At 55.6% G+C, this 57,671-nt stretch carries 48 protein-coding genes, 1 tRNA gene, 1 pseudogene and 1 riboswitch (1 of these 51 only partly in view); of the genes and pseudogenes, 22 read left to right on the plus strand and 28 right to left on the minus strand.

Annotated elements, in window-relative coordinates; translation table 11 throughout:
- Positions 1–9: 9 nt before the first annotated feature.
- A complete protein-coding gene (locus ACFE7X_RS03365) occupies positions 10–858 on the plus strand; it encodes an efflux RND transporter permease subunit (RefSeq protein ID WP_375434248.1) in 849 nt (282 codons plus the stop codon).
- 135 nt (positions 859–993) lie between these two features.
- Positions 994–1,254 carry an acyl carrier protein gene (locus ACFE7X_RS03370; RefSeq protein WP_277234648.1) on the plus strand — a complete coding sequence of 87 codons (261 nt, stop codon included), beginning with the start codon at positions 994–996 and terminating at the stop codon, positions 1,252–1,254.
- A 464-nt stretch (positions 1,255–1,718) separates the two neighbouring features.
- Here ACFE7X_RS03370 and ACFE7X_RS03375 read toward each other — a convergent pair.
- Both ACFE7X_RS03375 and ACFE7X_RS03380 read right to left on the minus strand, forming a co-directional pair.
- Positions 1,719–1,832, minus strand: a pseudogene (locus ACFE7X_RS03375) (YkvA family protein); the annotation flags it as partial.
- A 416-nt stretch (positions 1,833–2,248) separates the two neighbouring features.
- Positions 2,249–2,857 (minus strand): C40 family peptidase, encoded by a 609-nt coding sequence (locus tag ACFE7X_RS03380; RefSeq protein ID WP_375434249.1) that lies wholly within the window; start codon positions 2,855–2,857, stop codon positions 2,249–2,251.
- 306 nt (positions 2,858–3,163) lie between these two features.
- Between ACFE7X_RS03380 and ACFE7X_RS03385 the strand changes: the two genes are divergently transcribed.
- The gene (locus ACFE7X_RS03385; protein ID WP_375434250.1) at positions 3,164–3,535 is read left to right on the plus strand and encodes a hypothetical protein; all 372 of its coding nucleotides are present in this window, start codon (positions 3,164–3,166) and stop codon (positions 3,533–3,535) included.
- A gap of 62 nt (positions 3,536–3,597) precedes the next feature.
- On the opposite strand, the gene ACFE7X_RS03390 is transcribed toward ACFE7X_RS03385, so the two are convergent.
- Positions 3,598–4,329 carry an SDR family NAD(P)-dependent oxidoreductase gene (locus tag ACFE7X_RS03390; RefSeq protein WP_375434251.1) on the minus strand — a complete coding sequence of 244 codons (732 nt, stop codon included), beginning with the start codon at positions 4,327–4,329 and terminating at the stop codon, positions 3,598–3,600.
- Between the two features lie 192 nt (positions 4,330–4,521).
- On the minus strand, positions 4,522–5,349 hold the full coding sequence (locus tag ACFE7X_RS03395) for an SDR family NAD(P)-dependent oxidoreductase (protein ID WP_375434312.1): 828 nt from the start codon (positions 5,347–5,349) through the stop codon (positions 4,522–4,524).
- Between the two features lie 166 nt (positions 5,350–5,515).
- Between ACFE7X_RS03395 and ACFE7X_RS03400 the strand changes: the two genes are divergently transcribed.
- From ACFE7X_RS03400 to ACFE7X_RS03420, 5 genes are all read left to right on the plus strand, one after another.
- Positions 5,516–6,040, plus strand: a complete 525-nt coding sequence (locus tag ACFE7X_RS03400) for a hypothetical protein (protein ID WP_375434252.1) — start codon at positions 5,516–5,518, stop codon at positions 6,038–6,040.
- Positions 6,041–6,254: 214 nt separating this feature from the next.
- On the plus strand, positions 6,255–6,728 hold the full coding sequence (locus ACFE7X_RS03405; protein WP_375434253.1) for a LexA family protein: 474 nt from the start codon (positions 6,255–6,257) through the stop codon (positions 6,726–6,728).
- Complete coding sequence (locus ACFE7X_RS03410; RefSeq protein ID WP_375434254.1) at positions 6,706–8,004, plus strand: Y-family DNA polymerase; 1,299 nt, start codon at positions 6,706–6,708, stop codon at positions 8,002–8,004. The genes ACFE7X_RS03405 and ACFE7X_RS03410 overlap by 23 nt, the downstream gene beginning before the upstream one ends.
- A gap of 198 nt (positions 8,005–8,202) precedes the next feature.
- Positions 8,203–8,314: riboswitch (SAM riboswitch) on the plus strand.
- 483 nt (positions 8,315–8,797) lie between these two features.
- Complete coding sequence (locus ACFE7X_RS03415) at positions 8,798–9,802, plus strand: RimK family alpha-L-glutamate ligase (RefSeq protein ID WP_375434255.1); 1,005 nt, start codon at positions 8,798–8,800, stop codon at positions 9,800–9,802.
- On the plus strand, positions 9,802–10,830 hold the full coding sequence (locus tag ACFE7X_RS03420) for an LLM class flavin-dependent oxidoreductase (protein ID WP_375434256.1): 1,029 nt from the start codon (positions 9,802–9,804) through the stop codon (positions 10,828–10,830). The genes ACFE7X_RS03415 and ACFE7X_RS03420 overlap by 1 nt, the downstream gene beginning before the upstream one ends.
- Before the next feature lie 124 nt (positions 10,831–10,954).
- Here ACFE7X_RS03420 and ACFE7X_RS03425 read toward each other — a convergent pair.
- The 8 genes from ACFE7X_RS03425 to ACFE7X_RS03460 form a co-directional block, all read right to left on the minus strand.
- A tRNA-Thr gene (locus ACFE7X_RS03425) sits at positions 10,955–11,027 on the minus strand.
- Positions 11,028–11,121: 94 nt separating this feature from the next.
- On the minus strand, positions 11,122–11,775 hold the full coding sequence (locus ACFE7X_RS03430; RefSeq protein WP_375434257.1) for a hypothetical protein: 654 nt from the start codon (positions 11,773–11,775) through the stop codon (positions 11,122–11,124).
- Between the two features lie 241 nt (positions 11,776–12,016).
- A complete protein-coding gene (locus tag ACFE7X_RS03435; protein ID WP_375434258.1) occupies positions 12,017–13,294 on the minus strand; it encodes a sugar MFS transporter in 1,278 nt (425 codons plus the stop codon).
- Between the two features lie 112 nt (positions 13,295–13,406).
- Positions 13,407–14,903, minus strand: coding sequence for a RagB/SusD family nutrient uptake outer membrane protein (locus ACFE7X_RS03440; RefSeq protein WP_375434259.1), 1,497 nt, complete (start codon positions 14,901–14,903; stop codon positions 13,407–13,409).
- A 78-nt stretch (positions 14,904–14,981) separates the two neighbouring features.
- Positions 14,982–18,164, minus strand: a complete 3,183-nt coding sequence (locus ACFE7X_RS03445) for a SusC/RagA family TonB-linked outer membrane protein (RefSeq protein ID WP_375434260.1) — start codon at positions 18,162–18,164, stop codon at positions 14,982–14,984.
- A 192-nt stretch (positions 18,165–18,356) separates the two neighbouring features.
- The gene (locus ACFE7X_RS03450) at positions 18,357–20,843 is read right to left on the minus strand and encodes a glycoside hydrolase family 3 N-terminal domain-containing protein (RefSeq protein ID WP_375434261.1); all 2,487 of its coding nucleotides are present in this window, start codon (positions 20,841–20,843) and stop codon (positions 18,357–18,359) included.
- A gap of 32 nt (positions 20,844–20,875) precedes the next feature.
- Positions 20,876–21,250, minus strand: a complete 375-nt coding sequence (locus tag ACFE7X_RS03455) for a glycoside hydrolase family 2 protein (protein ID WP_375434262.1) — start codon at positions 21,248–21,250, stop codon at positions 20,876–20,878.
- A gap of 390 nt (positions 21,251–21,640) precedes the next feature.
- On the minus strand, positions 21,641–23,653 hold the full coding sequence (locus tag ACFE7X_RS03460) for a glycoside hydrolase family 97 protein (protein ID WP_375434263.1): 2,013 nt from the start codon (positions 23,651–23,653) through the stop codon (positions 21,641–21,643).
- A gap of 516 nt (positions 23,654–24,169) precedes the next feature.
- On the opposite strand from ACFE7X_RS03460, the gene ACFE7X_RS03465 reads away from it, so the two are divergent.
- The 4 genes from ACFE7X_RS03465 to ACFE7X_RS03480 all read left to right on the plus strand — a co-directional run bounded on the left by ACFE7X_RS03465 (position 24,170) and on the right by ACFE7X_RS03480 (position 27,486).
- The gene (locus tag ACFE7X_RS03465; RefSeq protein ID WP_375434264.1) at positions 24,170–25,648 is read left to right on the plus strand and encodes a sialate O-acetylesterase; all 1,479 of its coding nucleotides are present in this window, start codon (positions 24,170–24,172) and stop codon (positions 25,646–25,648) included.
- Between the two features lie 188 nt (positions 25,649–25,836).
- Positions 25,837–26,301 carry a hypothetical protein gene (locus tag ACFE7X_RS03470; protein WP_375434265.1) on the plus strand — a complete coding sequence of 155 codons (465 nt, stop codon included), beginning with the start codon at positions 25,837–25,839 and terminating at the stop codon, positions 26,299–26,301.
- A 130-nt stretch (positions 26,302–26,431) separates the two neighbouring features.
- A complete protein-coding gene (locus ACFE7X_RS03475; RefSeq protein WP_375434266.1) occupies positions 26,432–27,205 on the plus strand; it encodes an FkbM family methyltransferase in 774 nt (257 codons plus the stop codon).
- The gene (locus ACFE7X_RS03480) at positions 27,205–27,486 is read left to right on the plus strand and encodes a DUF4834 family protein (protein ID WP_375434267.1); all 282 of its coding nucleotides are present in this window, start codon (positions 27,205–27,207) and stop codon (positions 27,484–27,486) included. Before ACFE7X_RS03475 ends, ACFE7X_RS03480 begins: the two co-directional genes overlap by 1 nt.
- Positions 27,487–27,669: 183 nt before the next feature.
- Here ACFE7X_RS03480 and ACFE7X_RS03485 read toward each other — a convergent pair whose 3' ends face one another.
- Both ACFE7X_RS03485 and ACFE7X_RS03490 read right to left on the minus strand, forming a co-directional pair.
- Complete coding sequence (locus ACFE7X_RS03485) at positions 27,670–30,303, minus strand: DUF5686 family protein (protein WP_375434268.1); 2,634 nt, start codon at positions 30,301–30,303, stop codon at positions 27,670–27,672.
- Between the two features lie 182 nt (positions 30,304–30,485).
- Positions 30,486–31,382, minus strand: a complete 897-nt coding sequence (locus tag ACFE7X_RS03490) for a DMT family transporter (RefSeq protein WP_375434269.1) — start codon at positions 31,380–31,382, stop codon at positions 30,486–30,488.
- A gap of 125 nt (positions 31,383–31,507) precedes the next feature.
- On the opposite strand from ACFE7X_RS03490, the gene ACFE7X_RS03495 reads away from it, so the two are divergent.
- The gene (locus tag ACFE7X_RS03495; protein ID WP_375434270.1) at positions 31,508–32,014 is read left to right on the plus strand and encodes a regulatory protein RecX; all 507 of its coding nucleotides are present in this window, start codon (positions 31,508–31,510) and stop codon (positions 32,012–32,014) included.
- Here ACFE7X_RS03495 and ACFE7X_RS03500 read toward each other — a convergent pair.
- On the minus strand, positions 32,011–32,691 hold the full coding sequence (locus ACFE7X_RS03500) for a cysteine hydrolase (protein WP_375434271.1): 681 nt from the start codon (positions 32,689–32,691) through the stop codon (positions 32,011–32,013). The genes ACFE7X_RS03495 and ACFE7X_RS03500 overlap by 4 nt on opposite strands.
- A gap of 133 nt (positions 32,692–32,824) precedes the next feature.
- Positions 32,825–33,460: a DUF4230 domain-containing protein gene (locus ACFE7X_RS03505; protein ID WP_375434272.1), complete on the minus strand. Its 636-nt coding sequence runs from the start codon at positions 33,458–33,460 to the stop codon at positions 32,825–32,827.
- Between the two features lie 180 nt (positions 33,461–33,640).
- On the opposite strand from ACFE7X_RS03505, the gene ACFE7X_RS03510 reads away from it, so the two are divergent.
- Positions 33,641–34,831 carry a hypothetical protein gene (locus tag ACFE7X_RS03510; protein ID WP_375434273.1) on the plus strand — a complete coding sequence of 397 codons (1,191 nt, stop codon included), beginning with the start codon at positions 33,641–33,643 and terminating at the stop codon, positions 34,829–34,831.
- A 12-nt stretch (positions 34,832–34,843) separates the two neighbouring features.
- Here the strand turns inward: ACFE7X_RS03510 and ACFE7X_RS03515 are convergent, their stop codons facing one another.
- From ACFE7X_RS03515 to ACFE7X_RS03525, 3 genes are all read right to left on the minus strand, one after another.
- Positions 34,844–35,761: a 1-aminocyclopropane-1-carboxylate deaminase/D-cysteine desulfhydrase gene (locus ACFE7X_RS03515; RefSeq protein WP_375434274.1), complete on the minus strand. Its 918-nt coding sequence runs from the start codon at positions 35,759–35,761 to the stop codon at positions 34,844–34,846.
- Between the two features lie 92 nt (positions 35,762–35,853).
- Positions 35,854–38,457 carry a YfhO family protein gene (locus tag ACFE7X_RS03520; RefSeq protein ID WP_375434275.1) on the minus strand — a complete coding sequence of 868 codons (2,604 nt, stop codon included), beginning with the start codon at positions 38,455–38,457 and terminating at the stop codon, positions 35,854–35,856.
- Positions 38,458–38,508: 51 nt separating this feature from the next.
- Complete coding sequence (locus ACFE7X_RS03525; RefSeq protein ID WP_375434276.1) at positions 38,509–39,447, minus strand: EamA family transporter; 939 nt, start codon at positions 39,445–39,447, stop codon at positions 38,509–38,511.
- A 97-nt stretch (positions 39,448–39,544) separates the two neighbouring features.
- Between ACFE7X_RS03525 and ACFE7X_RS03530 the strand changes: the two genes are divergently transcribed.
- The 3 genes from ACFE7X_RS03530 (at position 39,545) to ACFE7X_RS03540 (ending at position 44,395) form a co-directional block, all read left to right on the plus strand.
- The gene (locus ACFE7X_RS03530) at positions 39,545–42,040 is read left to right on the plus strand and encodes a bifunctional UDP-N-acetylmuramoyl-tripeptide:D-alanyl-D-alanine ligase/alanine racemase (RefSeq protein ID WP_375434277.1); all 2,496 of its coding nucleotides are present in this window, start codon (positions 39,545–39,547) and stop codon (positions 42,038–42,040) included.
- Between the two features lie 167 nt (positions 42,041–42,207).
- Positions 42,208–43,602: an alpha/beta hydrolase family protein gene (locus ACFE7X_RS03535; protein ID WP_375434278.1), complete on the plus strand. Its 1,395-nt coding sequence runs from the start codon at positions 42,208–42,210 to the stop codon at positions 43,600–43,602.
- A gap of 169 nt (positions 43,603–43,771) precedes the next feature.
- Positions 43,772–44,395 (plus strand): OmpA family protein, encoded by a 624-nt coding sequence (locus ACFE7X_RS03540; RefSeq protein WP_375434279.1) that lies wholly within the window; start codon positions 43,772–43,774, stop codon positions 44,393–44,395.
- 160 nt (positions 44,396–44,555) lie between these two features.
- On the opposite strand, the gene ACFE7X_RS03545 is transcribed toward ACFE7X_RS03540, so the two are convergent.
- Positions 44,556–45,458: a carboxypeptidase-like regulatory domain-containing protein gene (locus ACFE7X_RS03545; RefSeq protein ID WP_375434280.1), complete on the minus strand. Its 903-nt coding sequence runs from the start codon at positions 45,456–45,458 to the stop codon at positions 44,556–44,558.
- A 205-nt stretch (positions 45,459–45,663) separates the two neighbouring features.
- On the opposite strand from ACFE7X_RS03545, the gene ACFE7X_RS03550 reads away from it, so the two are divergent.
- The gene (locus tag ACFE7X_RS03550) at positions 45,664–45,933 is read left to right on the plus strand and encodes a ferrous iron transport protein A (protein ID WP_375434281.1); all 270 of its coding nucleotides are present in this window, start codon (positions 45,664–45,666) and stop codon (positions 45,931–45,933) included.
- Positions 45,934–45,939: 6 nt separating this feature from the next.
- Complete coding sequence (feoB, locus tag ACFE7X_RS03555; protein WP_375434282.1) at positions 45,940–48,129, plus strand: ferrous iron transport protein B; 2,190 nt, start codon at positions 45,940–45,942, stop codon at positions 48,127–48,129.
- A gap of 20 nt (positions 48,130–48,149) precedes the next feature.
- On the opposite strand, the gene ACFE7X_RS03560 is transcribed toward feoB, so the two are convergent.
- From ACFE7X_RS03560 to ACFE7X_RS03595, 8 genes are all read right to left on the minus strand, one after another.
- Entirely contained in the window at positions 48,150–48,860 is a 711-nt protein-coding gene (locus ACFE7X_RS03560) for an SAM-dependent methyltransferase (RefSeq protein ID WP_375434283.1), read from the minus strand.
- Between the two features lie 68 nt (positions 48,861–48,928).
- The gene (locus ACFE7X_RS03565; RefSeq protein WP_375434284.1) at positions 48,929–49,705 is read right to left on the minus strand and encodes an alpha/beta fold hydrolase; all 777 of its coding nucleotides are present in this window, start codon (positions 49,703–49,705) and stop codon (positions 48,929–48,931) included.
- Positions 49,706–49,767: 62 nt separating this feature from the next.
- The gene (locus ACFE7X_RS03570; RefSeq protein WP_375434285.1) at positions 49,768–51,237 is read right to left on the minus strand and encodes a tetratricopeptide repeat-containing sensor histidine kinase; all 1,470 of its coding nucleotides are present in this window, start codon (positions 51,235–51,237) and stop codon (positions 49,768–49,770) included.
- A 637-nt stretch (positions 51,238–51,874) separates the two neighbouring features.
- Entirely contained in the window at positions 51,875–52,477 is a 603-nt protein-coding gene (locus ACFE7X_RS03575) for a hypothetical protein (RefSeq protein ID WP_375434286.1), read from the minus strand.
- A gap of 3 nt (positions 52,478–52,480) precedes the next feature.
- Positions 52,481–53,533: a selenide, water dikinase SelD gene (gene selD / locus ACFE7X_RS03580; RefSeq protein WP_375434287.1), complete on the minus strand. Its 1,053-nt coding sequence runs from the start codon at positions 53,531–53,533 to the stop codon at positions 52,481–52,483.
- Between the two features lie 37 nt (positions 53,534–53,570).
- Positions 53,571–53,960: a VOC family protein gene (locus tag ACFE7X_RS03585; RefSeq protein ID WP_375434288.1), complete on the minus strand. Its 390-nt coding sequence runs from the start codon at positions 53,958–53,960 to the stop codon at positions 53,571–53,573.
- Positions 53,950–55,008, minus strand: a complete 1,059-nt coding sequence (gene mnmH / locus ACFE7X_RS03590) for a tRNA 2-selenouridine(34) synthase MnmH (protein ID WP_375434289.1) — start codon at positions 55,006–55,008, stop codon at positions 53,950–53,952. The genes ACFE7X_RS03585 and mnmH overlap by 11 nt, the downstream gene beginning before the upstream one ends.
- Before the next feature lie 64 nt (positions 55,009–55,072).
- Entirely contained in the window at positions 55,073–55,786 is a 714-nt protein-coding gene (locus ACFE7X_RS03595; protein ID WP_375434290.1) for a pyridoxine 5'-phosphate synthase, read from the minus strand.
- A 222-nt stretch (positions 55,787–56,008) separates the two neighbouring features.
- Between ACFE7X_RS03595 and ACFE7X_RS03600 the strand changes: the two genes are divergently transcribed.
- The 3 genes from ACFE7X_RS03600 to ACFE7X_RS03610 all read left to right on the plus strand — a co-directional run.
- Positions 56,009–56,473: a GatB/YqeY domain-containing protein gene (locus ACFE7X_RS03600; protein ID WP_375434291.1), complete on the plus strand. Its 465-nt coding sequence runs from the start codon at positions 56,009–56,011 to the stop codon at positions 56,471–56,473.
- Positions 56,474–56,574: 101 nt separating this feature from the next.
- Entirely contained in the window at positions 56,575–57,096 is a 522-nt protein-coding gene (locus tag ACFE7X_RS03605; RefSeq protein WP_375434292.1) for a CvpA family protein, read from the plus strand.
- 102 nt (positions 57,097–57,198) lie between these two features.
- Positions 57,199–57,671 carry the 5' portion of an anthranilate synthase component II gene (locus ACFE7X_RS03610; RefSeq protein WP_375434293.1) on the plus strand. Its footprint extends 148 nt past the window's final position, so 473 of the gene's 621 nt are visible here — the first part of the coding sequence; the start codon lies at positions 57,199–57,201; its stop codon lies off the right edge, out of view.

Here is a 57,671-nt window from a genome sequence, read left to right on the forward strand (position 1 = left end):
ATCTCGTCGGTGGCTGACGTTCGCTACGGCACCACCTACGGCGGCATCAAGCGCAAAGACGTGAAGCGCGTTATCACCATCTCGTCCAACGTACTCAGTGGCTTCACCGGCCCCGACGTAGTGCGGCAGATTGAAACGGCGCTGCAAGCTTACCCTACGCCGCCCGGCTACATCATCAGGATGGGTGGTGCTCAGGAAGACCAAAAGGAAACCAGTGACTTTTTGCCCCTGGCCGGTGCGTTATCACTGGGCCTTATCTTCCTGATTTTGGTCATGCAGTTCAACTCGGTAAGCAAGCCCGTTATCATCCTCACCGAAATTCTTTTCTCGATAATTGGTGTGATGTTGGGCTTGGCTGTTACGGGCATGAACATCAGTATCGTTATGACGGGGGTCGGCATTATTGCCCTAGCCGGTATTGTGGTGAAAAACGGAATTCTGCTGGTTGAATTCACGGACATGCTTCGCTCGCAGGGCATGCCGCTACGGGAAGCCATTGTTATGGCCGGCCGTACACGCCTCAACCCCGTGATTCTGACGGCTACGGCCGCCACGCTCGGTCTGATTCCGCTGGCCATCGGCCTCAATATCGACTTCTACGAGCTGTTTGCTTCCGGCCACCCGCACTTCTTTATTGGGGGTGAATCCGTAACGTTCTGGGGCCCACTGGCCTGGACCATCATTTTTGGTCTGGTGTTTGCGACCGTCATCACACTGGTAGTAGTACCGGTGATGTACCTGATTACGGAACGGCTCAAAGAGAAGGTTAGTGGCCGTTCCACCGATAACCATCCTCTCCCACCTGCTGGTACCAACAAAGTGCGGCCGACTGCGTCGCCGGCTATGGCGGAAGTCTAGATTCTTTTTCGGAGTGGCTTGCAACTATTCTGGGGAGCAGTATCCTCTTTCACCCAAGCGTTGAAAAGGCGCTGCTCCCCAGAATATCTCGCCCTCCTTTTCCTATAATACCCTTGTTCTTCGTCGTTTAACCTCATGATTTCATCAACGACTCCCGCCTCAAAATCCATTCAGCAGCAGGTGCTGCGTATCATCAGCAAGCGCAAATCCATTAAGCCGCAGCGCCTGCGTATCGGTAGCAACCTCAGCCGCGAGCTGGGCTTCGACACGGTTGATGTCGTAGATATTATCATTGAGCTGGAACGCAGTTTTCACATTACTATTCCCGACGAAGTGCCCCTGGCTACCGTTGGCGACTTGGTGAGCTACGTAGTCTCCCACGCTCGCGCCGCGTAGCTGAACGGTACATAATCAAACAGAAAAAAGGCCTCTATCAGAAGATAGAGGCCTTTTTTCTGTTTGATTGATTCGGGATTAGGAACTAACCACAGTTTCAGGAGTAGCCAGCCGCTCAGCGACTACCGAACGTTTCCGCCCGGGTCGCCGCCGCTGAAGCCGGTGTCGCTGCCAAAGCGGCTGCTGTCGGTGGTGTTGGCCGGGATGTCGGCGTGGGGCGTCGCGGCGCCGGTAGCCGGGCCGGTGCTAATAGGCTCGCTGGAGGCGGGGCGGCTGCTGTCGGGGGAGCCCAGGCCAGAATCGGTGTTGGAAGTTTGCGGCCGCGCGGGAGGCGTTACGTCGGTGGCTGCGGTGTAGCTGTCGGCAGAAGCAGTGCCACCAGTAACTTCCACTACGCTGGGCCGAGTCTTTTCCCACTCTGCGAACTTATCTAGTTCTTCCTTGATGGTAGTCCCGAACCAAGCCACCAGCGCCACATCATCGAGCAAACCAAGCACCGGAATAAAGTCCGGAATCAGGTCAATAGGACTCATGAAGTAGATGGTAACGGCTACGGCTGCCACCACAGTAGTGGTGGGCAAACCCGTGTACTCGCCCGCAATAGAAGCTCGGATCAGACGGAAGAGGGTTTGCATCGTTTCCCAAGCTTCTTGGGCGATAGAGCCAATATCCTTCTTCTCGCTGGCTTTTTTATACGCATCGTTTAGCAACTGCTTGACGCGGGTAGGACGTTTGAGGTATTCTTCGGCGGTGCTCAAAAACTTCTTGAAGAGAGGCGACGAGGCTATCTGGTCGCCCTGGGGATTTTGCTTAGCCATAGTGCAAGAAAACTAAGAGTGAAAACGTGAGGCGCTAAAACTAACCCCAACTGTTGTTGCCTGCCTATACTGTTTCAACGCGAAATAGTTATCGGCTGTCCTTGCCGCAGGGTCCAAACAAAAAGCCCCGCTCGTATACGAACAGGGCTTGCCAAGAGGGAGCGTTCGGTGGCCGATTAGTTGGTTTCAACGCGGCCCGCCGCGTAGAAGTTGCGGTGATAGTACTGCTGGTTGAGCGAACTCACCATTACGCCGCCGTTGCAGGCGGAATGAGCAAACTTCCCGTCTTTCAAGTAGATACCTACGTGGTAGATAGGCTGGCCTGGGCCGCGGCGGAAGAACACTAAGTCGCCGGTTTCCATAGCCTCCCTGTCGACGCGCTTCACGCTGCTGAACATGGAATGTGAGCTACGCTGGAGCGTGATGCCGTATACTTCTTTATAAACGCGGGTTACGAAGCCCGAGCAGTCGGTGCCTTGTTTGGAGTTGCTGCCGTAGCGGTAAGGAGTACCAATCCAGTCGAGGACGGTACGGAGCAAGTCTTTGTTTTCGGTACGTGCGAGGTGAACACCGAGCGCCTGATCGTAATAGTCGTAGGCGGCTGAGTCGCTGGCGGCAGAGGCACCAGGCTTTTTATCTTCCTCATCGATAAATGAGGGGAGCAGGGAGGCTTCGGCAACCAAGAGGTCCGAAGCGGAAGAGCCGGAGGAGGTAGGTGTGCTTTCGAAGAAGAAGGAGAGGGCCATAGAGGCCGCGGCGAGGCAATACAGAGGGATGTGCTTCATTGTCCGTCGTGGGGTGGCAAAATAGGTTTTCGGAGCAAACCGAAGGAACCGAGAAGTACTTCTTATTCGATAGAAGCAGAGTAAAAAAGCCAGTAATAAAACCAGTAATAAGAGCCAAAAAACAGTAGGTCACTGCTTCGGTCTATGGTTAAAGCTAAACCAAAAAGGGATGACTATCCAAGTTTGAGACCTAAAATGGCATAATATTCTTGTTTAAAAACAAATTATTATTGGAAACAGCTCGCAACTTGGCGTAACCAACTCACTGGTTTTCAACGTATAATCGGCCTCAATTTTAGCTGCACAATGAAGTCCCCCATAATCATCGAAAATTCTCTTGTTGCTCGGCTTGCACGAATCAAGCTTGGTACTCGGAGCGTAGCCATGGTGCTGGGCAATAAGATCCATCTGAGTGGAGCTACCCGCGAGGAATTTCTGGATGACCCGTACTGGGTGGCCCACGAAATGGAGCACATTCGGCAGTTTCAAGAGCACGGTAAGCTGGGCTTCCTGCGGCGTTACCTACTCGACTGGCTGCGCCACGGCTACTACAACATTCCCTTTGAGGTAGCGGCTCGCGAAGCTGCTATCCTTAATGCGCAACTTTACATCCGCGGCCAACCTCTTCCCGACCCCGCGAAAATGCATCAGGGCGCTGGGAGCAAACAAGTGAAGTAACCGTTGGTATCTATCATACCAAGGCACACAGCAACTGACGTAGGCTGCTTCACTCCTGCATTTTAGAGGGCTGCTAGCCGGCCGCCGTCTACTACTAGCGTGGTGCCGTTGATGAAGCTGGCTTCGGGGGAAGCCATGAAGCAGATGGCGGCGGCTAGCTCGTTGGGGGTACCTACCTGCCCGGTGATTTTCTCCTTGCCACTCTTAACGTTGGGGTTACTCCAAAGCATAGGCGTATCAACGGCGCCCGGAGCTACGGCATTGATGCGGGCGTGCGTATGCGGTATTTCCAAACTCAGCCCCCGCACGAAGGCCTCAATGGCGCCCTTGCTGGCAGCGTAGGGCACCACATTGGGTGTAGTTTGGTGAGCGTGCACCGAGCTGACGGCCACGATGGCCCCGCGCTTCATGTGGGGCAGGCACAATTGGGAGAGGCGAAACAGCGCCCGCAGGTTCACGTTCATCACGTAGTCCCACTCCTTAGGATCGAGCTTGAGTAGCGGCTTATAAGTCATGAGGGCCGCATTGCTAACGAGCACATCAATACGGCCCCAGGTGGCTAGTACTTTGCGCACGGCGGCTTGTAGCGGCGCATCCTGCCCGAGGTCAACTCTGATGAAGATGGCCTCGCTCCCGGCCGCTTTTATTTCGCGCACTACTTCCCGGCCATCAGCAACGTCCCGACCCAATATGGCTACGCAACCGCCCTCCTGGCCCATCTGCACGGCCACTGCCCGTCCGATACCCGAGGTGGCGCCCGTAACGAGGCATATTTTGTTTTTGAAGCGCTGCATAGTCGATCTGATGATTTTTAGAGCCAGAGTTGATAAGTGAGGGGAGAAAGAAAAGCAGGTGAAGAGCATTCTCGCCCGACGAGTCACTTTGATGGGGCCCCTTCCCGGCTTCGGTGTGCTGGCTACTTAAAGAAATTGCCGCTTCCCCGCGGCTAACGGAAAAGCGGCAAACTCGACTATAAGTTTAAATCCTTACTTGCTAGGGGCCTCAAACATCTTGCGCATACCGGCGGCCACTATGCTGTCGGGCGTGATGTTGGTGAGCATGGCTTGGATCTTGTTGGTGACGCCGGAAATAACCCGGGCTTCCCCTTTCATAAGGGCTTCGTAGCCATCTTTGGCTACGTCTTTGGGGTCGGCGAGGCCCATAGCACCTTGGGCGGCACGGGTGTCTTCGGCTCCGGCCCGCTCGAAAAAGTCGGTGTCGGTGGCACCAGGGCACAGGGCCGTTACGGTTACGCCCGTGTCTTTCAATTCATTGGATAACGCTTCGGAAAAGCTTAGCACGAAAGATTTTGTGGCGGAATACACCGCCATGTTGGGCGAGGGCGTGTAGGCGGCCGTAGAAGCTAGCTGGAGAATACGGCCTTTGCTGCGCCCTACCATGTCGCGCCCGAACAGGTACGTTAGCTCTGACAAGGCAACGATGTTGGTGTGAATAACGGCACGGTTGCGGGCGACGTCGGATTCTAGGTACGGGCCGTACTCCCCGAATCCAGCATCATTCACTAGAATATCCACCGCAATGCCCTGGGCCGTTACTTGGTCGTAGACGCGCTGAGCGGCTCCGTCGTGGCTGAGGTCCTGGGTGATGAGCGTAGGTTCGAGGTTGTGCACACTGCGCAGGTGCTCAGCAAACTTGCTTAGGCCGGCCGTGTCTTGGTCAACCAATACCAATTGATACTGGTCTTTGGCAAACAGATGGGCAAGTTCTTGGCCGATACCGTTGGCGGCTCCCGTAATAAGTGCAACAGAAAGATTAGGGTCGTGTGATATGGTTGAGAGGGGTTTAGAGCTTATCCTTCTGTTAGGTTTACTGCTTCAACCATGGCAAGGTTGTGAGAAAGGCTCTACGAAAATCATATGGTATAAACCGCAACCCAAACCGCTGTTTCAACGAATAATCACGCACGAAAACCGCTGACCAGCGGGCCTTTCACATTCGTTTTACTTTTCCCTTTAGATCATGGCTAAGCAAAATCAAGCAAATCTCGACGCTACTTCCCTTTCTGCCAACGATAACCTCACCGATACTGCTGCTGCGCTAGGAGCCGCCGGCGATGACTCCTTCGCCACCACCACCAGCCAGCCCGAGGCCTCGGCCTCGACGGCGGAAAGCAGCCAGCCCGAGGGTACGCAACGCAAGTCGTGGCTGAATCAGGAGGAACTGATGAAGAACGTAAATCAGCTGCCCCAGTCACTGATAGATTTAGGTAACAAAGCGGTAGCGCAAGTAAATGGTCTTTCCACCACGCAGAAAGTGGCAGCCGGTGCCCTGCTCGTAGGTAGCATAGGGTGGCTGGCTTTGCGCGGCAAGAAAAGCAAGTCTTCTTCCAGCGTCTACGCGCCTTACAACCCAAAGAGCAGCAAGGCAACGAAATGGGATGCTAGCAGTGACTCAGTGTACCGCGGCGCTACAAATGGCCTGCACGACACTGGCCATGGTGCCGAATATGGCACGTACAGCAGTGGCACTGAAAACGGCTTCTAAGCTCTCATTCAACTGGCTGCTGTAAATTACCAGCAACTAAGTAAAAGCCCCGTTAGTCTGAGACTGGCGGGGCTTTTCGTTGGGGTAGAGGGCTGCTCAGTGAAACGCAAAGGATAGTTTGAAGCTCTGATTATCTTGTACAAGCTAATTTTATTGTCATATTACCAACATAATTAGTAAAAGCTCGTTATTTGTGAGCATCAATCCTTGTAATATGTGCATCGTTGACATTCTTGACATTGCTCGTCACCCAGTTTGGCTCATTGAGTGCGACACCCCCGTGCCTGCTGGCTTTCCGAGCCCGGCCGACAACAACCACAGCCATCAACGAATCGACTTGAACACGATTCTGCTGCCGCATCCTGACTGCACGTACCTGGCGCGCGTCAAAGGCAACAGCATGGACGGTCCGCCTTCCCATATTCCCGACGGCGCCCTGATGGCCGTTGACTGCGCTTTGAAGCCACAGCTTGGCAACGTGGTAGTGGCTGCCGTGGAGGGCGAGTTTACGGTGAAGCGCTTGGAAAAGCGAGACGGGTTCTACTGGCTCGTTCCCGACAACCCTGATTACGAGCCGCTGAAGATCACCGTCCCGGAGCAAGCGCAAATTTGGGGAGTAGTCACGCACGTCATCACCGAACTCATCAGCGGCAAGCTCCACGACCATGTTCGCACTCGTCGACTGTAACAACTTCTACGTGAGCTGCGAGCGGGCTTTTCAGCCCCATTTGGCCACCGTACCGGTAGTAGTTCTTTCCAACAACGATGGTTGCGTAGTCTCGCGCTCTACCGAAGCCAAGGCGTTGGGAATAAAGATGGGCACGCCCTACTTTCAGGTTCGCCAGCTTATCAAGCAGCACCAAGTGCAGGTGTTTTCCTCGAACTACCCCCTATACGGCGACATGAGTTATCGGGTGATGAGCTACCTGGCGTCGGTGGTACCCGAGATAGAAATATACTCGATTGATGAGGCCTTTTTGGGGCTGCACAACATGGAACTCTGCCAGAAAAATCTGGAGGTATTCGCGCAGAAAATCCGGCAGCAAGTTCACAAGCGGACCCATATTCCTACGTGCATTGGTATTGCACCTACCAAAACCTTAGCCAAGCTCGCCAACTACTTAGCGAAAACAAACGCTACCTGCAAAGGCGTATTGGCTCTTGATTCCGAGGAGCGGCAATGGTGGGCGCTCGGGCAGATGCCGGTTGAGGAGGTGTGGGGCGTTGGCCGCCAATACGGTCAAAAGCTGCGCGCCATGGGTTTGATGACGGCCGCCGATTTGGCTTGCTGCTCGGAAGCCTGGGCCCGCAAGCACATGGGTGGGGTAGTAGGTGCCCGCTTGGTGCGGGAACTGCAAGGGAAACCCTGCCACCAACTACACCCGAGCGAAGACGGTACGCTGGCGCGAAAAAGCATTGCCTGTACCCGTAGTTTCGGCCGGCCCTTATCCAAGTTCGACGATCTGCTCGGGGCCGTAGCAGCTTTCACTTCCCGGGCCGCCGAGAAGCTGCGCGCGCAGGGTTCGGCAACGTATATTTTAACCGTTTTTATCGGCCAAAACCGGTTTGGCCCGACGCCCCCGCCGTATACCCATTCCGCCCAAATCACGCTACCGTCCGCTACCAGCAACACCAGTGACTTGGTGCGCGCTGCCCGCACCTTGCTCGGGCAGCTTTGGCAACCGGGGCTGGCCTACAAGAAAGCCGGCGTAATCCTCGATGGCCTGGAAGGGCACGGTCAGCCGCAGCTCAGCCTTTTCGAGCCGCTACCCGAAGTGCAGCGCCCGCAGTCGGCCGCTCTTATGCGCAAGCTCGACCAACTCAACCGCCGCTTCGGCCAAAACTGCGTTCAGGTAGCCACGGCGGTAGTTCCGAAAGGAGAGCCCGCGCCGTGGCTCGGGCACAAGCGCTTATGCAGCCCCGCCCGCACCACGTCCTGGAGCGAGCTATGGGAAATAGGGTAAAGGCAGATTTCGCAGTGGATTCAGTGTTTCTATGGTGTTTCCATCTAACCTTAAGCTTAGCATGGGACCGATCAAACAGCAACGCACGCAGCCGCGTGCCGTGCTTGGGTGCGAATTGCTAGCGAGTATAGTCTGGTTTGCATTTTCAGTGAGTGCCGCTTTACCTTTGCGGCATCAATTCTTCAAGCAAAAGAATTGTTTTTATACAGAGGCGTGGAGAGACAAGCTCGACGAAACGCCGGCAACCCCCAGATCATCTGGAACGGTGCCAACCGAAGGTCAGCGCAGCCAAGTCCTGACCCTATAAAACAAGTTGCCGTGAAACGCTTCATCAACACCGCCGCCTCTTCCGCTACCTTTTCTGCTTTACAGCATGGGTGTTGTTGCAGCACGTGTTGCTGAGCTATTCATAGGTGGGCGGTCCTGGGTAGCTAAAAGCGAAGGAACGCCCTTGCGTCAGCCACTTTCTGTTAACCTGGTTAATACCTCTGCCGCAGGGCAACCTCAGGTTTTTGGGTTTTAGAGTTTCATTGCTTTCTGACTGCGTAGCGGTGGCAGACCGCCTACTAACTCTAACGCCGCAACATGACATGCTTCCACTTCCTAGTTGGCGGGCTAGAAACTCGAGTTGATTTGGCTTGCAAAGCAGGTTAAATAATTTACTCCCGTATAAGTCGATAATACGTTGTTGTTTCTGGTGCAACCCTCTTCCTCATAGTTCTGTTGTTTGCGCGACTTCACTGCCTCGCGCTGTTCTCTCGATTTTCTGGTCTTTTATAACCCTCTTTTTCTCATGCCTGCCTCAACCAAGCCGATTGGCATCTACTACGAGCACCCCGAATGGTTCAAACCGCTGTTTGCCGAGCTAGACCGCCGTGGGCTGCCCTACGAAAAGATTGACGCCGCTCATCACCTTTTCAACCCCTCGGAAACCGAAAGCCGCTACGCGCTGGTAGTAAACCGCATGAGCTCTTCGGCTTACTTGCGCGGCCACGGCCAGGGTATTTTCCACACGGCGGGTTTTGCTACCCACCTAGAGCGGATTGGCACGCGCATCATCAATGGCTCGGTGGCTACCAGCATCGAAACCAACAAAGCCCGTCAACTCTCGCTGTTTGCTTCTTTAGGCCTGAAATACCCTAAATCGTTTGTGGTGAATCATGCCTCGCGCATCGCCGATGCAGCTCAGCAGCTGCAATTTCCGATTGTGGTGAAGGTGAATATTGGCGGCAGCGGGGCGGGCATTATTCGCTTCGATACGCTGAAAGGCGTGCAGGCGGCCGTAGAAGCCGGTCAAATCGACCTTGGCATCGACCAAACGGCGTTGGTGCAGGAGTATGTGACGCCCCGCGGCGGCAACATTCACCGGGTAGAAACCCTGAACGGTAAGTTTCTGTACGCCATGAAGGTGTACACCACCGGCGAAAGCTTCAACCTATGCCCCGCTGAAATCTGCCAGATTCCCGAAGAGCAGTCCGCCGAATTTTGCCTCACCGAAGCGCCCAAAAAAGGCATCCAAGTGGAAGCCTTCACGCCCCCGGCCGACGTAATTGAGGCCGTGGAGCGCATTGTGGCCGCCGCTAAAATCGACGTGGGTGGTATCGAGTACCTCATCGACGACCGCAACGGCGACGTACTGTTTTACGACATCAACGCGCTGTCCAACTTCGTGGCCGATGCCGTGAATGTGGTGGGTTTCGACCCCTACGCCCGCTTCGTAGATTACTTGGTAACTCAACTTCCTGTTGCTGCTCCGCAAGCTGTGAATGAATCGCAAATCGAAACGGCTGTAGTATAATGAGATACGGATATTGGATGCCCGTCTTCGGCGGGTGGCTGCGCAACGTCGAAGACGAAAACATGCGCGCCGATTGGGACTACGTCAAAACGCTGGCTCAGCGCAGTGAGGACCTCGGGTACGACCTCTCGCTCATCGCCGAGCTGAACCTCAACGATATCAAAGGCGAGGAAGCTCCTTCGCTGGATGCCTGGAGCACGGCTGCCGCCTTGGCCGCCGTCACCAAGAAAATCGAGTTGATGGTGGCTGTGCGGCCTACTTTTCACTCGCCGGCTTTGCTGGCCAAGCAGGCCGCCAACATCGACCACATCAGCGGCGGCCGGCTGTCGTTGAACGTGGTATCGTCGTGGTGGCAGGACGAGGCCAAGAAGTACGGCGTGCACTTCGAGCAGCACGACGACCGATATGCCCGCACCGCCGAATGGTTGCACGTAGTGGACAACCTTTGGAAGCAGGACCACTTCACCTTCGAAGGCAAGTTCTACAAGGTAACCGACTCCATTTTGCAGCCCAAGCCGGTGTCGCGCCCGCGGCCGTTTATTTACGCCGGTGGCGAATCGGAAGCCGCTAAAAACCTGATTGCTGCCCAGTGCGACGGCTACGTAATGCACGGCGACGAGCCCGAGGCCATCGGCCGCCGCATCCAGGACCTGAGTGAACGGCGCGAAAAGCTGGGCTTGCCACGCATGAAATTCGGGGTGGCCGCTTACTCCATTGTGCGCAACACCGAGCAGGAAGTGAAAAAGGAACTGGACCGTATCACCAACGTGCAAGGCTCGGCCGCCGGCTACAAAAACTATCAGCAGTGGCTAGCCGGCACGCAGCTCGAAAACCAGGTTTCCTTGCAAGACTACTCGGTATCGAACCGCGGCCTACGCTCTGGCCTGACGGGCACGCCCGACCAAGTAGCCGAGCGCATTGCCGCCTTCGAAGCGGTAGGCGTAGACTTGTTCTTGTTGCAGTGCAGTCCGCAGCTCGAAGAAATGGAACGCTTCTCGGAAGCCGTAATTCAAGTCCTGGCTTCATAAGACTTGGGCGAATTGCGGGGCAGATACAGGTCTGCCTCGCAATAGCTTAGGATTCAGTGTAAAAGCAAAACCCCGGAAAGCCCTGCGTAAGAAAGGGCTTTTCGGGGTTTTGTATATATAAGTGAGCCTCTTATTGGACTCGAACCAACGACCTGCTCATTACGAATGAGCTGCTCTACCAACTGAGCTAAAGAGGCATTTCCCGGCGGGCGTTTCCGTTAGGGGAAGCAAAGATAGACAGGATTTGAAAAACGACTACGTCTTAAAAACAAATTTTTCAAGACCTTACTTTCACTGTACAATCGGCTTCGTGGTCGCCAATTGCCATTTGTTGTACATATGAACCACCGTTTTCAAGTCGCGGGCGTGGTAGTGCTTGGTTTGGAGTTGGGCCGTCAGGGCTGAATGGTCCTTGAAAAACACTGCGGCATCTTTCGGGAAATTCCACCAATAGGTGTTGACGGGCAGGTTATGGCCTTTGCGCAGAAAATATTGACGCAACGAAGGTGCTCCATTGTGGCTGTCGTAGCGCTCATACAGCTGTACCGGACCGGCCATAACTTGCTTTAGTAGCAGCCATACGGTGTCGTTGGTAGTCTTTTCAATGAAAGTGTTGTCTTGGCCTGCAACTTTGGTGCGGTAAACAACCGGGTAGCCGAGTTGCACCGGACAAGCTACATAGCGCACGGTGTCTTTTGCGCTCATGTAGCCGTAAGCACGAACCTTTTCGGGAGAAAACTTAAGCAGTTGATTGGCTGCCAAGGGCACAAATTTCACTTCTCGTTGCTGCTCAATGGGTGAACTGAGGCGGATAGCTCCTGGTAGACTGTCGCCGGCAATTAAAATAACGTAGCCGGGAACCAGGCGTTGGGCCGTTGCCCTGCCGTCAAACCACAAGCTAACCGTTGCAATAGTCAGCAAGCGAAGCGTTGTGTCAGCAAGCATACTCTTGAAAGCAATAAGTGTGTATCTATATCTTACTAGCTGACTATAAGATACTAAAAAGCAACGCAAAAAAGACGGGGCAAGCCCACACAACCACTTGGTTTAGCTACTGGCAACCTCTAGAATCACATTGGCCCGATGGCTACAACCAAGGAAGCCACCGGGCCAATTGCCGACACGATACCAAGCATATTTGATGGTTGTTGGGCAGGATTCTTTCTTCCAGACAAGGAAGCTTAACTTAGACCGTGGCTGCACGGCGGCTGCCGCGCAAACCGTACCACATCACGTACAGATAGCACACAATTGGCAGCAGCATAGCCAGCCGCAAACCGCTGTTGTCGGCAATGAAGCCAAACAGCAAGGGCACCAGGGCCCCACCCACAATAGCTGTGCACAGCAAGCCCGAAGCTTCCTCGGTGTGGCGGCCCAAGCCGGCTACGGCCAGCGTGAAGATGGTTGGGTACATCAGCGAGTTCATCAAGCCCACGGCCAACAAGCTCCACATGGCTACGGCTCCCGAGGTGTTGATAGAAATCAGTACGAGTACCACCGCGCCTATAGCGTTGAAAGCAAGTAGCTTGGTAGGCGCAAACTTGTTGAGTAAGTAAGCACCGGCAAATCGGCCCACCATGGCTGCGCCCCAATACAAAGCCACTCGGTCGCCCGCCGTTTTGGGGTCTAGGCCCATCACATCAGGCAGCGCCAGGTAATTAACGATGTGCGAGCCAATAGCTACTTCAGCACCTACGTAAGCAAAGATGCCCACTACCCCGAGCACCAAGTGGCGGTAGTTCCAGGCCCGCGTCGAGCTGGCGCCTTCTGCTGTATCGGCTTCCGTAGCATGTTCAATTTGTGGCAGATTGATGCGGCTGAGCATCAAGCTAATCAGCAGGAGTACGGTGCCAATAACCAAGTACGGTATCTGCACGGCCGTGATGTCGATGGAAGCAGCGCTGGCGGCGTTGTCCAACTTCGGCAAGCGGCTCAAAATGAGGGCGCTGCCAAGCAGAGGCGCCAGGAAGGTGCCGAGCGAATTGAACGCCTGCGTGAGCGTGAGGCGCGCCGAAGCCGAGGCGGGCGGGCCCAGAATAGCCACGTACGGATTGGCCGCTACCTGCAAAATGGTGATACCGGAAGCCAGTACGAACAGCGCCCCCAGAAACAAGCCATACGCCCGCTGCGAAGCTGCCGGATAAAATAGATAAGCACCGGCGGCCGCTACCACAAACCCAATGAGCATGCCGCGCTTATAGCCCACCCGCGCCACCAGCTTACCCGCCGGAATACTTACCAGAAAATAAGCTCCAAAGAAACAGAGGTTAATTAGGTTGGCCTGGGCAAACGAGAGCTGGAAGATGGCCTTCAGGTAGGGAATCAGAATGTCGTTGAGACAGGTGATGAATCCCCACAGAAAGAAAAGAGTAGTGACGGCACTTAGCGCGGAAGTGTAGCGCTGCGAGCTAGCCGAAGAAGTGCCGACGGGCCGGTTGCTAAGGGTTGGGGTTGGGGCTGCCATGGATGGGGAAAGATGTGGGAAGGGAAGTGAGCCTGGTACCGAAGAGATAGGAAAAGCCGCGTCCAGCGGGTGGCACACGGCTTTTCTTGTTCTTCAGGATTGGAATATACGGTTAGTACCCTGGATTTTGCACCAAATTAGGATTCACGTCGCGCTCCGACTGGGGGATGGGGAGCACTACGTTGAAGTCTTGAATATTTTTGCCTTGGGCACGCATCACCGGAATCAGGGTATTTGTACGCTTCAGGTCGTACCAACGGTCATCTTCGAAGGCAAACTCGTACCGACGCTCCCGCAGCACCGCCGCTTTATAGGCCGTGACGTCGGTGATGGTTAAGTCTCGGGCCGAAGGTACCTCAATGGGCAAACCGAAGGCCCGACGACGCACCCGGTTCAAATAAGGCAAGCCCAGGGCCGGACCCGCTGCTTCGGCGTAAATCAGGTAGACGTCGGCCAGCCGTAGCACCGGAATGTTGAGCGGCGAATCGTACTGTAGCGGCGTCAGGTCTCTGCCCGTAAACCACTTCTTCACGTTGTAACCAAACGGCGAACCTGGTAAAGAGGCTGGCTGAACAATACGTGGGGTGCCGGGATATACATCACCGGGTTTCCAGATCGTCACGTCGCGGCGCAGGTCATTGGTTTCGTAGCCATCCACAAACTCTTTCTCAGGGATGTTGAAGCCGTAGCCGCCGGTGCGTACTGTGTTCAGTCCACGGGCCCCGAAAAAGCCGTTGCCAATAAAGCCCGGACCGTTCTGGTCGTAGTACTCCTGGGGCGAAGTTCTGAACTGCACTTCAAACAACGACTCGGGACCGTTCTCCTTGGCTACGTTGAAGTTGTCGGCGTAGGCAGGGTTCAACGTTTTACCTGATTGCTGAATAACCTCTAGCGCCTGCGAGGCGGCCAGCGGCAGGTTGCCTTGCGTGAGGTACACTTTAGCTAGCAAGCCTTTGGCCGACCACTTACTAGCCCGGCCAATGTCGTCGCCGCTGTAAGGGCCCGTAGGTAAATTGTCGGCGGCCGCCTTCAAATCCGTAACGATTTGCTCGTAGACCTGCGGGGCTGGCGTGCGCGTCAACGTGTTAACGGCTTCGGCGCTGGCGGGCGGCGTTGTAATGAGCGGCACATCACCGTAGCCCCGCACGAGGTAGAAGTAGTACAGCGCCCGCAGGAACTGGGCCTCGCCCAGGCTGCGCTTCTTGAGGTCCTCGTTCATGGTAATGGCGGGCACGTTGGCCAGTACCAAGTTGGCGCGACCAATACCCAGATAACACGAGCGCCAGTGCGCCGTGATAAGGGGGTTGCTCGACGGGATGTTGTAGTTGTCGAGCTGCTGGAACTCGATACCGTCGCTGCCGCCGCCCCCGCCGAGGGTGGAGTTGTCCGACATCACGTCGCCGATGCCCCACAGGGAGTAGTTGAACATGCCGTAGCGTACCAACTCGGCGTAAGCGGCGTTGGTTGCCTGAATGGCGTCGGTTTCCGTCTTATAGAAAATCTCGGAAGTTATTCGGTCGCGGGGCTGCTCGTCTAGGTAGTCTTTGCCGCAACCAGCAAGAAGGCCTAGCATCAGCAAGCTGGCGCAAACCACTTTTTTATTTGTCATCGGAGTAAGTGTTGAAGCGGTGGTAGATCCGGGGCGGCACTCGCATCGGCAAGGCCACCCCGAAGCCGTGTTTAAAGCTTAAAAGCCAATGTTGATACCCGCAATGAAGGTGCGAGACTGTGGGTACGAACCCCGATCGATGCCTAGGCTGGTCTGGAACTGGCCGTTCACGTAGTTGGAAGCCGCAATTTCCGGCTCGATACCGTCGTAGTTGGTTACCGTCAACAAGTTCTGCGCACTCAGGTAAAAGCGGATGTTCTGCGCCGAAATGCGGTTAATCAGCGTCTTGGGCAGCGAGTAGCCAACAGTCAGCAGCTTGATCCGCATGTAAGAGCCGTCTTCTACGTAGTCGCTCGAGAAACGCAGGTTTTGGTTGGGGTCGCCGGCAACGGCACGGGGCACGGTGTTGCTCGTGCCGGCACTCGTCCACCGATCCAGCACGCGGGTGCTGGAATTTTCGGCGCCGTAGAGGCCCCCGTCCGTATAGAAGCGGTTGAGGTTGAATACGTCGTTGCCCTGCGAGCCTTGCAAGAATACGCTCAAATCGAAGCCCTTCCAGCTTACGGTGTTGGTTACACCATACGTGAAGTCGGGGTTAGGATCACCGATATAAGTGCGGTCAGCATCCGTAATCACCCCGTCGCCATTCAAATCCCGGAACCGAATGTCGCCGGGGCGAGTGCCCGAGTTCTGGTAGTAAGCACTGGCGCCGGCTGATGTCGACAACGCGTTAGCATTCAATGCCCGCAGCTCTTCGTCGGTCTGAATCAGGCCATCGGCGACGTAGCCGTAGAACGAGCCGAACGGCACGTCTTTGTCGTAGCGAACAATGCTGGCGTTGCCACGGAACTGCTGCGCGTTGAAGGGCCGGCCCACCCCGAGCGAAGTCAACTCACTGCGATAAAGCGAGAAGTTGAGGTTGGTGGTCCAAGTCAAACCGTCTCCCTCGCCCACAATGTTGCGGCTGGTGAAAGAGAAGTCGAAGCCGCGGTTGCGGGAAGCGGCGGCATTCACAATCCGGTCTTCGAAGGTGCCCGAGAGCGTCGATACCGGCACGTTGATAAGCAGGTTAGGCGAAGTACGGGTGTACAGGTCCAGGGTGGCCTCGAGGCGGTTGTCCAACAAGCCCACGTCGATACCCACGTTGGTTTGCTCGTTGTTTTCCCACTTCAGGTTTTCGTTGGCTGCCCGCGTTGGCGCCGCCCCCGTCACGAACGTTTGGTCGCCGGCCCCGAGAGCATACTGCACATTCCGGTTGGAAGTGATGGTTTGCAGATAAGCAAACGCCCCGGCATTGGTTGGGTTACCTACCCGGCCCCAGCCCGCCCGCAATTTTAGGTTGCTGATAAGGTTTGCGTCCTTCAGAAAATTCTCTTCCGACAAGCGCCAGCCCGCCGATATACCGGGGAAGTAACCGAAGGCATTCTGACGAGCGAAAGCCGACGAACCGTCCCGCCGAATAACAGCCGAGAGCAAGTACTTACCAGCGAAATCGTAGTTGGCGCGAGCAAAGTAGCTTGCCAAGCGCGACTGTCCGGCGTTGCCCGCGTTGTTGAGGCCATTTGATGGGCCCACATCAATTACTTGCAAATCGTCGCGGCTGTAGTTTTGGCGGCTGGCACTGATGGTGCTATAGTCGAACTGCTGCGCCGACTGTCCGACCAGCAACGTAACCGAGTGCTTGTCGGCAAACACCTTGTCGTAGGTCAGGGTGTTCTCGATGAGGTAACTCGGGTTGTAGTTGGTATCCCACTGCGCGTTGGCGTTTTGCAGGCGCGTGGCGCCTAGTACCCGCGGCGTGAATCGGTTGTTTTGGTAGAACTGGAGGTCAGCCCCCACGTTGGTGCGGAAGCGCAGCCCTTTCAGCGGCTCGATTTCAGCAAACAGGTTGGTGAGTACCCGGTTGGTAATCGTTTTGAAGTTATCGCGCGTGGCCTGTACTACCGGATTGGTTTCCAGGTAGTAATCGGTTTCGGTGCTGAACTCGGTGTAGTAGCCGGTGGCAGGGTCGATTACGGGCCGGGTAGGCGGTGCCGTTAGGGCATAGAATACCGGACTGGTGTAGTCGTTATTGGTGTCGAGCTGCCGCGCCTGGGCGTGCGTGAGCGAGAGGCTGTTGCCAAGCTTTATGTACTTATTAAGCTGCAAATCGCCGTTAACCCGCAACGAAAGACGCTCGAAGTTCGAGCCAATGATGGTGCCATCCTGCTGGAAGTAGCCGGTGCTGATGGCGTAGCGCGCCTTCTCGTTGCCGCCCGTTGCCGACAGGTTGTAACTCTGAATCTTGGCGTTGCGGTAGATAGCATCCTGCCAGTCGGTGCCCTCGCCCAACGAAGCAGGGTTGGCGTAACGCGGGTTGAGCGGCAGCGGGTTGGTGTTGAGGCCCTGCGCGTTGGCTGCGCTCCGGCTTTCGTTATTGAGCGTAGCGTACTGCTCGGCGTTCAACAGATCAAGTTGGCGCCATACGCTTTGGGTACCCGCGTAGGCATCAAGGTTGATGGTTGACTTGCCGGCTTTGCCGCGCTTAGTGGTCACAATAACCACCCCGTTGGCCGCCCGAACCCCGTAAATAGCCGTGGCTGAGGCATCCTTCAGCACATCGATACTCTCGATGTCGTTGGGATTGAGGAAGCTCAACCCACCGTTGCGGTCGTCGCCGGAGGGCAGCGGGAAGCCGTCTACCACATAGAGCGGGTTGTTGTTGCCAGCCGAGGTTATGCCCCGTACCCGAACCGTAACCCCACCGCCGCCACCTGGCGCGCCGTTGTTGGACGTAACCGTAACGCCCGCGGCCCGGCCCTGAATGGCCTGGTTGGCATCAGGTACCGGTTGCGCAACTATGTCGCTCCCCGACACCGATGACACGGCGCCCGTTACGGTGGCGCGTTCCTGAGTGCCGTAGCCCACTACCACCACTTCGCCAAGGGCCTGGGTGTCTTCCACCATTGAAACCGTGAGGCCCGTAGTGGTACTTGTAAGTGGCAGTTCCACTCGCTTGTAACCGATGTTGCTGAACACCAACGTGCTGCCTTCTGGCGCGGTCAGAGAGAAATTACCGTTCGTATCGGTGCTGGCACCAACAGTAGAGCCCTTCACTACTACGGTTACACCGGGTAGTCCTTCGCCGTTAGCCTGCGTCACGCGGCCCGATACAGGCACGTCAGCAACTGTGTTACTGCCAACCAGTGTAGTAGTTAGCGGCAAGTGCGCGCCTAGAGCAGATACAGCGGTTGCTGGCAGGCCATAAATAGCTAGAAGCACAGCTCGCCGTAAAAGCGGGTGTCTGTAGGAATTTTGAAGCATAAAACTTGAGTGTTAAAAGTAAAAGTGCGTAAGAAGCAGAATCAGAAAAACCAGCTGTACTTGTGAATAGAAGTGCAGGCTGTAGTTGACAAGAGGTGAGGCTTGGGGCAGCATCAGGTCTCTGGCGAACTTGTTGAGTGAAGCGGAGTTTTATCTCGAGCCGCTGGCTGCTTTGTCTTTTTGAGCTGGCGACGAGTTGTTAGGTGTGTTCTGGGCTGTAGCGCCCGCATAACGGAAGCGCTTGGTCTGGCCACCCACGCGCAAAGTGAAATAGCCGTCTTCCAGCACGCTGTTTCCTTTGGAATCGGGGTAGCTCAGGTCGTGCTCAGGTTGAATCTCGAAGGTCAACTCCCGGCCTTCACCAGGTTTGAATTCCTGCTTCTCGAAGTGCTTGAGCAGCCGCACCGGCCGCGTAATACGTCCCACTTCATCGGTCAGGAACCAGAGTACCGCTTCTTTGCCGGCTTGCCTGCCCGCGTTGGTTACGCGCACCGTGGCCCGAATGGAACCCGTGCCCGTGAGCACCGAGTCGCTGAGCTGGAGGTTGGCGTAGCGGAACGTGGTGTAGCTTAAGCCTTCACCGTACTCCGTAAGCATGGTGCTCTTGTACTTGGAGCCGCGGTTCTCGAAGCCCGCCCCAAAATCGCTGAGCTCCAAGCTATTCTCGTTGTTGTCGTGGTGATAATTGGAGACGTGGCCGGCAAATTGTGGGTACGTGAACGACAACCGGCCGCTGGGATTTACTTTGCCGCTGATGATTTCGGCAATGGCCTGGCCGCCCCCAAAGCCGGGCAACCCACCCCAGATAACGGCCTGCGAACGGTCAACCACCTGGCGAATAATGTTGGGGCGCCCTCCAATCATCACCAGTACCGTTGGTTTGCCGGCGCTTTGAGTTATGCGTACCAACTGCTGCTGCTCTTCGGGCAGGGTTAGGTCGCTGCTGTTGCCAAGTCCTTCGGCATAAGGCCGCTCACCAAGAGCAAGTATAATCGCATCGGCACGGCGGGCGGCAGACAACACATTGTTTAGCTGGGGTTTGCCCGCGGCATCTTGATACGGCACGGTTTCCACCTGCGCATTGGGGTATTGCTGCTTGAGGGCGGTATAAATGGTTTGCACCTCTTTGGGATACTGCGCCTCCGCACGGCCCTGCCAAGCCAGCGTCCAACCACCCGCTAGGTTGGCGCGGGAATCAGCCGAAGGACCTACAACCAGTAGCCGGCGCACTTTGCCGGCAGCTAAAGGCAGCGTATTTTTCTCGTTTTTGAGCAGCACAATCGACTCGCGAGCGGCTTCTAGGGCCTGCTGTTTTAGCACTGGGTCGCCGATGCGGTTGAGCCGGTCGGCGCGGGGCATGGGGTTCTCGAACATGCCCAGCTCGTCCTTCATCTGCAACACGCGGCCCGCCGACAAGTTGATGCGTTCCTCGGTCAGGCGGCCTTCCTGCACCAGCTCTTTCACATAGCGGCAGAAATCGGTGTTATAAGGCGTCATGGCCATATCCACGCCAGCATCAATGCACCGGAAAGTGGCTTCTTTCTCGTTAGGCGCAGTTTTTTGCACCGTCACCAGTCGGATGATATCCTGCCAGTCGGTCACGGCCACGCCTTTGAAGCCCATCTGCGTACGCAGCAAATCGGTGAGAATAGCTTTCGAAGAGTGCACCGGCTCCCCGTTAATTTCGCCGCTATTAATCATCACCGATTTGAGACCGGCATCAATAGCCGCCTGGAACGAAGGGCGGAAAAACTCTTGGAGCCGTTGGTCGGGAATAAGGGCATTGGTCCGGTCCCAGCCATTGCGCGGGTCGGAGTAGCCCAGGAAGTGCTTGCCGCAAGCCGCTACTTTGTAAGGTAAAATGTCTTTGTTTTCCTGAAGCTCCTTTACATAAGCGGCGCCGAGTGTGGCGGCCACCAGCGGGTCTTCGCCGTAGGTTTCATAGAGGCGGGGCCAGTACACGTTCACCCCCAGATCCAGCACCGGCGCAAACACCCAGATATGTCCCAGGTCCGCCGATTCCATTACCGTCGCCCTGGCCTCCTGCCGGGCAAACTCCGGGTTGAAGGTGGCGCCCAAGTTGAGGTTGTGCGGGAAAATGGCCGCCCCCGATACATAGCTGGCGCCGTGCATGTGGTCGATGCCATAGATGACGGGAATGTGTAGCCGCGACTCGCGCATCGCAATTCTTTGCAGCGCAGACAAATACTTGATCCACTGGGTCGGCGGAACCGCTTCTCCATTCAGGAAAGAGCCTACACCGTAGGTTTTAATAAACGGTATCAGCTTCGCCGAGTCAAGGGTAATGTCTTTCTGCTCGCCGGTATGGTTAATGGCCGCATTGGCAATCTGGGTCATCTGCCCAATCTTTTCTTCTAGCGTCATCTGCTTGAGCAGGGCCGCCACCCGCGGGCTCCACTGTGGAGTGGCCGGTAAGGCAGTAGCGGTAGGAGTTGAAGTAGTAGCAACAGTTGGTAAGGCGGCAGTTGCTGAGGTAGTAGTCATGCCGGTGCGCTGGCAGCCACCCGCCAGCAGCACGGCAGCCCCTAGCACGAGCGGCGCAGCTTTGCCGCTAATAGCATTTAACTTCGCAGCTCGACGGTTGGGAATAAAAGGAGTAGTGGGTTTTGTGGGCATAGCCGATAAAGCTGAAAAAAGATGACTGGCACTTAGAAAGCGTCGGTGAGTGTGCGTAACCAGACGCCGCTGCAAGTCCTCCAGGGAAGCGGCGCCTGCATTCTGTAAGACAGTGCCTTGGTTTCGCAGGGTAGGAGATTGAAGTACTTGTCGCCGAAGAAGTAGTCGCCTTCTGGAAGTGAGAGGGGCACTTGGCGGGCCGAGGCTTTGCTTTGCAGCGTTACTGGGTAGGTGCTGTTGGTGGTGTGGGTCCAGCGGGTACTGACGTTGGTTTTGGACAGCGTCAGCACCGTTTTGCCACCTTCCACCTGAGCAGTAAGCGCAGTCTGCTGTCCGTTAGCTGTTTGTCGCACTAGGAACGCCCAAAGCTCAGTTAGCAAGTAAAAAGCAGAGTGAAATCGGGACACAGGTGGGTTGGATGGTGATAGACATGCTGAGCAGATAAAGCATCTACTGCTAAAAGCTTTTAGCAGTAGATAAAGCGGCAATTGAGACAGATTAGAAATTCTAGCCGCTAGATAATGGCTAGACCAGCAAGGGCGGTTGGTTGGGAAATAACCGACTAACAGTGGACCACTGAACTAATCAGTTTCAACAGTTGAATCACCGATAAGAACCAAGCAATTATTAACCGTTAGGCTAAAATAGCAAACGTTTGCGCAATATAACTGGGATAGTAATCTAAGTGCAAAATTTTGCACTGGTCTAATACGATAATCGACACAATAGTACTAGTGAATGATAAAATAGTATTGCCTAGGTTAAAACAATGCTGCCACTACCAAACATTTGTAGAACTATTGAGCGGGGTAGATGCGGGCTGCCCAGCCACCACCGTTGCTCAAATTAATCTTGATCTTGTCCTGCGCTGACACTTTTCGTACCTCGCGCTTGTAATCTGTAGCATCCCGGTCGGCATTAACACCATCTTGGAAAATGACGGCTTCGTAGGAGCCTGCACCCAGGAAAGAAAGGTCTAAGGTTAGCTCGCGGGCATCCCAATTGCTCATGGCCCCTACATACCACGTGTCGCCTTTCTGCCGAGCCAGAGCTACGTATTCTCCCACCTTGCCGTCCAGTGCTACCGTTTGGTCGAAGGTGGTGGGCACTTGGGCAATAAAGTCGGTGCTTTCCGGCTCCTTCTTGTAAGCCGTCGGGTTGTCGGCCAGCATCTGAAGCGGCGCTTCAAACACCACGTACATAGCCAGTTGGTGGCAGCGCGTGCCTTGGCTCATCGGCATAGAATGGCTCAGGTGGTATTCGGATTTGGTGGCATTGCGCATGGCGCCGGGGGTGTAGTCCATCGGACCGGCGAGCATCCGAATAAAGGGCAGCGTCACGTCGTAGCGAGGTACATCGTCGTTGGGCGTCCACTTGTTGTTTTCCATGCCCTTTACTCCCTCGTAGTTCAACACGTTGGGATAGGTACGCGTCAGGCCATCGGGTTTGTGCATGCCGTGAAAATCGACCAGGAGCTTGTAATCCGCCGCTTTTTGAGCGAGGGTGTACGACGAGGCCACCATCTTCTGATCGTCGCGGTCCAGGAAATCAATCTTGAAGCCGCGCACTCCCATTCTGGCGTATTGCGCGTAAGCCACGTCCATTTTCTCGTTGATAGAACGCCAGTTGGCCCACAGAATGATGCCTACGCTTTTCTGCTTGCCGTAAGCAATCAGCTCCGCTAAGTCAACCTTCGGTGAGACTTTGAGAATATCGGTTTCCTCGGACCAACCCTCATCCAGCACTACATACTCTATCTTGTTGGCTGCCGCAAAGTCAATGTAGTACTTGTAAGTAGGCGTGTTGATGCCCGCCCGGAAATCGACGTGCGAAATATTCCAGTCGTTCCACCAGTCCCAAGCCACTTTGCCCGGCTTGATCCACGACCCATCTTTCACCCGCGACGGGGCGGCCAGCTTAAACACCATGTCGTTGTTGGCCAACTCTTTGTCGTTGGCACTGACCACTACTATGCGCCACGGAAATGCACGGGTGCCGCTGGTTTTGGCGATGTAGTTTTCCCGCTTCGGTACCACGAGTTGCATGTTGTGGAAGCCGCCCGCTTTTTCCTCGGCCGGATACCGAGCGAAGTCGCTGTGCAAGCTTGGGGCGCCTTGCGCGTTGCCTTTCAAGAACATTCCCGGATACTCTTCTACATCCGATTCGAGGAGTACCGCCCTCTTATTATTGGTGAGGCTTACCAGAACCGGTAGAAAAGCCAGGGTGTCCTTCTTGGCCTTGTTCACTTCCGACAGCTTCAGCGGCGTGTATAAGGCTTCGAACGACGAGATGTACATGTCGGTTGGCACCCGCAGGTCACGTACGAACGGGATGAGGGAAGGGTGGTCGGCGGTGAAGTTGAAGGCTGCTTCCTCGTTTAAAATAGTAAGTTGCCCTTTCCGCTTCGTAAAAAAGCGGTAAGCTGCGCCATCATTATACGCCCGTACGATGAGGCCATAGTTGCCTTTCAGGGTAAGGGTGAGCTGATTATAGTTGTCAACGACCCGACTCTTCTTGTATACCGGCGACGCAATAGTGGTATTGACGCTTGCTGTTTTCGAGCTTTTGGGTACCGCAGGTTTGCCAAGCACTTCGCCTCCTGCCAAGGTCAGAGAGATAGGTGATGGCGCAAGAACCGGGGTGGCTTCGTGCTGAATAGACCAACTCAGCGTTGCGCCGGTTTGCACGGTTAAGTCAAGTTTGCCGTCCGGAGACTTTACGTGGTAAACCGAGTTGGCTTGTGCCCACGTAGCAGGGCCAGCAAAAAGAAGCCAGCTTAACCAGCTTAAAAAGAGAACCTTATGTTGCATATACTAAGCGTCTATTCGATGAGGTAGCTTCCTGTTTGGTCTTAATCAGGAACAAGTGAAGGTTGGGGCCGGTACCGCCGTTTGCGGTAGCCTGAGAACTAGATGAATAAGAACCGGAAGCTGAAAAGGTGTTTACCGCGCCAGTATAGACCTTGTTTTATTGAACACAACGCAGATATTTGGCAGCTAATACGTTTTAGCAGCAAAGTAAAAAGATAACGCGCCTAGGCACAACTCAGTCTGAATCTTAAAGGATAAGCAACAACCCCAGCCAAAGATCAAGCAGATTTTAGCTTGATAGGAAGTTCAAGACTATCGTGCTCCTGAGTGGCTTGATACCTAGCGCGAGCCAGTAGGTTGGGCACCAAGGTAACATGCCATAATCATCTGCGCAATCGTTGCCCACAATTCAGAACCAGCTAGAAACCAACTCCACAATCAATTCAAATAACTGGACCTCTTTCTATAGAGCCTATTTTCTGTTGCTTACCGCCTAATGACCTTACCCTTTTACCAATGAGAAATAAAGTTTTAGCGCTTTCCTTTCTGATGTTACAAGGTGGCTTCGCTGCACAAGCCACCGTTCGGCTACCCGCTTTGGTTGGCAACCACATGGTGTTGCAGCGCGACACGAAAGTACCTATCTGGGGTTGGGCAACACCGGGAGAAAAAGTGACGCTCACGTTTCGGGGGAAAACCTACGCGGCTACGCCAACTGCTACGGGCAAATGGCAGACAACCCTGCCCGCCATGCCCGCCGGTGGCCCCTACACTATGACAATCAAAGAACAAAACACCCTCACTATTCAGGATATTCTGGTCGGTGACGTGTGGCTGGCTTCGGGGCAATCGAACATGGAACTGCCGTTGCGCGACCCCAATGCGCCCTCGCCTACTTCCTACCCGCTGGTTTTGAACGCAGAGCAAGAGGTAGCGGCGGCTAATTTTCCTCGCATACGGCAGTTCACCGTCAAGAAAGCAACGGCGCCGCAACCACAAACCGAAAATGAAGGCCACACTTGGAAAGTATGTGGTCCGGGCACGGCTGGGCAGTTTTCGGCCGTTGCCTACTTCTTTGCTCGCGACCTGTATCAGCGCTATAACGTGCCAATTGGCATCATCAGTAGCCCCTGGGGAGGAACACCGGCCGAAGCCTGGGTGAGCGGAGCGGCCCTAAAAGCGCTGCCTGATTTTAAGGCACCCGTAGCCGAACTCGAACAGCAGGCTACCACACCCCCGGTTCCCGAAAACAATGCGCAAAACAAGCCGGCCATGCTCTACAACGGCATGATTGCGCCACTGATTCCGTACGCGCTGAAGGGCATTATCTGGTATCAGGGCGAAAGTAACGCCAACCGAGCCGAGCAGTATCGAACGTTGTTTCCTGCCCTGATCAAGGATTGGCGAAGCCGGTGGGGCTACGAAATCCCCTTTCTGTTTGTGCAGCTAGCCAACTTCACAGACCTGTTGCCTGAACCAGCCGAGTCGGACTGGGCCGAACTGCGCGAAGCCCAAACGCAGGCCCTGACGCTCCCTGCTACCGGCATGGCCGTTGCCATTGATATCGGTGACGGCAAGGATATTCATCCCGCTAACAAGCAGGATGTGGGGCATCGGCTGGCTCTAGTGGCCCGCAAAGTAGCTTACGGCGACAAAGCAGTAGTGGCAAGTGGCCCTACTTTTCAATCCATGCGTGTAACCGGCAACACGGTGCAGCTGCGCTTCACGGGTGTAGGCTCCGGCCTGTTAGTGAAAGGCAACAAGGAGGTGCTGAAAGGATTTGCCATGGCGGGCCCCGACAAGAAATTTCATTGGGCAACGGCTACCGTGCAAGGTCAGAACGTGGTGCTATCGAGTAGGGCGGTGCCTGTGCCCGTGGCCGTGCGCTATGCTTGGGCCAACAATCCGGAAGCCAATCTATACAACCGCGAGGGCCTTCCGGCCACTCCTTTCCGCACGGATGAGTGGGAGGGAATAACGCACGGAAAAAAGTAGGCTTACTGTTGCTGCTTACTTACCCAGAAAGCTAGCTGCCGCGCATTCAGTTAGGCTTTAAGAAGTGGATTTGTGAAGGCCACACCACTGTGTGTCTTCAGTAAAGGAGCGCATCGAAAGCATAGTATAACAATAAGGCTGGCTTCAACGAATAGTAGGGAAACCTTGGTTACTTAAATTGCTGCCTTATGAAACGCTCTAAACCTTCCGTTGTGCCCCAAGCCCTAGCTAGCGGCTTGGCGGGTGCCGTCGTCCTGACCTTGCTCCACGAAACAGTTCGCCACCTGCGGCCCCATGATGCTCCCCGCATGGACGTGCTTGGCATGCGGGCCCTGCGCAAAATCCTGGGCAAAGCTGATGCGCCTCAACCCGACGGCCACACACTTTTCAACTTAACGATGGCCGGTGACTTGCTTTCCAATGGACTGTACTTCAGCTTGGTAGGCCGGGGCAAAAAGGCGTGGTGGCGCGGTGCGGCCTTAGGGCTGGCCGCCGGCGTGGGTGGCGTGGTGCTGCCGGGGCCACTCGGCCTGGGTGAGGCGCCGAGCAGCCGCACCCCGGAAACCAAGCTCATGACAGTGGCCTGGTACACCGTGGGCGGCTTAGCGGCGGCCGGCGCCTCGCGGCTATTAAGCAAAGCGCAAAAACGGTAGCTCCAGGCGAAAGTTCTGCGGAAAGTAAACTCAGCTAGCTGCCCTGCGTGGCTGGGGAGCAGCGTCGTTGGTAATCAGGGGGTAGTCGGCCATCTGAATTTCCCGGCTTTCCGACATCTTTGCGGCCATCATGGTGAAACAACTCCGCAAACTCCTGGTCCAGACGCTTGGCTTCGAACGGTACATTCGTTTGGTGAGCGACGTGTATTTGCGGTTGGTAGGCGCGGGGTGGGGCAAGCGGCAGTATCCGGAGCTATTTTTTCTGGAAAAGATTATTAAGCCCGGTTTTGTGTGCCTCGACATTGGGGCCAACCTCGGCTACTACTCGGTGGCGCTGTCGCGGCTGGCGGGGCCGGAAGGGCAAGTGCTGGCCGTGGAGCCGATTCCCACTTTTCAGGCTATCTGGCAAGACAACGTCACGCGCAGCAGCATTCGCAATCTCACGCTGCTGCCCTACGCCCTCGGCGGCCAGAACACTACCGTGCAAATGGGTACGCCCGAGCGCGACGGCCTGCTCCACCACGGCATGACCAAAATAGCCGCCAGCAACCCCAACGAGCACTATGCCCGCACCTACGACGTGCCCATGCGCATCCCCGACGACCTACTGGCCCATCTGCCCCGCCTCGACTTTGTGAAGTGCGACGTGGAAGGATTCGAGTTCGAGGTATTCCGGCATATGCAGGCCACGCTGCGCCGTTTTCAACCCCTCATCCAAACCGAATTGAACGGGCTGGAAAACCGGCAGGCGGTGGTAAGCTTGCTGGCCGGTCTTGGCTACAAACCATTTATGCTTTCCGAGCGTTCTGAACTTGTACCCTGCACCCAGGCGCAGTTGCAAAGCGCCGTCACCGCTGATTTTTACTTTCAACCCCTCAACCCAGCCGCCGGAGCGGCTTTCTGATGGTAAAGTTCCTGCTAATTTTCTTCGTTGTTTCCCTGATTCTTCGCTTTGTAGTACCAGTGCTGATGCGTTGGCTGGTGGTAGGATTCGTTAAGAAGCAAACGCGTCGCTACAGCCAGCAGTTTGGCGCCAATCCGTTTGAAGCACCTGCTGAGCCTCCGCGCAACCACTCCGCCAGCGCCGACCAAGTGCGCGTAGATTACGTGCCCCCGAAGCCACAAGCCAAAGCTGCCAAGCGCTTCGAAGGCGGCGACTACGTGGATTTCGAAGAAGTGAAATAAGTAAGCCACTGTCATTGCGAGGAACGAAGCAATCCTTTCCTGCTCTGCGCAAAGCCTGAAAATGCAACAAGCCCTTGACGAATGATTACGCCAAGGGCTTGCCTCTTTAGAAAACTCTCCGCAATTATTAGGACGTTTCTACAGCGGGCGGGCTGCCAGAATACTAACTCAAAGGGAGCTTTACTAGAACCCGATACCTACCCGCAGGCCCGTGCCGACGCGGCGGCCGGATTGTAAACCCGTGTAGAAGTCTAGCCGAACGACTTTGAAAATGTGCTCCAAGCCAACGCCCACTTCCACATAATGTCCGACTTCCTGGGTGGTGAGGTAATTCAGCGAAGCCACTTCCTGCCACTTTAGCTTGCGCAGCAGCGGGATTTTGTTGAGGAAGAAGCCGTTGAAATGGTGATTGTAATGCGCCTCCAAGAAGTTGCGGCGGGTGCTGTAGCGGTAATAATCGAGGAGCTGAAACTGGCTGAAATCGGCGGCTAAATACGTGCGGTTGCCACTGAAATGGCGGTAGTCCATAAACGATAGCCGGGGGGCGCCCACGAAGCCGCCAGCCGCCACTTTGTAGGCGCTAGTGCCCAACAGTCCCATTTCAATAGTCTGCCGAACGCCCAGTTCAAGCAACGTGTAGCGCGTATCCGAACCTAACACGCTCCCAATGCCTTGCCGCCAGATGCCTACAAAGGTTGGGGATTTCGAGCCAAGGTTGTACTTGCCATCGGGGCGGCTGATGTAGCGCTGGCCGGGGCGGAAGGACGCCACCATTTCGAAAGCCAACGACTGGTTGCGGCCGAAATTGGTGCCCGCAGGCGACTCTTCGTTTACGGGTTCGTTGGGCGTGAAGGCCCGTCCCGGCTTGTCTACCAGCAGGTCGATGGTACTGTTGGCCAGTTCGCGCCGGTCGTAGTAGCTGAGCGTGCTTTGCAGGGTCAGGCCATTGGTGACTTCGGTTTGGTAGCCAACTTGCGCTCCGTCGCGACGATAGAGCTTGGCGTAGTTGCGGTTCTCGAACAGCGTGTAGTAGCTATTGATAAAGGGAGTGAGCTGCGTATGCGGGTCGAAGTTCTCGATGAAGCGGCCGGCCCGGAAGCTCACCCGGGCTAGCTTGGCCGGCGCATACTGCCAAGTAGCCGACAAACTTGGGCTGACCAGCTCGTTGCTAAAGCCGTAGCGCAGGGCCGGCGTGATAGAGTAGAAACGCCGGTCGTCGGTGCGTTGGGTGTACGTGAATTCGGGGTTGATAACCGTGCCTTCTACGGTGTTGTAGTTCAGAATATTGAACACCGGCGCCACGTACCACTGCCGCTTGCGGAACGTGTTGGAATAGTTGTAGCCGCCAAGCAGCAGCGAGGTTGGCTGAAGCTTATTGCGCACCCGGTCCAAGGAATCCTGGTAGGGGCGCGAGTTGCGAACCACTTCGGTGCTGTCTTTCACCTGGTAGTCTTTCTGCTCTTCCTCGGTCAGGGGAATTGGCCGAATATTGTCCCAGTAGCTGGAATCCCGCTCGTTCACGCCTTTTTCCACCAGCATCACCTCGCCCCGCTTCAGCTTGCCGATGCTCAGGCCAGCCGTGTCGCGCTCCGCTTGCTTGCTTTGGCGGCGCACCTCCCGGTTGAGCCCTGCCAACTTGGGCTTCTGCTTGCGAATATCGGCGGCCGTTTCGCGCGTAACCGGGGCTTCGGCGGGCTCGTTGGCGGCAACCGGTGGCGCAACGGTAGGAGCGGGGCGGTTGGGGTAGGTGGGCGTCACCTTGTAGTTGGACAGCACGGCCGTGAGGTAGCCATTGCCCTTGAACCCGAAAGCCGTGAAGCCCACCGTAATCTTCTGCGACTGTATTACCCACACATCCGACGGGCCCGGCGCGGGCGCAAACAACTGCTCGATGTGGAAGCTCTCCACGTAGTCGAGCTGCGCGTTTTTGTCGAGGTTGAGCGACACCGAGTGAATGCGCCACGTGCCATCGACGATGTAGATGTAGCCGCTGGAAAACACTGGGTCGGTGCGGCGGCGCGGCGTCACCCGGATCTTGTGTACCGTCACGCCGCCCTGCTGCGAGGTGCCTTCTAGCTCGTATTTATAGAAAAGCATGGCCCCGTCGGCAATCGGCGACACGAAGCCCCGTTCCGAAAAGCCGCTTTTCAGCACATTGTCGTAGAAATTAAGACCGGCGCCGCGGCCGGCCCGGTTGAAGCTGATGCCTTTGGTGTCGCCACTGACGCGCGAGGAAATCATGCGCTCCTGTATTATGTTGGGCTGTCGGAAGGTCATGTCCGACACCGATTCCGAGAGATAAAAGATACCGGGTTTGAAGTCAGGCCCGACTTTCACGAGACCCAAGATTTTGCCGGGTACTTCCAGAAAGCGGGCCAGCGCTTTGATGTAGGCGCGGGCGCGAAACGCGGCCACCTCCCGGCGGTGGTAGCGCCGCCACTGCTGGGCCTGCTGAATGATGGCATAGGCCGGGTCTCGGTCGGTGGCGCGCACCACTACCTCACGCAGCTTGTAGGTATCAGCGGTTAGCGTGATGTCGAGCACGGTAGCCGTGTCGCCGCCGGCCACGCGCACCTGCTCGATGCGGGGCTTGTAGCCGACGTATTGAAAAACCAATTCGTACTGGCCAGCCGGTAAGCGTAGCTGATAATTGCCTTGCTCGTTGGTGGCGGTGCTGGTGGTAGTGGAACGCACGGCTACATTGGCAAAGGCCAGGGCGGCGCCGCCTTGCACATCTGTCACACGGCCCCGCACCACGCCGGCCGAGGCCGCAATGGTGGTTGCTAAGAAAGCAAGTAGAAGGAAGTAGCGGGGCATTAGATAACGAAAACGGATGTTGCCAAGATAGATACAATAGAAAGTTAAAGAGTTGGCTGACACCGAAAAAACACTTAAGTATAGCCTAACGGACTAGCTGCCCGCACTGCTTCCGGTGAGGTAACTAGCAATCATCGAGTGGTGGTTCCACGATCTGCTATTCGAGATGCCGCCGGCCTCGTTCAGCTTGCTAGTTCCTCTACCGCGGGCTGCGGAGCGCTAACCCGATGTCGCCGAATTGAATATCCCGCATTAAGAGCCACGCCTAGTAGTACCAGGGCCATACCTAAGTAAGAGGGAAAGCTGAATGTTTCGCCGAAGAAGGTGAAGCCTAACCCCAGGGCATAGAGCAAGCCTAGGTAGTCGAGGTTGCTGATGCTAGCCAAAGACCCGGTTTGGTAGGCTTTGGTTTTATAGACCTGCGAAAATTGGGTAAGGATGCCGATGAGCAGCAGCAGGCCCCAATCCTGCCAGCCCGCCGGGGCAGTCCAATGCAGCAGGCAGTAGAGCGCGCAAAAAGGTAGCACTACCAACTGCGAATACAGCACCACCACCAACGAATGCTCGCGCCCGCCCATTCTGCGAATGGCATTGTAAGCCAGTCCGCCAAACAAGGCTGACAATACCCCCATGATGAGGTAAAGCGGCGCAACACGCATATCCACGCCCTTCACCACGACCACTCCCCCAAAGGAAACCAGGAAAAACAGCCATTGCCAAGGCCCTATGCGCTCTTTTACAAGGAATATGCCTAGGATGGCCGTGAAAATTGGGGTCAAGTATTGTATCGTCACGGCAGTGGCCAGGGGCATGGCTTGCAGCGTGTAGAAGTACAGGGCTAAGCCGAGGGCGCCAGCCGCGCCACGCGAAAGCAGATAAAATCGATTGCCTGGTTGCCCCCACGCATACACTCGCTGTTGGCGCAACGCGCCGTAGCTCAGCAGTAGCGACAGTGCGGCCCGGAAAAAGATGATTTCCAGCGGCGGCAAGTGCGGCAGCATTTTCACGCACACGTTTAGCAGCGCGAAACAAATCGTGCTCAGTAGCATGTAGCGGACGCCAGGCGTAAGCAGGGGCATAAATAAAGTGCGCAACAACGCTGAAATCGTCAAACATAAGCGTTTGCTGGTCAGCTCAGCCATTGCAGGCGACGTAGGGCGCAGAAAAACGCACTTCCGGCTCGGATTCCGCGTTACCTTTCCTTATGAATCAGTTCGACAAAAAGAAAAAAACCTACACGCCCGGTGAAGCCCTCCATAAAATAGCCGCCTTCTGCGCCTATCAGGAGCGCAACCAGAAGGAGGTGGAAGGCAAGCTGCGCGAGTACGGCCTCGATGAGGACGAAGCCGGGGAAATCATCATCCGGCTAAGCCGGGAAAAGCTGCTGGATGAAGAGCGATACGCCCAGGCATTTGTGCGCGGCCATTACCGCAACAAGAAGTGGGGCCGCCGCCGCATCACGCAGGAACTGAAGCAAAAGGGCATTTCCGAATTCTGCATCAAGTCGGGCCTCAAGGAAATTGACGGTGACGAGTACTACCAGAACCTGTTGGATGTGTTGGAGAAGAAGGACCGGCAGGAAAAGGAGCGTAACCCCCGCATCCGGCGCCAGAAAATCCAGGTTTACCTCACAGGCAAAGGCTACGAATCGGATTTAATAAAAATGGCGCTGGATGATCTAGGCAAGGCCCCGGAAGACGATGAAGACTAACGATTAATTCCTGGTCCAGTGGTAGTTTCCTCCGCTGCCAATGCTTCAAACACTCGGCAAATACCTGCTACGTCGGTGAACAGCGCGTCGCCGGCAAATTCAAGGTTGGCAATGGATTGGCGGGCGGCCTCGGCGTGGCCCGCCCCACAGGCGTCAGTCACTATCACGGGGATGTAGCCCAGGTCGGAGGCGTGGCGCACGGTGGGGTCGATGCCTATTTCGGTGGCCACGCCCACAATGGCAAACGCGTTGATGCCACAGTCGCGCAGCACGATATTGAGCGGGGTGCCCTCGAAGGCCGACATAGTAATCTTGTCGAAAACTGCCTCGCTTGGTAAGGGTTGCAACTCTGGCGTTAGCTGAAAACCAGGGTTGTCGGGCAGAAACCACGGGTTGATATCGTCCACAGAATTAACGCGTTGCCAGGCCATGGCCATGCGTAGTTGCGCCACTCCCATCAGTTCTTTGGGCACCGACATGTGGCGCATAAAAATCACCCGGATACCCGCCCGCCGGGCCGCTTCCACGACTTGCAGCACCCGTGCCGTAATTTCCTGGCTGTTCTTGATTTGGCGCAAGATGCCGATTTGCATGTCGTAGACCACAAGCGCCATGCGGTGCGGGTCGCACACTTCTTCCAAGGTACGGGGAATGTCGAGGCCGAAGGCGTGCTGCATAATCGTGCGGAAAGGAGGTTGAGAGCAAGAAAACACGCTGGTTCTTAAGGAAAGGGCAGAAGTTGCAATGACTCTTCTTGTCCCTGATACTTAGCGCGTTAGTACTAAGGTAGCATTTTGCGCCATTGCTTACCTACTGCCGCGGCGGTAGCGGCGGGGCGGCGGTTTGGCGGGTCAGCACTACGCGGCGGCCAGTCATGGTTTCGAGCATGGGCCTAAGGATTTGTTGGGCGTTTAGCTCGGTTTGGGTTAGAATACCCGATTGCAGCGCGGCGCGGCGCACGTTCGTTTCAGCATATTTGTAACCGGCATCAACTAGTTCGGCATCCTGCAAAAAGCCGTTTTCCACGCTGTACACCCGGCTAGCACCATGGTCGATTTGCCAGGAGCACAGCTCGGCCGGTGGCAGGGCTACGCGCACCACCGAGTCGCCTTCAAACACCACATCCTGCGCGCGCACCTTGCGCAGATCCAGGCAGCCAATGGCGTCGCCGGCCACGATGAGAGCCACTTTGGCATCGGGGAGAAAACGGTAGGTACTTTTCTTGTATTCGACCACATCTTTGAACCGGTAGCGTACCAACTCCAAGCGGCCCAAGCTTTCCACTTTTTCCAGCACGGTGTTGTGCGTGACAGTGATGCGCGGCGCCGAGTTTAGCGGGTTCTCAAGGGTATTCAGCGTCGGGCGGACTTTCGTCCATAGAAACCAGCCGAGGCCTCCTAAAAACAAAAGCGGCAGCAAACGGCGCAGCAAAAGGGAAAATGACATAGTAAAATCAGGGTGGAAAACTCTACACTACGGCAATACCGGAAGTTTTGCTTGAATGTCAGCAGGTGGTGGTTTCCGCAGAGGGCGTTGAGTTCTAAACCTCACAATACCACTAACGGCAGTTGGTCTGTTGTTCTTGCTTCCGTTACACTGCTGTAGCTTTGCTGGCCTCCGTTTTCTATGCCGCACGCTCAACCTTCTGCTTTTCCTCGATACGCTGCTTGGCTCTGGCTGCGGCGCTGGCACGGCGGGTTGCTGGCGGGACTGTGGCTGGTGGTGCAACTCTGGTGCTGGCATAGTCACCAAGGCTTACAACTCACCACCGACAGCAAGCAGTATTTGAAATACGCCGAGCAACTGGCTGCTACCGGTACTTTTGCCGAGGGGCATTATTTACGGTACGCGGGCTACCCGCTGTTTTTGAGTGTGTTGCTGAAGCTGAAGTTAGGCCAATTGGGCATTGCCCTTGCGCAAATGGCACTGTCGGGGCTGGCGGCGCGGGCTCTGTATAGTACCGCGTGGCGGCTAAGCGGCGGTGATTGGGCTACGGCTGCGCTGGCGGCGTTGCTGTTTATTGGCTGGACGGATATTCAGCATTTCAATGTTTTCTTGCTGACCGAGTCGTTGTTTACCAGTCTGCTGGTGTTGTCGTTGTGGCTGGTAGCAAGGGTGCGAACGGTGGGCGGAGCCGCGCTGGCGTTGGCAATGCTGACGGCTACGGCTACCATCCGTCCTAATGGTTTTGTGGCCGTAGGCGCCGCAGGGCTAGCCGCGCTGGTCTGGCTGCGCGAACAGAAGCCACGCTGGCGAAACGTGCTGTTGTTACTGTCCTGCCTAGCTTTTCTGCCAGTAGCGTGGGTGGGGCTCAATGGGCTGCTGCGCACGTTTACGTTGATTGAAACCTACGAGCAGGGTATCATCATCTATGGTTATCCTGGGGCGAATCTGCATCCGGCCGCTTCACTTTGGTTGCCCGATCCTGCTGCGCCGCCACTTTGGCGCTTGGGCTTTTTCGTTTGGCACAACCCGCAGTATTTCGCGCAGTTGGCTAGCTTGAAACTCGCCTATTTTATGGGTTTCCCAAAGCCTTATAACTCTGCCCTGCATTGCGTGCTGCTGGCACTCACGCTGCCGCTTCTCTACTGGTTGGCGGTGCGAGGCTCAACTCGTCAAGCAGTAGCTCAGCCCGTGCGGGTGTATGCCGCCAGCGTAATTTTGCTGCAAGCGGCAGTGGTGATGCTAACAGTGGAGGACTGGGATGTTCGGTTTTCTGCGCCGGTACTATCTCACTGGTTTCTGCTGGCTGCGTTAGGAGCCCAACCCTTGCTGCGTCGGTTGGAGCAAAAGCTAGTAGAGCCAGTGAGGTTTTAATGCTGGCAGTGCCTAAATTCCATTGGGCCACCAACTGCTCCGACTTTCAAACCGCTGCTTGAAACCAGCCCAGCCTTGTAAGCCGCCGGTGTGCACGACTACCACGGTAGAACCTGCCTTGAAGTAGCCTAGCCGCAGCAAATCTAGGACGCCGCACAGTAATTTGCCCGTATAGATAGGGTCGAGGAGTACCCCGTGGCGGGCTTCGAAATCTTCGATGAAGCGCAGCAGTTCCGCCGAGAAATGCGCGTACCCGCCAAAATGGTACTCGGTGCGCAACTCGTAGTTGTGGTAAGTGCGGCCAGTGGCAGTCTGCGTTAGTTCATCGATAGCCGGCCGCAGAAACTCACCGCCTTTCAACGCCGATATTCCCACTGCTTGGCGCTGGTCCAAGCGCGTGAGCAAGCCGGCCAGGGTGCCCCCGGTTCCGCAGGCTACGCAGAGGTAATCGAAGTCAACTTCCGCAGTCAGTTCTGTTACCAGTTCAGCGCAGCCCGGCAAGGCCAAGGCGTTGGAGCCGCCCTCAGGTATGACGTACGCGGGGCCGGTTTCGCGCAGGAGTTCGGCCAGAAACGTTGATTCCTGCTTGCGGCGGTAGGTGCTACGGTCGAGGTAGCGCAGGTGCATGCCGTCGGCAGCGGCGCGGGCTAGCGTGGGATTGAGCTGGGCCGTTTCCTCCCCGCGGATAACGCCGATGGTGCGTAGGTTCTGCAACCGGCCAGCCGTGGCCACGGCGGCAATGTGGTTGGAAAAAGCGCCGCCAAAAGTCAGCAGCGTATCATAACCTTGCTGTTGGGCTTCGGCTAGGTTGTATTTCAACTTGCGCCACTTGTTGCCGGGAAGCTCCGGATGGGCCAGGTCGTCGCGCAGCAGCAGCAGCCGAATGTTTCGGCGGGCGGCTTCGGCGGTTTCTAGCGGTTGAAGAATCATGGGCAGGCGTATTTTAGCCCGCAGAGGGCGCAGAAGTTGCGCAGACGCAGAACGTTTTGTGTCCTCTGCGCAACTTCTGCGCCCTCTGCGGGCTAAAAGGCACTCTCCGTTAAAGCCGATTTCTGCCGTAGAGCGTATACCACTGCTCCCACCAGCCCCAGAATCAGCAGCACCGATGACACCAAAGATACCGTGTTGCCAATGGCGTATTCGGTGGGCTCGAACTTGAACTCAATAGTATGCGTGCCGGCCGGCAGCGGCAGGGCGCGCAGCACGTAGTTGGCGCGTACGTACGGTACCTTTTTGCCGTCGAGGTAGGCGTTCCACCCGTCGGCGTAATAGATTTCCGAAAACACCACGAAGGCATCGGCCGTGGCGGTGGCGCGGTACGTCAGGGCGTCGGGCTCGTACTTGGTGAGGGCAATGGTAGAGCCGGGCGCGTTGTAGCTGGTTTTAGTTAGCGGAAACTTCGAGGCATCTACTACCGCCGTGGTAGCTGCATTGAGGTCGGTCAGGGCATTGATTTCCTGGTCGGCGTTCTGCACTTTCTGTATTTCGTTCACAAACCACGCATTGCCTAGCGCGCCAGGATTGCGCTGCGCCTGCTCGGGCTGGCCGGGCTGCCCTGCCTGGCTAGCAGGCTGCGCGGGCTGAATGATGTAGCGCGTGTTCAGCATGTTGAGCACCTGCGTGTTGTTGCGCGAAATCTGCCGCTCAATCAGCTCCTGGTAGCGGCGCAGCTTGGCCCCGTGGTAGCCCCCAATGCTTTTGTGGAAGTAGGAAGTCTGCGCCTCGTTGAACGGATTAGCCAAATTCAACACTCGATAGCTGAGGTCTTTGTCTTGCAAAATCTGCTGGTCGGCGGCGGAAGGCACGAACTGCTGCGCGACGGTTTCGGTCTGGAAGTTCGCTTCGTTGAGGTAACGCTTGTCCACGGCCCACAAATCCACGAGCGTAAATAAGCCCATCAAGGCCGCTGCTGCTCCCGCCGAAAGTTTCCGCTGCAAGTAGAACCACAGCGTACCGGCTGCTAGTGAAATGAATACAATGGAGCGCAGCACATCGGTACGCATGAGCGAAGCGCGGTCTTGGCGCAAGGCATCGAGTGGAAAGCCCTGCTGCTGAAGCTGCGCATCAATCGGGGAAGCGAAATCAGCTCCTAACCCAGCCAGGAAAGCCAGTACGCAGACGCCCACCGTGATACCAACGGCCAAAAGCACCTTGCGCTTGAGGTAGGCGGTTTCGGGAGCATCGGCGGTTTTGGCGGTGAGAGCCGCCAAGCTTGGGTGAGTACTGCCGCCCGCTATCGGCTTGCTAGCTACGCGGCTCCGCAGCACGCGGCCCAGCGCCAGCACGGCCAGCAGCGGCATAGCCAGCTGCGCAATTACGAGGGCCATACTCACCGAGCGAAACTTGTTGTAGCCGGGGAAGTAGTCGAACATCAAGTTGTTGAAGGTTTCGAAGTTTTTGCCCCAAGCCAACAGCAACGACACAATGGTGCCCGCCAGCAACCAAACGCGGGTCCGCTTGTCCACCACAAAAAGGCCCAGCACAAACAAGAAACACACAACGGCGCCCACATATACGGGGCCGCTCGTGCTGGGCTGCGCCCCCCAATAGGTAGGCATATTGGCCAGATAATCACTGAGCTGCACGGGCGGTACCCCGAGGCCACTCAGGGCTTTGCCGGTAGCCGAGTTGTCGCTCAGCTTGCCTTGCGAGGCGCCCCCGTAATAATTAGGAATCAGGAGGGTGATGGATTCACCCACGCCGTAGCTCCACCCGAAGGCATAGTCTCGGTCGAGGCCCGAGCCGCCGGTACCATCGTCGCCGGCTGGTGCAGCCTGCTCGCCGGGCGCAGCGGGTGCCGGGCTTTTCAACTCCGAGCGGCCCCGAATGCTGTATTTGCCGTATTCGGCGGTGGTATAGAGGCGGCCGAAGCTCACCCCCACGGCCAGTAGGGCCGCCACGCCCAGCAGCACCGAGCGAGTAAGGAAGTCAACTAAACGCTTCTCGCGCAGCGCGAAAACTAATTCCACTACCCCAAATACCAACACCAGCAGCAGTAGGTAGTAAGTGATTTGCAGGTGATTGGAGCGCACGTTCATGGCCAAACCCAGGGCAAACAAGGCCGTACCTAACCACTTATTGCGCCGAAAGGCTACCAACAAACCCGCTAGCACCAGTGGGGCATACGCCAGCGCCAAACTCTTGGTGTTATGGCCGGCGGCCAGAATAACAATGTTGTAGCTCGTGAAGCCCAGCGCCACGGCGCCCACGCCGCTCACAATTGGGGAGAGACCCAGCGCCACAAACAAGATATAGCCGCACAGCAGCACCAGAAACAGGTTGGCCACCACCGCCGGCATACCCAGCGTGAAGATGGTGTGCAAATAGTTGCTTAAGTCGCCGGGGAAACGGGTGCTGATGAGGTAGGTGGGCATCCCCGAAAACATGGAGTTGGTCCAGAGCACTTCCCTGCCGGCTGCCCGTGCTAGTTGCAATTCATGCGCCCCCCCGTTGAACTGCACGATGTCGTGCTGGCTTAGCGTTTTGCCTTCAAAAACGATGGGCGAGAAGTAGAGCACAGCCAGCCCCATAAAAATCAGCACGGCCAGCAGATGGGGCAGTGCCCGCTGCCACAGCGGCGCGGCAACCGGCACAACGGCCGTTGGTGCAGAAGAAACGGTAGTCATTAGCAGGAGATTAGGAAATCTAAAAGCGCCCGAAGGTAACAACGATACACCTTACCCCCTAGCTTCCTGCGGTTGGGCCGAAGACACGAGAGAGCCAGGGACTTTGCCAAACGTATAATTCAGGTTGTAGAGTGCCACCGACAATAAAATCACACCGTAGGCTACGGCCTGCGTGAGCGTAGCTTCCTCGCCGAAGTACAGGAAGGCCAGCGCAAAGCTCACAATCGGATTCACGTACATCAAAATTCCGACGGTGCCGGAGGGCAAAGCATTGAGGGCATACAAGTTCAAAAACAACGGCAACACCGTGAATCCCACGCTCAGAATGGCCACGTACAGCAGCAAATGCGCATCGGCGAAGCCGGCTAGGGGCTTGGCGCCCAGCAGCGAGGCCAGGGGCAGCACCACCAAAGCAGCCAGTCCCAGCTGCACCATAAGCAGTACCAGTCGGTCGTAGCCCTGCAAGCGGCGCTGAGTGATAAGGTAGAAAGCGTAGGTGAAGGCTACCACCAAGCTCATCAGCAGCGTGCGCAGTTCGCCCACCCCCAGCAGCGCGCAGCTCACGGCGCTCAAACCAATGGCCGCCCACTGGTTGGGGCGCAGCTTTTCGCCCAGCAAGGCGAAGCCCAGCAGCGCCGTCAGGATGGGGCAGATCAGGTAAGCAAACGAGCCGGCCTGCACACTCACTTGATTGACTACATAAATGAACAGCAGCCAGTTAGCCGTCAGCAGCAAGCCGCCTACCACCGTGCTAGTAACCACGCGCCGCCGCTCTGCGGTAGCGGCGGTTAGCCACTGTCGCACCACGCCGTGCACTGCCGCCCGCCGACCCAGACCGTGAATCAGGAGCAGCAAAAGCAAAGACAATAAGATGCGGAAAAACAGAATCTGGCCGCTGGCATAGCCAGCCAGCTTCCGCAGCGGAATCGGGAAAAAGCCCCAGACAAGGAAAGCCGCCAGCGCGGCCAGGTGGTGACGAGAAAGTTTCAAGCGAAGGTCGAAATAAGAACAAGCCGCAAAGGTACGGGCCTTCCCGCGAAGCCCACGCCTCGCCCGACTCTTCGTTCTACTTTACCTTTGCCGCACCATGCTCGACTTTGCCGACCTGCCCGCCCTTACCCGCGGCGCCCTGCTTTCCATTCCCGCCGGCCCCGCGCCCTTGCACCGGCTACTACTCGATAGCCGCCGCGTGGGGCAAGCCGCGGGCAGCTTGTTTTTCGCGTTGCGCGGCCCCCAGCACAATGGCCACCAGTATCTGCCTGAATTGTATCAGCGCGGAGTGCGGTTGTTTGTAGTGGACCGCCAGGAAGAAATTCCGGGCGGTTTGGCGGCGTATCCGGAAGCAGGCTTTTTGCTGGTCGAAGATGCGTTGGCAGCGCTCCAAACCATAGCCGCTGAGCATCGGCGCCGCTTCCGCCTGCCCGTCATTGGCATCACGGGCTCCAACGGCAAAACCATTGTAAAGGAATGGCTGGCGCAATTGCTGGCGCCTGATGAGCTGATTTGCAAGAGTCCGCGCTCCTACAACTCACAGGTGGGCGTACCGCTGAGCGTATGGGAACTGAACGCCACGCACACGCTTGGCATCTTTGAAGCGGGCATTTCCGAGCGGGGCGAAATGGCTCGTCTGGCCCGCGTGATCCAGCCAACCTTGGGGTTGTTCACCAATATCGGTACCGCCCACGATGCTGGCTTCGCCAACCACGCAGAGAAAGTCGAGGAGAAGATGCAGCTGTTCCTGGAAGTGGATACCCTGTTCTACTGCCTCGACCACGAGCTGATTCACGGGGCCGTGCAGCGCCATTTGCCCGAGCACCGCACCTTCACCTGGAGCCGCCAGCAGCCGCACTTGGCGCACATAGCCGTAACGGTTGCCGAAGCCTCCGCCGACCGGACCGTAGTGCGCGTGAACCTAACCCGTCCGCTGCCCCAGGAGCACACGTTCACGCTGCCATTCGCCGACGAGCCCTCGGTGGAAAACGCGCTGCACGCCCTGTCGGTATTGCTGTGGCAGCAAGTGCCCGCCGCCGAAATCCAGCACCGCCTCGACCGGCTCCACCCCGTGGCCATGCGCCTGGAGATGAAGCAGGCCCTCAACGACTGCTACGTCCTCGACGACACTTACAACAACGATCTAGCGGGCCTCAACTTCGCCCTCGATGCCCTAGCCCGCCAGCCCCGGCGCGGCCGCCGCACCCTTATCCTGAGCGACGTGCTCGAATCGGGCCTCGCCGGCGCCGACCTCTACGCCCGCGTAGCAGCGCAGCTAGCCACGCACGGCGTGGAGCGACTAGTAGGAGTGGGGCTCGAAATTCAACAGCACCAAGCGGCTTTCGAGGCCGTACAAGCCACCTTCTACGATACCACCGACGATTTCCTGCGGCAGTTTCAACCCGAATTATTTCGGCAGGAAACCATCCTAGTGAAAGGCGCGCGCCGTTTTGGGTTCGAGCGAATTGTATCAGCCTTTCAGCAGAAAATCCACGGCACCGTGCTAGAAGTGAATTTGGAAGCCCTGGTTCACAACCTGAACTTCTACCGCAGCCGCATCCAGCCGGGTACTAAGCTCATGGTGATGGTGAAGGCCTTTGCTTACGGCAGCGGCTCCTACGAGGTAGCCAACCTGCTCCAGTTCCACCGCGCCGACTACCTCGCCGTGGCCTACACCGACGAGGGCGTAGATCTGCGCCAAAACGGTATCAGTTTGCCGGTCATGGTGATGAATCCCTCGCCGGACGCCTTCCAGATGTTGCGCCAGTACCATTTAGAGCCTGAAATCTATTCCTTCGAGCGGCTCCACGACTACCTCGCTGCCGTGCGGCAGCAGCCACTACCCGCCATTCACCTCAAGCTCGACACCGGTATGCGCCGCTTGGGCTTCGCCGAATCCGACTTACCGGAACTCTGCAACCTGCTGCGCGAAAATGCAACCCACCTGCGCGTCGCCAGCGCCCTCACGCATCTCGCCGGCGCCGATGAAGAGCAGCACAACAACTTTTCTCAGCAGCAGTTAGCTGCTTTTCAGCGCATGACGCCGCAGCTAGAACAGACTCTCGGCTACCCCATCCTCAAGCACGCTCTCAATTCGGCCGGTATTCTGCGGTTCCCCGAAGCTCAACTCGATATGGTGCGCCTGGGTATCGGCCTCTACGGCGTGGAAGCCACCAGCCGCGAGCAGAACGCTTTGCAGCCCGTAAGCACCCTCCGAACCACCATTTCGCAAGTGAAAACGCTGCCGCCCGGCGAAACCGTTGGCTACGGCCGTCGCGGCCGGGCAGTTGACTACGAGCGGCGCATTGCCACCCTGGCTATTGGCTACGCCGATGGCTATGACCGGCGCTTCGGCAACGGCACGGGCGAAGTGGTAGTGCGGGGGCAGCGGGCACCCATTATCGGCAATGTGTGCATGGATATGTGCATGGCTGACGTGACCCGCATTGCCGCCGCGCAAGCCGGTGACACAGCCGAAATCTTTGGCCCACAATTGCCATTGTCGGAACTAGCTGGCCGCATTGGTACCATCCCTTATGAGTTGCTAACCAATGTAAGTGAACGAGTAAAGCGAGTGTTTTTTGCAGAATAACAAGAGAAGCAAAAAATAGCTACAATAGTACTTTTAGAAAAATAGTAGGCGGAGAACGACAGGATCTATATATCTTGCGTGAGAGTGAGTGTTTATCCTAAAAGAAAGATTAACCTTATTTTTCATCTTTTCTAGATTCTATGGTTGTATTCCACTACTCCGTCTTTATGAAAAAGTTCGTTCAAATGTGCCTGTTGCGCTTGTGGTTGCCGCTGCTGCTATGGACTGTAAGCGCATCAGCAACCGTAGCTGCTCCAACTCTTGACGGCTTATGGAAAGGCCCACTAAAGATGCCTGGCGGGCAGTTAGAGGTAATTTTTCGGCTCGTTAGTCTCACCGGTGGCTCATACTTTGCCACCTTGGATGTGCCCATGCAGCGTGTTAGCCGCATGGCTGTGCAGGTGGAAGTTCGCGGCGACACTGTGGTCTTCGCGGCCGAAGAAGCTGGCAGCCGTTTCACGGGCCGCATAGCATCCGACGGCAAGCACGTAGCAGGCACTTGGCGCCAACCTGGTTTCGAATCCTCGCTGACTCTCACTTATGCTCCGCCCGCTATTGATACCGCGCCCAAGGCTCGCCTTACGCCGCCGTATCGGGAAGAAGAAGTGATGTATAAAAACCTCTCCGTGAATTTGCGGCTTGGTGGAATGCTAACTGTACCGGCCGGCCCGGGTCCCTTTCCAGCCGTCGTATTGGTGTCGGATACGGGTCCCCACGACCGTAATGCTACCGTAGGCGAATACCAGCCCATGGGAGCTTTGGCCGACCACCTGACCCGCCGCGGTATAGCGGTACTGCGCTTTGATGACCGGGGCGTAGGGGCTTCCGCCGGCGACCTAACCAGTGCTACTATTGCCGACTTGGCCACCGACGTGCAGGCGGGAATGAATTTTCTGCGGGCCCGCCCCGAAATCGACGTGACGCGCATCGGACTAATTGGGCATGGGGAAGGCGGTAACGTGGCGTTGCTGGCTGCTGCCCAGCCGTTGCCTCCTACCTTTGTCGTAGCCTTGGCTGCTTATGGCCTACCGGGTAATACTATCATTTTGCAACAGCAGAAGGCACTTCTTCGCGCCATTGGTGTCCAGGAACCCGAGGTATTTGCATTTAGTAAGCAGCAGCAGGATATGCAGGAGGTGATTCGTCAGACGCCTGATTCAAAAAAAGCTCGCGAATTACTGGTGAAGATGATGCGCCAAAATGATGCTAGTTTAGACACTGTCACGGCGAAAAATCGCGCAACTGAACTGACTTCGTTTCGGTACCGCTACTTTCTTGACTTCAATCCTGTCGCTCGCCTCAACGAAGTGAAGTGTCCCGTGTTGCTGCTCAATGGAGCCGTTGATAAAAACGTGGCGGCCGATGCGAATCTGAGTGCCCTGACCAAAGCCCTAAGTAATAACCCAGACGTAACCAGCAAGAAATTGTCAGACGTAAACCATCAATTTGAAGGAGATCCTGCGGAGTGGGCACTAGTCAACGGCCAACCACGGGAAACGTTTTCGGCGGCGGCTTTGGAACTCATTCGAAGCTGGATTGCTGTCCGAGCACAAGGGAAATAACCTCCTTGTAGTCAACTCTAATTGATAGGCCGGGCCGGGTGTACGCAGCATAATGCGTATGCTCGGCCCGGTTCTCGTTTGCGCTCTATATAGCCAACCTCTAGTGCTTGGCTGCGTAAGCGCTTCAAAATCCTCCTTTTCCCACTTACCCTAATAAACACCTTTTGTTATGAAAAAGACATTTCTCTCCGCTTTCGCCCTGACGGCCTTACTCGCTTCGTCTTGTAACGACTTAAAAAAGCCTCAAGAAAAAGACGAGCCGCAAGAAGCTACCAGCGACACGGCGGTGGTATATCGTGAAGGAGCTTCAGTAGCTGGTGCCGCTGCTGGTGCTGCCAATTCTGTGGATGCTGCCTGGGATATGACCAAAGCTAAATTAGCGGACGTGAAATACGAAGAAATCGACCTACCCGAAATCTCGGTGCGTGGCGACGACAAGTATAGCGTGTACGGCCTGGAGGAGACTGTTCTGTTCGATACCGACAAGGCCACGATTAAGCCTACTGCCACGCGTGCTCTTTCTGAAATAGGTGGCTCAATCGGACGCCGTTACGGCAAAAGCCAAGTACGCGTCATGGGCTTCGCCGACTCGCGTGGCGACAAGAATTACAACAAAGAGTTGAGCGCTCAACGTGCGGAAGCCGTAAAAAATTGGCTTGCTTCCAACGCCAGCATCAGCGCCGACCGTATCAGCATAGAACCCATGGGGGAGGCGGCTCCTATTGCTAGCAATGCCACTCCCGAAGGACGCCAGCAGAACCGTCGTGTTGAAATTGCTGTGATCAAGCAGTAATCAACTAGATTTCTAGTTCGGTAGCCTCTAGCATGTTAAATCCGTCAGGAGCCTATGTTAAACGAGAGGGCCAACTTCCTTAGGAAGTTGGCCCTCTCGTTTTTTTACACTTGGTAGTAGGCAGCTAGAGAACTGAAATCAAACAACCCGAAATTCAAGATTAGTCCTTGATTTGGTCTACTTCAGCTTTGATCATGGCGTTGTAACGCTGGCCGTTGCTAGCCAGGGTGAGCAGGCTCCAGCCTTTGCCCATAGTATAGCTCCAGGTCCGACTTTCCTTGAATTCGAAAGTAGGACGCATGATCTGACCGTAAGGCGTATAGGTATCCATAAAGTTGGTGGTGTAAAACTTGTCGCCGCTTACAATCCATTCCATGGCCACGAAGAACCCTTCGGTAGGCGCTTCAATGTTGTAAGGCGTTAGGTCGATAGTGTACCACTCGCCGCCCTTAGGAGCAGAAACTACCACATTCTCAGTGAGAATATCGGTATTAGTCGAGTTGTAGTTGCCATCAGCCTTGTAAAGACGTACTCTGAAAGGTTCGCGTGGGAAGCCATTTTCTCCGATATAGAACGAAACCGAGCGCACGTTGCCGAGCTTTTTGTTTTTATCGTTTTTTACGAAGAAAGCATACTGGCTACCTGGCATGCCCTGAATCATACCCTCACCTGGTGCAGCTGCTTTCGAGCCAAGGGATAGGTCTTTAATTTTGCCGCCTTTCACCGTTACGTTAGCCAATTCAACAACGCGCTTTGGCACTTCGATGATAAGATCAGCAAGATTAGCATTGCCACGCTTCACAAGCACGGCCATGCGCTTGTAACCCAAGGCTAATACAATAAGGGAGTCTTGCGCATTTTTTTCTGGCATTGCCATCTGAAAAAAGCCATACTCGTTGGTGAGAGCACCGGTCTGTTCCTCTTTCAAGCCGATAGAGGCAAAAGGAATGGGCTCTTTCGTCTTTTGGTCGACAATGCGACCGGACAGACGATTCTCCTGGGCTATGCCCAGTGCTGGTAGCAGCAAAAGAAAGGTGACGAAAGCAAGTACGCGTTGGAGCATATGTTATCAGGCTAGTGTTATATCCCAAAAGTAAAATGATAATGCCGATTTTCGGCGCTATTTCTTAAAATATTTATAAAAATGCAATTATGAAAGGGAATATTTATAAGGCTAAGCCTGTTCAATTCTAGTTGCTGCATTCGCTTTGGCGAAACCTAAATGGGTTGTACCTTTGTTTAAAGTAAATCTAAATAACTCTGCCGCTGTGTTTGCTCGTTCTGCCTCCGCCCAAACTGTTGCCGCTCCCCGGAGCGTGAAGGATTTACGTTTAGGTGAGAGTGGCATCATTTGCTGCTTGAAGGATCCAGAAATGGCGCTCAAGCTCTTGGAAATGGGGTGCATCCCAGGCACGCGGGTACGGCTTAATAGTCGGGCGCCCTTGGGCTGCCCTATTACATTAGTGGTAGGTGAAGCGGCCGATTACACCCTATCACTGCGGGTGAGTGAAGCAGCTACTATACTTTTGAAAGAGTAATTGCGCATGAGTAGTGCCGGAATTCGTATCGCTCCCGTTAGTGCAGCAGCTTCGGCCGCTACACGTGAAGCCAGTGCTGCTGCACCCGCAGCGTCGCGTAGCCTCACGCGCATAGCGCTGATTGGCAATCCTAATTCCGGCAAAACTTCGCTCTTCAACCAACTCACGGGGCTCAACCAGAAAGTTGGCAACTTCCCTGGTGTAACAGTGGACCGTAAGACCGGCGTGAGCCAACTGACCCCGCAACACCGCGCTGAGATTATTGATTTGCCGGGTACCTATTCGCTCTACCCGAAGAGCCTCGACGAGAAGGTAATCACCGATCTGCTTTACGACCGGGCTTCGGCGCAGTATCCGGACTTTGTAGTGGTGACGGCTGATGCTAGCAACCTGCGCCGTAACTTATTGCTGTTCACCCAACTCGCTGATTTAGGTTTGCCTTTGGTGCTCGCGCTGAACATGATGGATGTGGCCGCTCAACACGGCATCAACATTGATCTGGAGGCATTGCAGCACGAGTTGGGAGTGCCCGTTATTCCTATGAATGCGCGCAAGGGCATCGGCGTAGCAGCGCTCAAGATTGTGATGGCGCAGCAGCTTGATGCGGGCACCAATCGGTTCTATGAGCCCGACGAAACGCTGCTGCCCATGCTGCGGCAGATTCGGTACTACTTCAATTTGCACAACGACTACTTGGCGCTGCACTACGCGCACCAGTTTCGTCATATCAGCTTCCTGACCGCTGACGATAAAGCGTACGTTGCGGAACTCGTAACCAAATACGATTTCGAGCCTACCACCCGGCAGGCACAAGAAACCATTGACCGCTACAGCCGCATCAACGAGCTACTACTGGATGTTGTATCGGTGACGCGTACTGAAAAAGCCGAGCCGTATAGCAACCGCCTCGACCGAGTGCTAACCCACCGCGTATGGGGGTACCTGATCTTTCTGGCAATTCTATTTCTGCTGTTTCAGGCGGTGTTTTCCTGGGCCAGCTATCCCATGGAGCTTATTGATCAAGGTGTAGCCTGGATCAACGGCTTGATTCAATCGAATTTCAACGGGCCGCTCATTAGTCTGCTGACGGAAGGGGTGCTTGCGGGCTTAGGCGGGGTATTGATTTTTATTCCGCAGATTGCCCTGCTGTTTGCTTTTATTGCGGTGCTGGAAGAAACCGGCTACATGGCCCGCGTCACGTTCATGATGGACCGCATCATGCGCAAGTTTGGTCTGAATGGCAAGAGTGTTGTGCCCCTGATTTCGGGTATGGCTTGCGCTGTGCCGGCTATCATGAGTGCCCGCACCATCGAGAACCGCAAGGACCGGATGATTACCATCTTCGTTACGCCGCTGATGAGCTGCTCGGCCCGAATTCCGGTTTACACAGTGCTGATCGGACTAGTGGTACCCGATCAGCCGGTACTTGGCATCTTCAACCTGCGCGGAGTGGCCTTAATGGGGCTATACCTACTCGGCTTTGTATCGGCAGTTGGGTCGGCTTGGGTACTGAAGCTGTTCATGAAGACCAAGGAGCGGAGCTACTTCATTATGGAATTTCCGGTATACCGTTGGCCACGTTGGAAAAACGTGGGCCTCACTATCCTGGAAAAGGTGAAGGCCTTTGTGTTTCAGGCCGGCAAAGTTATCGTGGCTATTTCGGTAATACTGTGGGTTCTGGCTTCTTATGGCCCTGGTAACGCCTTGGAGCAAGCCGAACAGCGGGTCCGCACGAGCGCCGCAACGCAAACGCTGAGTGAGGCGGAAACGGAATCTCGGGTGGCTTCCGAAAAGCTGGAATCTTCTTATGCCGGCCAGTTCGGCCACTTCATCGAGCCTGCTATCCGCCCATTGGGCTTCGACTGGAAAATCGGTATTTCGTTGCTGACCTCATTTGCTGCCCGCGAAGTATTTGTAGGCACCATGTCAACTATTTACAGTGTAGGGCAGGACGCAAACGAGCTAACGGTGCAGCAAAAACTAGCGGCCGAAAAAGGACCGGATGGGCAGCCATTTTTTACGCCGGCTCGTGCCGGCTCTTTGCTGGTTTTCTATGTGTTTGCCATGCAATGCATGAGCACGCTGGCCACTACCTACCGCGAAACTAAAGGCTGGACGTGGCCGTTGCTTCAGCTATTCTATATGACAGGGCTGGCCTATTTGGCTTCGCTGCTAGTCTATCAGGTATTGAAATAGCCCTAAGCTGAAGCTTACAACTATCTGCCCACCAGGAACACAGCGGGCTGCTTGTGAATCTCGGGCAGCCCCGCTTTTTTCCAGCCAGCTACCGTATCCGTGCGTACGTATTCATTGGGAGCTGTGAGGCTGGCGGCAATGCACAACCGAGTTGATGAGTGCAGTTGACTTAGTAGGTCTTCCAGCAGTTGCATGTTGCGGTAAGGGGTTTCAATGAAAAGCTGCGTTTGATGCTGGGCCAGGGCCAGTTTTTCTAGCTGCTTGATTGCTGCCGCCCGTCGGCTTCGGTCGATGGGTAGGTAGCCATGAAAGGTGAAACTCTGCCCGTTCATGCCAGAAGCCATAAGCGCTAGCAAGACACTGCTTGGCCCCACCAGTGGCACCACTCGAATGCCAAGTGTGTGTGCAACTCGTGCCAACTCCGCGCCGGGGTCGGCAACGCCCGGACAGCCAGCTTCCGAAATAACTCCCGCATCTTGCCCAGCCATCACCAGCTTCAACGCCGCCTGAATCTGCGCCTCGGTGCTGTCTTTGTCGATAACGCTGATACGCAAATCCTCAATTACCTGGGCGGGTGCTACGCTTTTAATGAAGCGCCGGGCCGTACGGGCATTCTCCACCAGGAAATACGACAGCGCGGCTACGTGCACGGCAATCTGTGGAGGTAGCACCTGCGGAGCCGTCTCATCGGCTAGAATAGTGGGAATCAGGTAAAGAATGCCAGGCTTCAATTTGAAATTAAGAATTGAGCAAAAATGATGGATGAATACAAGGCGACAAGTCCGAAGTTTGGCAGCAACTACCCTTTAGCAAATGCCTGTACCAACCCGAACACTTCATCTGGTTTTTCGGCGTGCACCCAATGCCCAGCGTCTACTATGGTTTCCACTTGTGAATTAGGAAACAAAGCCGGAATACCATAGAGCTTGTCTTCGGTAGTAACATAGTCGGACTTGCCACCACGAATGAAAAGCGTGGGCTTCAGAAACGGCGTCGGACCGCTGATTTCGGCGCCAATGTCCGCTATTTTTTCACTGAGCGTGCGCAGATTCTGCCGCCAAGCAAAGGAATTGTCTTCTTGACGGTAAAGGTTTTTCAGTAGGAACTGCCGCACTCCGGGCTGGCGGATATGAACTGCCAACGCCTCATCGGCCTGCTGACGACTTTCCAGGGCGGTAAGATTTACGGCATGTAAGCCCGCCAATATCTCGTCTTGGTGCGCCATGTCGGATAACCGAGGCGCAATGTCCACTACCACGAGGCGGGCCAGCCGGGTGGGATGGTCGAGGGCAAAGCGCATGGCTACTTTGCCACCCATGCTGTGGCCGAGCAACGTAACGTCGGCGCCGAGTTGAAGCCTATCAAACAATGCCAGCACATCGGCGCTCATTAGTTCGTAGCTATGCTCGGGCGAGTGAAAAGAGCGGCCGTGGTTACGCAAATCAACGGTGATGACGCGGTGCCCAGCCTCGGCCCAACGCCGCGCTAGTGTCTGCCAGTTGTCGAGGGTACCGAAAAGGCCGTGCAGAACGACTAAAGGAGTGCCCTGGCCTATTTCGCGATGATGAAGGTGCATAGTAGAAGCGGGAAGAGCGAGCAAAGGTCGGGAGTAGTCGGCACATCTGCTTGCAACGGCAGCTAGTTTACCGTCTGACCTGGTAGCTCAACCTGCACTATAGTACCGATGCCGGGGGTGCTGGCAATAGCTAGCGTACCACCTAGCCGCTCCGTGAAAGCTCGGCACAAGGGCAGACCAAGTCCCGTTCCAAAGCTAGGCCCCATGAGACGCTGAGCCGACGAACCTTTAGGATTGGCCGTAAGCAAGGCCGCTACCTGATCAGGGGCCATGCCTTGGCCCGTATCGGTAACGCGTAGCGTAAGGGTATTGCCCTGCGCACTAGGTATGGCTTCGAGTTGAATAACCCCGCCGCCCGGAGTGAACTTAAGGGCGTTGCCGACAAGGTTGCGCAGGATAGTGCGCGTCATGTTGGGGTCGGCCCAGAGGGTGGAAGTAAGTGCGCCGCTAGCCGTAAGCTGAATCTGCTTGGCTTCGGCCGTGGTGCGGTATAGCTCTTCTACTTCCGCGAATAAATCATCAATACGAAGCTGCTCCGGTTGGCTCACTAATTCTCCGGTTTGGCTCACAGCCCAATTTAATAAGTTGTCAAGCAGCTCGTTCAGGCTTTTGGCCGACTGCCGTACCAGAGCTGGCAAGCGTTGTAAGCCATCCTCATCACCTGTTTTCAAGTAAAAACCAATCAGTTCCGTAACGCCGACAAACGCGGTAACAGGGCCGCGTAGGTCGTGAGCCACAATAGTATAGAGGCGGTCTTTGGAAGCTGCCACTTCACGAAGCTCGTGTGTGACTTCGTGCAAAGCAGCATGGTTTGCGGCCAATGCGGCTCTGCTGCGCCTTAATTTCCAGTACAGCGTTCCGACACCACCTAAGCTTAGCAGCAAGGCCCCAACTATCAGCCATAGCTCGTGGTTGTGGTGCTGTTGAAGTTCACTGCGATGAGTGAGCTGTTTAATTTGGCTTTCCTTCTCAGACATCTCGTAGCGAGCCTGCAAGGCAGCTGTGGCTTGGAGGCGTGCGCTGTTGTTGATTGAGTCGTTGAGGGCGCGAAACATACCCTGCCACTTGAAAGCTTCTTCGTAATTTCTGCGTCCTGCGTTGATTTCCGTTAGCAAGTGATAGGCATCAAGTATGCGTGTTTTGAAGTCAACCTGCCGACCAAGACGAAGCGCCCGCCGAGTTAAGAGCTCTGATTCGTCGAGCTGTTTTTCCAGCAGTAGAATGGTAGCAAGCAGTTCTAAGTGGCCCGCTTCAAGCCGATAGCTATGTAGTGGTTCCACTAGCGTCATTGGTTTTCGGGCCAAGCCTTCCGCGGTGTCAAGTTTGCCTTGTTGAAGATAAAGCAGCCCTAGATTGGCTGTATATAATGAATCGCCAGGCTTATCGGCGCTTTCGCGGGCGAGCTGGAGAGCTTTACGCGTGTAGTATAAGGTTGATGGATAGCTGCGTAGGTAGGAATACAGGTTGCCTAGATTGCCATACAGCATGATCTGCGTACTTACCTTCACTCCTAGGCAGTGGACGGAAGCCATTGCCCGATGGTAGTTATGCAGCGCATTGGTAGTATAGTTGTTCTCCTGATGTATCCCCCCGATGCAAGTATAAGCTCGTACAATACCCTCGTTGTCATTGAGCTGTTGCGCTAGCGTAAGTGCTTGTTGCTCAAGCTTAAGGGCATGCATGTCATCGGCCATGTTTGCGTAGCAGCACCCGAGGTCAAGCAGGACCCTGATTAAGCAGGTTTTATTGTTGCTATGAGTTGCTAAGCGAACCGCTTGCTCGCCATAGAATATAGCCCGTTTCAGCTGCGAGCCATGCAATTTGTAGCATAAGGCAGCAAGAGTGCGCAGACGGCTGGTATCGGGAGTGCAAGTTGGCAGTTGGCGTAAAAGGCTTGCTACCGCAGGATCAGGATCAGACGCAATTGCTAATTCAGGCTTAAACAGGTGAAGGCAGAAAAATAAGAAATAATAAAGTAGCCGCCTTTCCACACCTAAATACAATATTTATAAAATCAAATATACGCTCAAGTATTTATGAATATCAATGCTTGTCAATATAAGGGTAACCCCTCTGTTGTGATTTTACGCAGCCAAACAGAGAATATAAATACGATATATTTATAAATTAATTGATGCTACTATAAACCTGCCAATACTTACGCAAGGGCTAGTAAGTTCGGATTGTACAAAATAAATATTGTTGATTTTCGAGGTGAGTATTACGCAGGAAATCGGCTAGTATCGTCAGTTTCAAGAGCAAAGAGGTGATGGTAATTAGCTGCCCGTCATGCAGCTGTAACTGAATGTATTCGTAGTTACTCCAAAACAAGCGCCGAGAAGTGCAGCGGGCGTACACCACTCGCCGTATATCGGCTCGGCTGAAGGCCAAGCGCTGTCCGTCTTGGTACACTTCCAGAACGTTTTGTTTAGGCTCGAATAGTAGCTCAGTGTCGTGATTGTGCAGATAGTAGTGCAGATGTAACAGTAAAGCAGGCGCCGCAAAGCCTAGTACCAGCGCCGAAATCAGCAGTAGCAGCACCAACTCATAGGTTGATAAAGCGCCTGCAAACAGGAATGACACCAGAAAAGGCAGCCCGACACTCAGGCAGAGAACCGGCCAGAACAGCAAAGCCACTTGCCGCTGAAATGTAACCCGGTACATTCTTTGGCGTCCTCCAAACAGGCCTGTAATAAGCCGTAGCCCCACAATCAGGGCTACGACTACGGCCCCGAACTCTAGCAGAGGCCGCAACAGCGAAACCGTCTTCACAACCTATCGAACCTGAATCCAAGCTTCGCCTGGGTGGTGTGCACGCAGCACGCCGAAACACTCCAGCACGAGTCCGTGCTGTTTGAAAACGGCCTGCACTTCTGCCCGGCCAGCGGGCTCGACGCACACGAGCAAGCCTCCCGAGGTTTGCGGATCACAAAGCCAAGCCCGTTGCTCGTCGGTGATGGTGCCAATCTTGTGGCCATAGGAATCCCAATTGCGTACTGTGCCGCCCGGAATGGCTTTTTGAACTCGATAATGTTCGGCTTCAGCTATAAGTGGTACGGCACTGAATTCCACATCGGCCGTGAGGTTACTACCTTCGCAGACCTCGGAAAGGTGGCCTAACAGGCCGAACCCGGTCACGTCGGTCATGGCGCGTACGGCAGATAGCTTGCCTAGGTCGGCGCCTATCTTGTTGAGTTGCATCATGCTTTGCGGCGCAATGGCTTCGTCTTCCGGGCGCAAGATGCCGCGTTTTTGGGCGGTGGTCAGCATCCCAACGCCCAGAGGCTTGGTTAGGTACAACTCGCAGCCCGCAGTGGCCGTGTCATTTTGCTTGAGGTTTTCAATGGCCAACATTCCAGTTACTGCCAGGCCAAAAATAGGTTCGGGCGAATCGATGCTGTGGCCGCCGGCCAGCGGGATGCCCGCTTCCTGGCAGATGCTGCGGCTGCCTTCAATCACGCGGCGCGCTACCTCGGGCGCCAACTTATCAATAGGCCAACCTAATACAGCAATAGCCATAACCGGCCGGCCACCCATGGCATACACGTCGGAAATGGCGTTAGCGGAGGCAATGCGCCCAAAGTCGTAGGCATCATCAACGATGGGCATGAAGAAGTCGGTGGTGCTGATAAGAGCCTGGCCGCCGCCTATATCGTACACGGCGGCATCGTCGCGGGAGGAATTGCCAACCAGCAGCTTGTCGTCGTGGGGTTGCGGAACGCTGGTGTGCAGAATCTGGTCGAGCACCTTGGGCGCGATTTTGCAGCCGCAGCCCGCCCCGTGGCTATACTGCGTGAGGCGAATCTGGTCGTTGGTTTCAGGAGTCATCGGTGGCATAATAGAAAATGACAAAAAGGCGAAGCCGCTACAGCTCCCAAGCAGCTTGCTGCAATACGACGCGGTAGCCGTCGGGGTCTTCGAACGTGGTGCCGAGTTGGTCCCAGTACGGGTTATATGCCGGTACTGGCTTAAACCCAGCAGCCTCCATACACTGGATAGCCGCGCGCCAATCGGACAGGTCGGGTAGGTAGAACACTAGCAGATGGTCGGCGGTTGGTGCTCGGCCGACTACGTGACCGGGTTGGTGCGTGAATTCCAGATGATAAGGTGCCTGTGGATGACCGAGTATCACGCCATCGAAACCGTTGTGCGTGGTGAAGGCAGCTAATTCTACCAGCCCTAGTCCGTCGCGGTAGAAGCGCAGTAACTCCGGCAATTGGTCGGTGGGGCGGGCAACGCGCAGCTTAGGTACCACGAGAGGAAGCGTTGAAAGGTGCCATAGAAAACAAGTTGGCATGGCGTGCGGCTTCGCGTACCAATTGCGCATTTACGGCCGCGTCGCAGGTGGTGGAAGGTACGCAGATGGCCTTACGGTTCGTTAGGCCATGGCTGTAAGTCTTGTCGTAATAATCGAGCACCAAACTCACCATTTTCTCCATATCGTCTTCGGCAATGGCCGACAGGGCCTCTTTGGTAGCAAGGCCGCCGAGGCGTTTGCGAATCCGCAGAATAGAAGTGGCCAGAGCGCCGGGGTCTTCACGGCCGTACTCTTCAGCTAGCTTGCGGACTCGTACCGGCCGCGGTATTTCCAGCACGACCAGCGGCGCCTCACTCATCTGTCGAAACAAGGGCGGCGGCACATGAATACCGCCAATGGTGCGGCTTTCATCTTCCACCCAAGCTGGAATTTCCGTGGAAAGCTGCGTGAGCGCCGCGGCTAAGTCGTTCTCGAATTGCTCTTGAGTGGGCTGGGGTGGCAAACCAATGCTGCCAAACGCCGAGCCTTTGTGGCTAGCCAGCCCTTCGAGGTCCAGTACTGGCTCGTTCAGGCGGGCCAATTCATGCAACACATCGGTTTTGCCGGAACCAGTGAGGCCACCCAACACTAGCAGTGGCCGGGGCGTAGCAAACTGGGCCAGCACCCATTGCCGGTAGTCTTTATAGCCCTTATTAAGTAAATGCACCTTAAAGCCAGCCAATTCCAGCAGCCACTGGACCGCGCCGCTACGCATACCCCCGCGCCAGCAATGCACCCGTACTTCTTTGCTGGGGGCCAGTTTGGTAGCCGCTTTCACTAGTTGGCTCATTTTGGGCCCAAACAAGTCTAGGCCGAGCAATACCGCTTTGTCCTGGCTGGCTTGCTTGTACGTGGTACCGATTCGGGCCCGTTCCTCGTCGGTGAACAAGGGAAAACTAAGCGCGCCCGGTATGTGGCCCTGGCTGTACTCGACTGGGGCACGTACGTCTAGAACCGGCGTGTTTTCGGGACCTTGCAGGAATTCGGAAAGGGGCAAACGGGGCATAGGAGCAATGACTAGGTAGTATGAGCAGGGGAAGAGCACTTCTTGCTCATTCTTTATGGGTTCATTACGCCAACTGGCGCCGGTAGAGCTGAATGGTGTTTTCGAGGCCCAGATAGAGCGCATCGCAAACTAGCGCGTGCCCAATGCTTACTTCCGCTAGCCCAGGCAGGTTTTGATGCAGATACGCGAGGTTGTCGAGGTCGAGGTCGTGGCCGGCATTGACGCCGAGGCCGAGCTGATGCGCCAAATCAGCCGCCGTGCGGTAGGGGAGAAGGGCTACCTCTCGGTCGTGGGGATACTGACGGGCGTAGTCTTCGGTGTACAACTCGATCCGGTCGGTGCCGGTGCCAACTGCGGCTTTCACCATTTCCAGGCTCGGGTCCAGAAAGATGCTAACCCGGCAGCCTAAGGCTTTCAACTCCTGCACGACGCCCATCAAATAAATCTGGTGCTTCACGGTATCCCAGCCAGCATTCGACGTAATAGCGTCGGGCGCGTCGGGCACCAGGGTTACTTGCTCGGGGCGCACTTCGCGCACTAGGTTCAGAAAATAGGGGGTTGGGTTGCCTTCTATGTTTAGCTCAGTGGTGACAAGAGCCTTCAAGTCGCGCACATCTTGGTAACGAATGTGGCGCTCATCGGGCCGTGGATGCACCGTGATGCCCTGCGCTCCGAACCGTTCACAGTCGCGCGCCACCTGGAGGAGGTCGGGGCGGTTATGGCCGCGGGCGTTCCGCAGGGTAGCTATTTTATTTATGTTTACGCTAAGCTTGGTCATACAGGGGTATTTCTGACGAAGTGGCCTCGGAAGAGACCAAAGATACAACTCCGAGCTACGCTCCCTGTTTTACAGTTGCCCTCATGACGCACCCAGCTAGCACCCGTTTCCAGTCTGCCTTGCTTTTTCTATAGCCTGTTGCTGAGTGCGCCCCCTGCTACCTCTGGCTTCCGTTGCATCACTTAAAAACACGTAATCTTGCATCCTCATTTCTCCTGAATCATGGCTTTAAAAGAAACAATCGACGCGGATATCAAGAAGGCCATGCTGGCCAAAGACAAAACCCGTCTTACTGCTCTGCGCAGCATCAAATCTCAAATTCTGCTGGCTGAAACGGCCGAAGGTCAGCACGGCGCGGCCCTCACTTCCGATGCTGAAATCAAGCTCTTAACCAAAGCCGCCAAGCAGCGTCGCGAAGCCGCCGAAACCTATAACAAACAGTTTCGCTCCGACCTCGAAGAAGTGGAACTGGCCGAGTTGGCTATTATCGAGGAATATTTGCCCCAGCAGCTTAGCGAAGCCGATTTGGTAGAGCAACTCGTAGGCATCATCCAGCGCGTGGGTGCCACCGGTCCTTCCGACCTCGGCAAAGTAATGGGCGTAGCCGCTCGCGAATTAGCTGGCAAAGCGGATGGTCGGATGATCTCGCAAGTGGTAAACAACCTGCTCAACAACACGAATGTGTGATTTAAAAGATTGTTAACGAGTTGAATTGGCAATTGTTGACTCAAGCCAGATGACTTTTGCTACTCAAACACCAACAATCAACAGATTAGCTGATCAATTTCATGTCCGCTTTCGATATTCTGCTGCTAATTCCGCTGGGTATAGGAGCTGTGAAAGGCTTTCAGCGGGGGCTCGTGTTGGAAGTAGCATCGTTGTTGGCGTTTGTATTGGGGGCAGTGGGCGGGCTGGTACTTCTCAGCGACGCCATTCCGTTGGTGCGCCAGTACGTAGGGGAGGCTTTCGGGCTGTTGCCATTTGTAGCGTTCCTGTTGGTGTTTGCAGCCATTGTATGGGGCGTACACTTACTGGGTAGCTTCGTGAAAAAAGCGGTGCACCTCACTCCCCTAGGTGTCCTCGACAACTTGGGCGGTGGCGCGGCCGGCGTGCTGAAGTGGGTGCTAGGGCTGAGTTTACTACTGCACGGAGTTGGCTTATCAGGCCTGCAACTTATTTCGCCTACGTTAGTTGCTGGCTCGCAGGTATTGCCCCTCGTGCGCCAAGCCACTCCCTTCGCGCTGGAAATTGTTGGCTTCGTTATGCCTTTCGCCAGTACGCTGCTGGTCAAGCTACGCGCTGTATTTTGAGAAGTGAACGAGTAGCAAAGCAGCAAACCGAGTTCCACGAAGAAGGCTGCTTAGGAACTCTAAGACGCGTTACTTGCTTAATTTAGCTACTCCCTTAGCACAATGACGCGCCTGCTGCTGCTCGACAACTTCGATTCTTTCACCTATAACTTGCTGGACTACTTTCAGCAGTTAGAGTGTGAGGTGCAGGTGGTTCGCAATGATGTACCGCTCGCCTACTTAGAAGAGTTGGAATTCGATGCTTTGGTTTTGTCGCCGGGGCCAGGCACTCCGGCGGCGGCGGGCAACCTGATGGCGGTTGTTGCTGCCTGGCATCAGCGCGTCCCGATGCTCGGGGTGTGTCTGGGGCATCAGGCCTTAGCCGAATTCTTCGGGGCCACCGTGACCCGGGCCTTGCGACCCATGCACGGCAAAGTATCGGAAATGGAAGTAGTAGCCGACGAGTGGCTGTTTCAGGATGTGCCCCAGCCGGTACCCGTCACGCGCTACCATTCGCTGGTGGTGAGCAACTTGCCTCCCGTACTGCGCGCCCTAGCCTACACCGCCGATCCGGCCCGCGAAATCATGGCGCTGCG

Source organism: uncultured Hymenobacter sp. (genome assembly GCF_964242765.1).
Taxonomy (GTDB): Bacteria; Bacteroidota; Bacteroidia; order Cytophagales; family Hymenobacteraceae; genus Hymenobacter.

Coding starts and splice junctions, on each gene's coding strand:
- ACFE7X_RS03540 (WP_375434279.1), top strand. CDS start 43,772: ATGAAAAAGACATTTCTCTCCGCTTTCGCCCTGACGGCCTTACTCGCT.
- ACFE7X_RS03510 (WP_375434273.1), top strand. CDS start 33,641: ATGCCGCACGCTCAACCTTCTGCTTTTCCTCGATACGCTGCTTGGCTC.
- ACFE7X_RS03595 (WP_375434290.1), bottom strand. CDS start 55,786: ATGACCAAGCTTAGCGTAAACATAAATAAAATAGCTACCCTGCGGAAC.
- ACFE7X_RS03605 (WP_375434292.1), top strand. CDS start 56,575: ATGTCCGCTTTCGATATTCTGCTGCTAATTCCGCTGGGTATAGGAGCT.
- ACFE7X_RS03380 (WP_375434249.1), bottom strand. CDS start 2,857: ATGAAGCACATCCCTCTGTATTGCCTCGCCGCGGCCTCTATGGCCCTC.
- ACFE7X_RS03490 (WP_375434269.1), bottom strand. CDS start 31,382: ATGCCCCTGCTTACGCCTGGCGTCCGCTACATGCTACTGAGCACGATT.
- ACFE7X_RS03515 (WP_375434274.1), bottom strand. CDS start 35,761: ATGATTCTTCAACCGCTAGAAACCGCCGAAGCCGCCCGCCGAAACATT.
- ACFE7X_RS03400 (WP_375434252.1), top strand. CDS start 5,516: ATGGCTAAGCAAAATCAAGCAAATCTCGACGCTACTTCCCTTTCTGCC.
- ACFE7X_RS03480 (WP_375434267.1), top strand. CDS start 27,205: ATGGTAAAGTTCCTGCTAATTTTCTTCGTTGTTTCCCTGATTCTTCGC.
- ACFE7X_RS03410 (WP_375434254.1), top strand. CDS start 6,706: ATGTTCGCACTCGTCGACTGTAACAACTTCTACGTGAGCTGCGAGCGG.
- ACFE7X_RS03370 (WP_277234648.1), top strand. CDS start 994: ATGATTTCATCAACGACTCCCGCCTCAAAATCCATTCAGCAGCAGGTG.
- ACFE7X_RS03565 (WP_375434284.1), bottom strand. CDS start 49,705: ATGCACCTTCATCATCGCGAAATAGGCCAGGGCACTCCTTTAGTCGTT.
- ACFE7X_RS03535 (WP_375434278.1), top strand. CDS start 42,208: ATGAAAAAGTTCGTTCAAATGTGCCTGTTGCGCTTGTGGTTGCCGCTG.
- ACFE7X_RS03390 (WP_375434251.1), bottom strand. CDS start 4,329: ATGCAGCGCTTCAAAAACAAAATATGCCTCGTTACGGGCGCCACCTCG.
- ACFE7X_RS03460 (WP_375434263.1), bottom strand. CDS start 23,653: ATGCAACATAAGGTTCTCTTTTTAAGCTGGTTAAGCTGGCTTCTTTTT.
- ACFE7X_RS03500 (WP_375434271.1), bottom strand. CDS start 32,691: ATGCAGCACGCCTTCGGCCTCGACATTCCCCGTACCTTGGAAGAAGTG.
- ACFE7X_RS03600 (WP_375434291.1), top strand. CDS start 56,009: ATGGCTTTAAAAGAAACAATCGACGCGGATATCAAGAAGGCCATGCTG.
- ACFE7X_RS03420 (WP_375434256.1), top strand. CDS start 9,802: ATGAGATACGGATATTGGATGCCCGTCTTCGGCGGGTGGCTGCGCAAC.
- ACFE7X_RS03495 (WP_375434270.1), top strand. CDS start 31,508: ATGAATCAGTTCGACAAAAAGAAAAAAACCTACACGCCCGGTGAAGCC.
- ACFE7X_RS03505 (WP_375434272.1), bottom strand. CDS start 33,460: ATGTCATTTTCCCTTTTGCTGCGCCGTTTGCTGCCGCTTTTGTTTTTA.
- selD (WP_375434287.1), bottom strand. CDS start 53,533: ATGACTCCTGAAACCAACGACCAGATTCGCCTCACGCAGTATAGCCAC.
- ACFE7X_RS03405 (WP_375434253.1), top strand. CDS start 6,255: ATGTGCATCGTTGACATTCTTGACATTGCTCGTCACCCAGTTTGGCTC.
- ACFE7X_RS03440 (WP_375434259.1), bottom strand. CDS start 14,903: ATGACAAATAAAAAAGTGGTTTGCGCCAGCTTGCTGATGCTAGGCCTT.
- ACFE7X_RS03435 (WP_375434258.1), bottom strand. CDS start 13,294: ATGGCAGCCCCAACCCCAACCCTTAGCAACCGGCCCGTCGGCACTTCT.
- feoB (WP_375434282.1), top strand. CDS start 45,940: ATGAGTAGTGCCGGAATTCGTATCGCTCCCGTTAGTGCAGCAGCTTCG.
- mnmH (WP_375434289.1), bottom strand. CDS start 55,008: ATGCCCCGTTTGCCCCTTTCCGAATTCCTGCAAGGTCCCGAAAACACG.
- ACFE7X_RS03485 (WP_375434268.1), bottom strand. CDS start 30,303: ATGCCCCGCTACTTCCTTCTACTTGCTTTCTTAGCAACCACCATTGCG.
- ACFE7X_RS03470 (WP_375434265.1), top strand. CDS start 25,837: ATGAAACGCTCTAAACCTTCCGTTGTGCCCCAAGCCCTAGCTAGCGGC.
- ACFE7X_RS03520 (WP_375434275.1), bottom strand. CDS start 38,457: ATGACTACCGTTTCTTCTGCACCAACGGCCGTTGTGCCGGTTGCCGCG.
- ACFE7X_RS03465 (WP_375434264.1), top strand. CDS start 24,170: ATGAGAAATAAAGTTTTAGCGCTTTCCTTTCTGATGTTACAAGGTGGC.
- ACFE7X_RS03570 (WP_375434285.1), bottom strand. CDS start 51,237: ATGGCTTCCGTCCACTGCCTAGGAGTGAAGGTAAGTACGCAGATCATG.
- ACFE7X_RS03430 (WP_375434257.1), bottom strand. CDS start 11,775: ATGCTTGCTGACACAACGCTTCGCTTGCTGACTATTGCAACGGTTAGC.
- ACFE7X_RS03450 (WP_375434261.1), bottom strand. CDS start 20,843: ATGCCCACAAAACCCACTACTCCTTTTATTCCCAACCGTCGAGCTGCG.
- ACFE7X_RS03530 (WP_375434277.1), top strand. CDS start 39,545: ATGCTCGACTTTGCCGACCTGCCCGCCCTTACCCGCGGCGCCCTGCTT.
- ACFE7X_RS03475 (WP_375434266.1), top strand. CDS start 26,432: ATGGTGAAACAACTCCGCAAACTCCTGGTCCAGACGCTTGGCTTCGAA.
- ACFE7X_RS03385 (WP_375434250.1), top strand. CDS start 3,164: ATGAAGTCCCCCATAATCATCGAAAATTCTCTTGTTGCTCGGCTTGCA.
- ACFE7X_RS03415 (WP_375434255.1), top strand. CDS start 8,798: ATGCCTGCCTCAACCAAGCCGATTGGCATCTACTACGAGCACCCCGAA.
- ACFE7X_RS03545 (WP_375434280.1), bottom strand. CDS start 45,458: ATGCTCCAACGCGTACTTGCTTTCGTCACCTTTCTTTTGCTGCTACCA.